Consider the following 55,398-nt stretch of genomic DNA (forward strand, 5'->3'; position numbering starts at 1 on the left):
GCGGTGGATCGTCGGGCGGCTGGTGAGAAAACAATAATGAATGGGCGTTTTTAAAACATGGCATTACTGACTGAACACGAACAACGCAAAGTCGCCGAAGCGATTGCCCGGGTCGAGCGCGACACCGACGCCGAACTGGTGACCGTGCTCGCCGCCCGCGCCGACGACTATGCGTACATCCCGCTACTCTGGGCCAGCCTGCTGGCGCTGGTGGTGCCGGGTGTCGTGCATTACCTGACAGGCTGGCTGACTATGCACAGCCTGTTGCTGGTGCAATGGATCACTTTCATCGTGTTGTGCCTGCTGTTCCGGGTGCCAAAAATCACCACCCACCTGATCCCGCGTTCGGTGCGCCACTGGCGCGCTTCCAACCTGGCACGCCGGCAGTTCCTGGAGCAAAACCTGCACCACACCGTGGGCAGCACCGGCATGCTGATCTTTGTCTCGGAAGCCGAGCGTTATGTGGAAATTCTGGTGGATGAGGGCATTTCCAGCCGCCTCGACAATAAGAACTGGGACGCGATTGTCGCCGCCTTCACCCAGCAGGTGCGGCAGGGGCAGACGCTGCAAGGGTTTGTCAGTTGCGTCGAAGCCTGCGGCGAGTTGCTCAAGGTGCATGTGCCGGTGACCCATGTGCGTAATGAGTTGCCGAATCGATTGGTGGTGCTCGGCTGATCTGTACTGACAATCCCTATTGTGGCGAGGGAGCTTGCTCCCGCTGGGCTGCGAAGCAGCCCCAAAAACCGGCAAACACAACTATTCAGAAAATCCTGATTGTTTTCCTTGCGACCGCTTCGCAGTCGAGCGGGACGGTGCGGCGTTCCGACAAGCTCCCTCGCCACAGAATTCTTGCCGTTCAGCAAATAACCGCGTGTTCCTTGACGCCATCCCCCCTAAAATACCCGCCATTCTCGATCCGCCCCGCCTGAGGCCGTTTTTTTCATGTCTGTCACCGCCACTCCCGCCAGCCTCGCGCCGGATCATCACGCCCAGTTCATCGACCTGCTGCAAAGCAGCCTCGAGCAGAACGCCTTCATCAAACTGGTGCTGGCCAAGTACGTTGGCGACGAAACCGATCTGCAGCGGATTATCATCAAACCGGTGACGGTCAAGACGCAGCCTTGCTTGTCTTTCGTCTACCGCTACAAAACCCGCGACATCACCAAAAACCTGCCGCTGGCCGAAGGCGTGGCGAGCATTGCCGAGCTGTTGCCGGCCTCGTTCAAAAATGCGCATTTGCTGGCGCTGACAGACGAAGCCCAGCTCGAATACAGCAAAAAGGGCAAGTCTTCGCTGTTCAAGAGCAAGCCTCAGCAATTGCGCGAAGTACCGTCCGCCGAGCATAACCGCGAGAAAAACCGCTTTCTCGACCTGAACCGACCGTTCCTCGCCGATCTCGGCGTGACCAACAGCAAGCACGAGCTGATCCCGGCGATGTCGCGCAAGTGGAAGCAGATCAACAAGTTCATCGAAGTGTTCAGCCATGCGCTGACCTCGTCGCCGCTGGCGCTGGACAAACCGGTACGAGTGGCTGACTTCGGTTCGGGCAAGGGTTACCTGACCTTCGCCATCCACGACTACCTGCGCAACACCCTGAACGCCGAAGGCGAAGTGACTGGCGTCGAGCTGCGTGAAGACATGGTCACCCTGTGCAACGCCGCGGCAGCCAAGCTTGAGCATCCGGGGCTGGTGTTCAAGTGCGGTGACGTGCGCAGCGTGGCGCCGAGTGAGCTGGACGTGATGATCGCGCTGCACGCCTGCGACATCGCCACTGACTACGCGATTCACACGGGCATCCGCTCCGGGGCGTCGATCATCATGTGCTCGCCGTGCTGCCACAAACAGATTCGCCTGCAAATCCAGAGCCCGGTGCTGCTCAAGCCGATGCTGCAATACGGCTTGCACCTGGGCCAGCAGGCTGAAATGGTCACCGACAGTTTGCGTGCGCTGTTCCTTGAAGCTTGCGGTTACGAGACCAAGGTGTTCGAGTTCATCTCGCTGGACCACACCAACAAGAACAAGATGATCCTGGCGGTCAAACGCGCCGAGCCGGTTGATCCGGCCCAGCTGTTGGCGAAGATCCAGGAACTGAAGGATTTCTACCACATCCGCGAGCATTGCCTGGAAACCCTGCTGCGGGCCGACGGCTATCTCTGATCCCTTGTAGGAGCCGGCTTGCTGGCGATGGTGTGTCAGCGACATGAGTGTTGACTGACATGACGCCATCGCCAGCAAGCCGGCTCCTACAGGGTTTAGGCGGTGGCGACGCGGGCGGGTTTGACTGCCGTCTTGCGCCCCAGCATCACCGTCACAATCACCCCACCGGCAAACAACCACGTCACCGGCTCGACGTGCTCCCCGAAAAACAGCGCCGAAAAAGCGATGGTGAAGAAAATCTGCAGCAACTGGATCTGACTGACCCGGGCAATCCCGCCCATGGCCAACCCGGCATACCAGGCAAAGAAACCAATGAACTGCGAAAACAGCGAGACGTAACCGAAGGCCCACCAGGTCTTGGCCGAGATTTCGCCCTGATGTTGCAGCGCCAGATACACCACCGGGCCGATCAAAAGTGGCGTCGACAACACCAGCGCCCAGCAGATCACCTGCCAGCCGCCCATCTCCTTGGCCAACCGACCACCTTCGGCGTATCCCAAGCCGCCCACGGCAATCGCCCCGAGCATCAACAAATCACCCGCCTGAATGCTGCCGGCACCACTGATCAGCGCATACCCGAGCACCAGCGCACTGCCCAGCGCGGCGCAGGCCCAGAAGGCTTTCGACGGACGTTCATGGGACAACCAGGCGGCGTACAACGCCACGCACAGCGGTTGCAAACCGTTGACCAGTGCACCGTGGGACGCCGGCAAGGTTTGCATGGCCCAGGCTGACAACACCGGGAAGCCGAGAATCACCCCGGCGATCACCAGGCTCAGGCCTTTGATTTGTTTCCAGGTCGGCCATTTCTCCCGCCGCCACAGCAACAGCAACGCCGCCGGAACGGCCGCGAACAGCGCTCGGCCCAGGCCATTGAGCAGCGGATGAAGTTCCTGCACGACGATTCGTGTGAAAGGCAGGGTGAGGCTGAAGATGACGACGCCGAGCAGGCCCAGGGCCATGCCGGTGTTTTCGCGGGAGGACATGATGGCAACCAGAATCTTGGGTGATGGGAAGTGCCTTCATCTAGCCATAAATGACGCATTCCGCGCTGTTACAGCTAGGCGCAGAGTTATCCGTACAGTTTGCGGTAAAACCCCTGTGGCGAGGGAGCTTGCTCCCGCTCGGCTGCGCAGCAGTCGTCAAACCTGCGCACGCTTTCTCAAAATAAGACGCAAGGGGCCGCTTCGCAGCCCAGCGGGAGCAAGCTCCCTCGCCACAAAAGCGCAGTGTCCGTAGTAGTCGGTTATTACCCACCCCTGCGGATAAGGACTACCTTGAATACTCCTGCATGCCCACGTTTCCCAGAGGAGTCCTCCCCATGGCAGCTAAAAAAATTCTGATGCTGGTTGGTGATTACGTCGAAGACTATGAAGTGATGGTGCCATTCCAGGCGCTGCTGATGGTCGGCCATACGGTGCACGCCGTCTGCCCGGACAAAACCGCTGGCCAGACCGTGCGTACGGCGATTCATGACTTCGAAGGCGACCAGACCTACAGCGAGAAACCCGGTCACCTGTTTGCTCTGAACTTCGATTTTGCCAAGGTCAATGCCGCCGATTACGACGCATTGTTGGTGCCAGGCGGTCGTGCGCCGGAGTACCTGCGCCTGAACGAAAAAGTCCTGGAACTGGTACGTGATTTCGACAAGGCCGGCAAGCCGATCGCCGCTGTGTGCCATGGCGCGCAATTGCTGGCAGCGGCGGGGATTCTCGAAGGTCGCGAGTGCAGCGCTTACCCCGCCTGTGCGCCGGAGGTACGCCTGGCCGGCGGTACGTTCATCGATATCCCGGTGACGGAAGGCCACGTTCAGGGCAATCTGGCCACCGCGCCGGCCTGGCCCGCCCACCCGAGCTGGCTCGCCGGGTTCCTCGGGTTGCTGGGCACCAAAATCACGCTGTAACGGGGGACCTGTCCATGTGCGAGCTGTATGTCAAAGCCGATCCGATTCTCTACGAATCGCGCTCCCGCTCGCTGCGCATCTGCGGGGTGGTCACCACCCTGCGTCTGGAAAATCAGTTCTGGGACATCCTCAGCGAAATCGCCGAAGTCGATGGCATGACCACCAACCAGTTGATCGCCAAGTTGTATGAAGAGGTGATGGACTACCGAGGGGAGGTGGTGAACTTCGCCTCGTTCTTGCGGGTGAGTTGTACGCGGTATTTGAGTCAGCGGCGGACATCGGCACCGGAGTTGTCGGTGGTGCGGGCGACGGTGAAGTAGATACATTTTTATCGCCGCAATCGGCCTCTTCGCGGGCAAGCCCGCTCCCACAGGTTCAATGTAATCCCTGTGGGAGCGGGCTTGCCCGCGATGGGGCCGGTAAGGGCGACAGAAACTCCTGGCTGGTCTTTACTCTGAAACGCGCAACCTCTCAATCGCCAAGGAGAAAGAGCATGTCCGGATGGTACGAAGTGAGCAAAAGCAGCACCGGTCAATTCCGGTTTGTATTGAAAGCGGCGAACGCCGAAACCATTCTGACCAGCGAGCTGTACACCACCCGCGCTGCGGCCGACAAAGGCATCGCATCGGTACAGGCCAACAGTGCGCTGGACGAACGCTACGAGAAGAAAACCACCAAGGATGGCCATCCTTATTTCAATCTCAAGGCCGCTAACCACGAGATCATCGGCAGCAGCGAAGCCTATTCCTCCGAAGCCGCCATGGAGAAAGGCATCGCCAGCGTAAAGGCCAACGGCCCGAGCAAGGTGATCAAAGACAAAACCTTGCCGGTGCTCTAATAACACCACCCCCTGTAGGAGCCGGCTTGCTGGCGATGGTGTGCCAGCTACATAAATGTTGACTGACACGACGCCATCGCCAGCAAGCCGGCTCCTACATTGGCGGTCAGCGCAAGGTTTTCAACAGACCTTGTAGCTGACTGACCCCTGCCTCACCTAGCGGGAACACCGGCAACCGCGGATCACCCACCTCCAGCCCGGTTTCGCGCAAACCAGCCTTGATCGTCGCCGGCAACCCACCCTTGAGGATGAAATCCAGCAACGGCAACTGGCGATAGAACAGTTCGCGCGCCTTGCCCAAATCATTGGCCAGCACTGCGTCATACAAATCCAGATTGAGCTGCGGAATCAGGTTCGGCGCCGCCGTGCACCAGCCTTCTGCCCCGGCCGCAAAGGCTTCCAGCGCCAGCGGATTGCAGCCGTTGTAGAACGGCACTTGGCCTTCGCCCAGGCGTTGCAGTTGGTGCATGCGCTGAATGTCGCCGGTGCTCTCCTTGACCATGGTCACGTTTTCCACGCCTTTGACGATGCGCAGGATCAGGTCCACCGACATGTCGGTGCCACTGGTGGCCGGGTTGTTGTAGAGCATGATCGGCACGCCGATGCTGTCGCCGATGGCGCGGTAGTGGGCGAGGATTTCCGCTTCGCTGAGCTTCCAGTAGGACGTCGGCAGCACCATCACCACGTCAGCGCCGTGGGCTTCGGCGAAACGTGCGCGACGGACTGCTTTGGCGGTGGTCAGGTCGGATACGCTGACGATGGTCGGTACGCGTTTGGCGACGTGTTTGATGCTGAACTCGGCAACCTGATCCCACTCCGCATCGCTCAGGTAAGCGCCTTCGCCGGTGCTGCCCAGGGGCGCGATGGCATGCACACCGCCGTCGATCAAGCGGTCGATGGAACGCCCGAGCGCGTCAAGATCAACGCCTTCGCCGTTGGCGGTAAACGGGGTGATGGTGTAGCCGATGATGCCGTGAATGGTGGTGGACATGGTGTCTCTCCTTCGAAAAAGGTCTGGGGTCAGTTCAGGCAATCGGCGTGCTGGCGCAGGTTCTGCCGCGCGTGATAGTTGAACGCGGCAGCGTGGCGTTTCGGCCGGGCAATCCAGTCGTGCGCTTCACGGCCCAGCTCGGGGATGATCGGTTTGATCGTTCCGGCACTCATCGCCAGCAGCTGCAATTTGGCGGCACGCTCGATCAGTTGGGCGATCACACAGGCCTCCTCGATGGTGGCGCCGGTGGACAGCTGGCCGTGGTGAGAAAGCAGTACCGCGCGTTTGTCGCCCAGCGCTCCGGCAATCAAGTCGCCTTCTTCGTTACCCACCGGCACACCGGGCCAGCCTTCAAGAAACGCGCAGTCGTCGTAGAGCGGGCAGAGGTCCATGTGGGAAATCTGCAGCGGCACTTCCAACATCGACAACGCTGCGATATGTGTCGGGTGGGTGTGAATGATGCAGTTCACATCCGGCCGGGCGCGGTACACCCAACTGTGGAAACGGTTGGCCGGGTTGGGCATGCCGTGGCCTTCGAGCACTTCCAGGTCTTCGTTGACCAGCAGCAGGTTGCTCGCGGTGATTTCGTCGAAACCCAGGCCCAGTTGTTGAGTGTAGTAAGTGCCAGGCTGGGGGCCGCGGGCGGTGATTTGCCCGGCCAGGCCGGAATCATGGCCATTCTCGAACAGAATGCGGCAAGTCAGGGCCAGCTTTTGCCGGTCGGTCCACGTATTATCCGCAAGGGTGTTTTGCATCTGGTTGAGCGCTTGCTTGACCAGTTGATCTTTGGGCAGTGCTAATGTCTTGGCCATATCGGTGTCCTCTTTGGCTGAGTCATGCAGATGACACGAAAGATGCTATATGACACCTTGTGTCATGAGCAAGGACAATTCGTCACCTCCTTGATGGATTAATCGCTCCACATGTCTATCCGTTTGAAATTATTAAGAAAAAAACTTGGGGTAACCCTTGAGGCGCTGGCGGAAAAATCCGGCATGACCAAGAGTTACCTGTCGAAGGTCGAACGCGGGCTCAACACGCCATCGATTGCGGCTGCGCTGAAACTGGCCAAGGCGTTGAACGTGAAGGTCGAGGAATTGTTCTCGGAGGACAACGTCAGCGTCGACAGCTACAGCCTGGTGCGTAGCCACGAGCGGCAACCTTTGGGCGCCAGCGACGACAATCCGGGTTACGCCGTACTGGCTCATCAGGTCAGTGAGCGCAACCTGCTGCCGTTCATCATTTATCCGCCAAGCGAATTTGCTGACAAGACCTTCAAGGAACATTTGGGCGAAGAGTTTCTGTTCGTTCACGAAGGGCAGGTGGAAGTGGACTTCGTCAGCGAGCGAGTGCTGCTCAATCGGGGTGATGCACTGCACTTCAACTCTCAGAAACCGCACCGGATCCGCTCGGTGGGCGAGGTGCAGGCGCAGTTGCTGGTGGTGGTGCATAGCGCGGAAGAATGAGTTGCGTGGGCTTTTGTGGCGAGGGAGCTTGCTCCCGCTCGACTGCGCAGCAGTCGTAAAACCTGCCAACGGATTTACCCTGAAAGAATGCAGGGGGCCGCTTCGCAGCCCAGCGGGAGCAAGCTCCCTCGCCACAGGTTAGCTATTTGCCTCACACCTCAACCGGCACGGTCAGCTTCGGGTTACCCAATCCATGAGTCTTGGAATCAAAAAACCGCAGCTCAACACCCGTCCCCTCGAACACCTTCGCGTAATGCCGCTTCTGATGCTGGATGAACGCCTTGCTGCGCGGATAAATCGAAATCGCCACCACCTTCGGTTTCGCCTGACGCAACGCGTGCACGATGTGGCTGTCCTGCTCGCCCAGCGCATGACCGAAGATGCACAAGCCGTCGCCATGGCCCAGTAACTGCTCGTAGCAAAACGACAGGTAATCCGAACTGCGGATGGTCTTGAGCTTGTCTTGCGACGGGCCTTCGTTGACGAACAGCGGTACGTCGTCGAGGGTCTTGATCGTGTTGTTGATGGCGAAGTTGCCCAGCAGCGTGCCCTCGGTCGCCATCAGTTTGCGCGCCGTGCCGTCCTGATTGCGCACCAGGTGCAGGCCGCCGTGCAGGTACAGCAAACGGGTCTTGTCAGTGGCGGTGGAACTCAGGTCGAAGCCGGGTTCGGTACCCTGGAACAAATCGCTGATGGTGTCCGGTTGGTGCTGGACCGCCCAGTAGCTAAGCAGGTCGTAATTGGTGGTGAACACCGTGCGGTAACTGCTCAGTTCCTGATTGATCGTCGCCAGGGTCGAGGCCTGGACCAGTCGCCACGGGATGTGCACCGCGTGCACGGTGTTGATCAGCGCTTCCTTGATCGCGTAGTAGCGATTGCGCGGCGCAGCAGAGCTGACGGCCAGGGCTTTGTTGACCCGGCTGGTGGTTTTCAGCGAGCTCAATACTTGTTCGAAGCTGCGGGTTTGCAGCGCCTCGAACACGCTCAGCTCCGACTGGCTCAGCGGTTTTTCTTCGACGGTGCGGGCGTTCTCGAACAGCGAGTCATAGCCGAAATCATCCCACACGGCGCGGCTGGCGCCGTTACCCACCAGCAGGCCGTTGAACGCCGCACTTGTGCGCACGGCGTTCCAGTCTTCAAGTAGGGCGTCGACATCCTGGAAATCGGTCATTGCGTTTGTCGTCTCGAAGCGAAAGGTTCTGATGGGCGGCGACTTTATCACGACCCAGTGCATAACCACGGCCCGAGCGAAGAACGCTATGCTGCGACTCCGCCCCAGCCGACATCGCCGAGTTCATTGATGCTGCAAAAAAGCCTGATCCGCCGCCTCGACCTGATCACCCTGCAACTGTTCGTGGCCGTGCATGAAGAGGGCACGCTGACCCGCGCCGCCGCGCGTGAGTCAATTGCGGTGTCGGCAGCGAGCAAGCGTTTGATGGAGTTGGAGGAGGCGCTGGGCATCAGCCTGTTCGTGCGTCAGGCCAAGGGCATGACGCTGACGCCGGCCGGTGAAACCCTGTTGCACCACGCCCGGCAGATGCTCTTCAACGTGGAGAAAATGGGCCTGGAACTGGGTGAGCACAGTCACGGTGTGCGGGGCTATGTGCGGATGCTGGCGAATCTGTCGGCGATCATCCAGTTTCTGCCCGAAGACCTGCGGGATTTTTCCGAACAACATCCACAGGTCAAGACCGACCTCGAAGAACGCCCCAGCGCCGGGGTGATTCAGGGCGTGCTGGATGGTGTCGCGGACCTCGGGATATGTTCCATCGACAGCGACATCAAAGGCCTGCACAGCGTGTTGTACCGTCAGGACAAACTGGTGGTGCTGATGCCGCCGCATCATCCGTTGGCCGACCGTTCGAACGTCGCTTTCGCCGATACGCTGGACAGCGATTACGTCGGTCTGCACGCCGCCAGTTCGATCAACATGCGCACCCACGCCGCCGCGCGCGAGGCAGGCAAGGTGCTGCGGGTGCGCATTCATGTGCCGGGGTTCGATGCGATGTGCCGCATGGTCCAGGCCAACATGGGAATTGGTGTCCTGCCGCAGCGGGCTTATGAATTGTTTGGTCGGGCGTTGGGACTGACGGCGGTGCCGCTGACTGACGACTGGTCGGATCGCGCCTTGATCGTGGTGGTGCGTGATCAGGCGTTGCTGTCGCCGGTGAGTCGGATGTTGTTTGAGCATTTGCGCGGGCAAGCCTGACGGTTTCTGCTGAATGGACCGGCCTCATCGCGGGCAAGCCACGCTCCCACAGTAGGCAATGTGGGACAGAAAACTACAGGAACACCAAAGATCCCTGTGGGAGCGGGCTTGCCCGCGATGACTGACCTAACGACGACGATAGTTTTCAGGGCGTTCGCGTTTCGCGAACGCTCGTTGCCAACTGAAGGTTGGATTCCAACGGCCACGCTCCTCTAGCCTTGGCAGCAATTCCAAGAACAACTAGAGGTACCCCGCGATGACTGCCCCCCTGAGTGCAATCAAAGTGATCGAGATCGGCACGCTGATCGCCGCGCCGTTCGCCGCGCGCATGCTTGCCGAGTTCGGCGCCGAAGTGATCAAGATCGAAGCCATGGGTCAGGGCGACCCGCTGCGCAAATGGCGCAAGCTGCACGAAGGCACTTCGCTGTGGTGGTACCTGCAATCGCGTAACAAGAAATCCCTCGCGCTGAACCTCAAATCCCCGGAAGGCATCGAACTGGTCAAGCAACTGGCGACCAGCGCCGACGTGCTGATCGAAAACCTGCGCCCCGGCGCGCTGGAAAAACTCGGCCTGGGCTGGGACGTACTGCACGCCCTCAACCCCAACCTTACCCTGGTGCGGATCTCCGGTTACGGCCAGACTGGCCCCTATCGCGATCGTCCGGGTTTCGGCGCCATTGGCGAGGCCATGGGCGGCATCCGCTACACCACCGGCACCCCCGGTTCACCGCCAGCGCGGGTCGGCGTCAGCCTCGGCGATTCCCTGGCGTCGCTGCACGCGGTGATCGGCGCGCTGATGTCGTTGCTGCGTGTCAAGACCGGGCAGGGCGGTGGGCAAATTGTCGACGTATCGCTGGCCGAAAGCGTGTTCAACGTCATGGAAAGCCTGGTGCCCGAATACGACATGCTCGGCCATGTGCGCGAGCGCAGCGGCGGTGCCTTGCCGGGCATCGCGCCTTCCAACACTTACCTGACGGCCGATGGCGCTTACGTGGTGATTGCCGGCAACAGTGACCCGATCTACAAGCGTTTGATGGAAACCATCGGCCGCCGCGATCTGGCCGAAGCACCGGAATTCGCCCACAACGACGGGCGTGCAGCCAAGAGCAATCTGCTTGATGCGGCAATCACCCACTGGACCAGCAGCCTGCCAATCGACGACGTCCTGGCAGCGCTGGAAGCCGCTGAAGTCCCGGCCGGGCGCATCTATTCGGTGGCCGACATCGTCGCCGATCCGCACTATCAAGCGCGAGACATGCTGCTCAACGCAGAATTGCCGGGCGGCGCCACGGTGAAGATGCCGGGCATCGTGCCGAAGCTCTCGGAAACGCCGGGAGGCGTGAACTGGTCCGGCCCCAGATTGGGTCAGCACACCGACGGTATCCTCGCGCAACTGGGCCTGACCGTGGCAGACATCGAACGGCTGAAAGTCGAAGGAGTGGTGCAATGATTTCTGATTATTCCGACAGCCTGATCGTTCAGGAAGTCTCCCCGCGCGACGGCTTGCAGATCGAGCCGACGTGGGTCGAAACCGTCGACAAGATTGCCCTGATCGATCAATTGTCCATGGCCGGATTCAGCCGTATTGAAGGGGGTTCGTTTGTCTCGCCGAAAGCCATTCCCGCATTGCGCGACGGTGAACTGGTGTTCAAGGGCATCACTCGTCAACCGGGGGTGATCTACGTCGCGTTGATCCCCAACCTCAAAGGCGCGCAGCGGGCCCTGGCGTGCAATGCCGATGAGCTGAACCTGGTGATGTCCGCCAGCCAGACTCACAATCTGGCGAACATGCGCATGCGCTGCGAAGATTCGTTAACAGCGTTTGGCGAGATCGTGCAGTTCGTCGGTGGTACTCAGGTGCGACTCAACGCCAGTATCGCGACAACCTTTGGTTGCCCGTTCGAAGGCAAGATCGATGAAGACCGAGTGATGCAGATCGTCGAGGCCTATCAGGAACTCGGCATCCAGGGCATCACCTTGGCGGACACCACTGGCATGGCCAATCCGCGTCAGGTGGATCGATTGGTGCGACGGGTCTTGCAGCGCGTATCGCCGGCAGACCTGACTCTGCACTTCCACAACACCCGTGGCCTCGGATTGTGCAATGTGCTGGCCGCGTTCGAGGCCGGTGCCCGGCGTTTCGACGCAGCACTCGGCGGCCTCGGCGGATGCCCGTTTGCACCGGGCGCCTCGGGCAACATCTGCACCGAAGACCTGGTGAACCTGTGCGATGAAGTCGGCATTCACACCGGCATCGATCTGCCGCTGTTACTGAAACTGTCTCGAGGTTTACCGGCGCTGCTCGGCCACGAAGTACCGGGCCAACTGGCCAAGGCCGGACGTAACTGCGACCTGCACCCCGTGCCGTTCTGAATGCACCCGATCCACCTGTAGGAGCCGGCTTGCTGGCGATGCTGCGTGCCAATCAACATCTACATCGACTGACACACCGCATCGCCAGCAAGCCGGCTCCTACAAAAAGAACCACCCCCTGACCAGACAACAAAAACAATCGGACACCCACGGGAAGTCCGCCTGGAGAACCGCAATGACCCTGAATGTACTGGAGGCGGGCGCGAGCCCGGCCGTTAGCCACGACGAAGAAAAAGCCCTGGTCAAAAAAGTCGCCTGGCGCCTGATGCCGTTGATCATGGTTTGCTACCTGTTCGCGTTTTTTGATCGCATCAACATCAGCTTCGCCAAATTCCAATTGCAGACCGACCTGAGCCTGAGCGACACCGCTTACGGCCTCGGCGCCGGGTTGTTCGTGGTCGGTTATGTGATTTTCGAAGTGCCGAGCAACATGATGCTGTACAAGGTCGGCGCCCGGCGCTGGATCGCCCGGATCATGATGTCCTGGGGTCTGGCCACCGCGCTGATGGTGTTCGTCAACAGCGAATGGCAGTTCTATGTCCTGCGGTTTGTGATCGGTGCGATGGAGGCGGGTTTCGCGCCGGGCGTGTTGTATTACCTGACGCTGTGGTTTCCCCAGCACTATCGCGGGCGCATCACCTCGATGCTGTTCCTGGCGTCGGCGTTTGCCGGCCTGGTCGGCGCGCCGTTCTCCGGGCTGGTGCTGCAACATCTCGACGGCTTTCTGGAAATGCGTGGCTGGCACTGGCTGTTCCTGCTCGGCGGCGTGCCGTGCATCGGCCTCGGCTTGCTAGTGCTGACCTTGCTCAAGGATCGCATCGAAGATGCCCATTGGTTGACGCCGTCAGAGAAGACGCTGCTGGCCAGCCGCATCGCGCACCATGAACCGCACAAGAGCGGCGGCTCGTTGCTGGCTGCACTGCGGATTCCGGGCTTCCTGACCCTCGGTCTGATCTACTTCCTGATTCAGGTAGCGTCTTATGGCTTGAATTTCTGGGCTCCGCAGTTGATCCGCAGTGCCGGCACCGAGAGCCCGGTGATGATCGGTTTGCTCACCGCCATTCCGTACATCTGCGGCGCGATCAGCATGGTGGTGATCGGGCGCTTGTCCGACTCGACAGGCGAGCGACGCAAGTTTGTTGCCGGGCTGGTAGCTGTCGGCGCGATCGGTTTCTTCTGTGCCGGGATCTTCGCCAACCACACGACCTTCCTGATCGTCGCTTTGGGCTTGCTCGGCGCCGGGATCATCGCCTCGATCCCGAGCTTCTGGACCTTGCCACCGAAACTCCTGGCGGGTGCTGGGGCGGGTGCGGCGGGCGGGATCGCGGTGATCAATACGCTGGGTCAGTTCGGCGGCATTGTCAGCCCGGTCATGGTCGGACGCATCAAAGACCTGACGGGCAGCACCACACCGGCGCTGTATGTCATTGGTGTCTGCGCGCTGATTGCGGTGGCGCTGCTGATGTGGGGCCTGCCGCAGAAACTGCGCACGCTGGACAAGTTTTAAAAACAAGGGCTTAAAAGATCGCAGCCTGCGGCAGCTCCTACAGAGACCACGCATCCCTGTAGGAGCTGCCGGAGGCTGCGATCTTTTGATCTTTGCAGGCGACTGATATCCAGATTCCTTCGACGATCTGTCAGTCAATGCTTCAGCAGCTGATATAGACTGGCGCCCATTCACGCAGTCGTTCAAAAGGGACTTCCAATGACCCCATCGCTACTCATGGCCGTTCTCGCCTCGGGTTTCATCTACGGCATCACCCCCGGGCCGGGCGTGCTGGCGGTATTCGGTATCGGTGCGGCCCACGGTCGGCGGGCAGGGGCAGGGTTTCTCTGCGGGCATTTATTGGGCGACGTGGTCTGGTGCAGCACCGCGCTGGTGGCGATTGTCGGCGCGCGGGAAATCGGCAGCACCGCGTTCGATGTACTGGGCGTGCTCAGCGGGCTCTATCTGTTCTGGCTCGGATGGCGCGCTGTGCGTGCTCGTCATAGCGGCACGCAAGCGCCACAAGGGCCGGCGCGGCAGCCGTTCTGGCATGGCATCCTGTTTGGCCTGACCAATCCAAAGGCTTATCCGGTGGCGGTGGCGACGTTTACCGCACTGCTGTCGAGCCGCGCAGAGTTGCTGACCTGGTCAATGTTGCCGTGGCTGATTTTCCTGAGTTTCGTCGGTGGCCTTGTCGCCTACGCTATTCTCATCGGCATCGTTGGGGCGCAGCGGGTGCGCACCTTGTATCAGCGTCATGAACTGGCGATTACTCGCTTGTGTGGCGTGATGTTTATCGGTTTTGCGATCAACGCCCTGGCGCATGCATTGCCGGGGCTGGTGACGAACAAGGCTTGAAGCTGATCGCAGGGATGCATCAGTAACAAACGGATAACCGGTCAGGGATGGTTTTTTATTGTGGCATTGTTCGGACGCGCGCTAGGCACCATGACCACCAGAAACCCCGCTCCGTTGGCGAGCTACATCGACCTGTTGCTGGACGCCGTCTGTGCAGTCGATAAACAAGGTCGCTTCGTTTTTGTCAGCGCGGCCTGCGAGCGCATTTTCGGTTACAGCCCCGAAGAGTTGATCGGTCAGCCAATGATCGAGCTGGTGCATCCGGCCGACCGTCAGCGCACTCTCGACGCCGCGCGGGAGATCATGGGTGGCGAGCCCAAGCTCAACTTCGAGAACCGTTACCTGCGCAAGGACGGCCGGGTAGTGCATATCCTCTGGTCGGCCCGTTGGTCGGAGGTCGATCAACTGCGTATCGCCGTGGCCCGCGACATCACCGAGCGCAAACAGGCCGAATCCCGGCAAGCGGCGCTGTATGCGATTTCCGAAGCGGCGCATGCCGCCGAAGACCTCTTGGCGCTGTTCAAACGCATCCATCTGATCATCGGTGAATGGCTGCCGGCGCTGAATTTTTCCGTCGCGCTGTACGACGAACACTGTGCCGAGCTGAAATTCCCTTATCACGTCGATGACCACGAGCCCGAGCCCGACTTGCCCGGAGCGATAACCGGGCGCCTGTGTGCCGAAGTCATTCGCACCGGCCTGCCGATCCTGTTGACCCCGGACCAGACCACACCGCAAGTGGGCTTCGAAGCATGGGTGACCGAACAGCATTCGCCCTGCTGGCTCGGCGTACCGTTGAACTCGCAAAACGGCACCCCCATCGGCGCACTGATCGTCAAAAGCGTTCCAGGCGGCGAACGCTACACCGAACAGGATAAAGAACTGCTGCAATACGTCTGCGCGCAGGTGGCGACCGCGATCGAGCGCAAGCAGCTGCACGCGCGCCTGCAGCGTATGGCCCAGTACGATCAATTGACGCAACTGCCTAACCGCGAATTGCTGCGTGACCGGCTCAAGACTGCACTCGACGCAGCGCGCGAGGGCCACGGACGAATGGCGCTGCTTTACGTCGACCTCGACCGTTTCAAGCAGGTCAACGACACCCACGGCCACGCGGTTGGCGACATGCTGCTGCAAACCGTCGCCAATCGGCTTAAGGGCTGTGTGCGTGAGTCCGACACGGTGGCGCGCATTGGTGGCGATGAGTTTGTGGTGTTGCTGCACAGCATCCACGCCTCGGGCGATGCCGATGGCGTGGCCGGGAAAATCCGGCAGGTCCTGGCCCAGCCCCTGCGCCTGGACGGGCACAGCCTGCACATCCAGCCGAGCATCGGCGTCGCCCAGTACCCCGAACACGGCACGGAAGAAAAGCAGTTGTTCAGGCACGCCGATGAAGCGATGTACAGCGCCAAGCGCGAGCATCACCTGCGCCTGGGGTGAATGCCGTTCGTCGTTCCATCGGCAGATTCTTTTAAACCTTTTGCATCGCACAAATTCAGAATCTATGCGGGCTATAGCTCGCCGCGATCAATAAAAGAGGAAGAGAATCATGCCTAATTCAAGAAACTCGAACTCGGGAAACTTCGCCAACGATCGAACCAAGGCGTCTGAAGCCGGTCGCAAAGGTGGGAAAACCACCACCACGACTGTCGATAAAGAGCCTGCGAAACCCGACATGGGCCGCAAGCCCGCTCAGAAATCCAAGTAATGGATGAAGGTGGTTTTGATTGAGAAGCGGGGGCGAAAGCTCCCGTTTGAATTTAAAGAGGAGGGCGCGACCATGAACTGGATGGCCACCCGATTACGCAACGCCGCAATTGCCACGTTACTGGGCCTGTGCGCCAACAGTGCTTTCGCCCAGTCGCCCGCCGAATTCATCAACGATGCTTCAGCCAAAGGCATGGCCGACATCGAAGCCAGTCGCCTGGCGCACCAGAAGTCCGAATCCAAAGAGGTCAAGGACTACACTATCGTCGTAATCAACGACCGCACCACCGCCAACCAGCACTTGGCTAAAATCGCCAAGCAACTGGATTTGCCGGTGGCCCCGCGCGAAGAAGTGGTCGACAAGGCCAAAGCCCTGATGCCGGAAGTCATGGAAGGCGATACCTTCGATGAAGCCTATGCGGCCAGCCAGGTCAAAACGACTCAGGAAGCCATCGAACAGCTTCAACAAACGGCGCAAACCACCGACGTGCCGGAAATCAAAGCCTTCGCCGAAGAAACACTGCCGAAATTGCAAAATCACCTGCAAATGGCCAAGGCCCTGCAAGCCAGTCGTTAATCGAAGGAGTGCGCGGGTGACCTCGGGCCACCCGCGATCTCACCCGATCAGCATTGATTGAGGTTAGGCTTGCTGCCTTTCTCCTCGACAACGGTGCCGTCCAGGGAAATCGTCTGACCTTCGCCTAGTTTCCGGTACTCCTTTCTCAACGCTTCCAATTGTTTGAGGTCCAACGCCTCCAGGCCCAGCATCGCGTTCTGCGCTTCTTTGGTTACCCGCAACAACTCATCGACCTTCAAATGCAAAATGTCCGTGTCACGGTTTTGCGTGTTCTGGATCAGGAACACCATCAGAAACGTGATGATGGTGGTCGAGGTGTTGATGATCAGTTGCCACGTATCGTTGAAACCGAAGATCGGCCCACTCAACCCCCACAAGAAAATCAGAACGATTGCCCCGAGAAAGGTTGTTGGGCTGCCGGCCCACAGGGCAAGTTTTTGCGCGACTTTTGCGAATTTCATGGCCGTGTTCCTCATGGGGATGTGCGTGAATTTGTGACAGCGCCAGGGCTATGAAAATTCGGCTTTTTTCAGAGCAAAAGCTCGCAGTAGAAGCTGCCGCAGGCTGCGATCTTTTGATCTTGCATAAAGGCTCGCAAAGCAACGTCGGCGCTGTATCGTTACGACTGAAGTTTTCGCCCGCTCTGAAAAACGTACCGACAGGAGAACGCAATGAGTTGGTCCGCCAAGCAATACGTCGCTTTTGAAGATGAACGCACCCGTCCCGCCCGTGACCTGCTGGCGGCAATTCCCTCCGGGGACGTGCGTTCGGCCGTGGACATCGGGTGCGGCCCCGGCAACTCCACCGAGTTGCTGGTGGAGCGTTTTGCCGGGGCGACGGTGCGGGGGCTGGACAGTTCGCCCGATATGATCGAAGCCGCACGCAAGCGCTTGCCGCAGGTGCGGTTCGATATCGCGGACATCGACACCTGGCAGGACAACGGCCCGTTCGACGTAATTTTTGCCAACGCGGTGTTGCAGTGGGTGCCGGATCACGCCACGTTGCTGCCTTCGCTGGTGAGCAAACTTTCTCCCGGTGGCAGCCTGGCGATCCAGATGCCGGACAATCTCAACGAACCTTCGCACCGCTTGATGCGTGAAATCGCGGCTGATGGACCATGGGTAGGCAAACTGGCGGGCGCCGCCGGCCAGCGAACTGACATGGAAAGTGCCAGCGGTTACTACTCGATACTGAAAGCCTGCTGCACCCACGTCGATGTGTGGCGCACTACTTACCATCATCCGCTGGCGGGCGGCGCCTCGGGTGTGGTCGAGTGGTTCAAGGGCAGTGGTTTGCGGCCGTTTCTCGAATCGCTGGATGAGGCGGAACGGGCGCAGTATCTGAAGCAGTATCAGGCAGCTATAGAACAGGCTTATCCGGCGTTGAGTGATGGTTCGGTTTTGCTGCCATTCCCACGTTTGTTTTTGGTTGCGACGCGCTGATGCGAAAAAGGGGCAGGTGTCATCTGCCCCTTTTTTTCGCGCGTCTGGCGCTCATGTATTCAAAAATGAATGAAGCAAAGCCGAACAACCCGATCATTGAAACGATCATGATTCCCAACTCTGAACTGTCCATGCCGATCTCGCTGTGAAGAGTGAGTCGGGAGAATAAGACATCCCCGGTCCGGCTCGACGCAGCGCTATTGCTTCTTTACGGGCGTGCGCGGATCTATACGCAAACGATACGGTCAGGCCCAACATCATCAGTCGCTCCCGTGCTTCGGACGCCGAAAAACTTGTGGGAGCCAGCCTGCTGGCGATGACGGTCGCACATTCAACGACCAGGTTTGCCTGATCGTCCGCTATCGCGAGCAGGCTTGCTCCTACAGGTCAGGTCAGGACGGTTCTGCGTCCATGCGTCGGGCTATTACATCCAGCACATCGCAGCCGTCGCGCAGTGGTATGCAGCACAACAATGCGAAGTCGCTGAGGATCACCGAGTCTGTGCTGATTTCCCCTCGCATCGCGAGGTTTTCGAGGACCTGCGTCACAGCGCTGATTCTGTAGTTGGCCGTGCTGAGCAGCGAGTGCAGGGGTTGGGTGGTGTTGACGTAGAGGGAGGGGAGGTCGTCGGCGTTGCTGGTTAAAGCCATAAATTCTTTCATGAGTGATTTCCATGGAGAGAAGAAGACCTACCACTCAATCGTCGCCAAACAATAGGGTGGTAGCTGTACGCGGGTTGGCGAACCGGGCCATGGTAAACCGGCAGACCCTAGGGTCTCCCACGCACAGCCACCAAAAAAAGGCAGCCAAGTGCGTTCAAAAGCCCTCCGAGAAATACTCGGAGGCTTCTGTACCAAGGCATCGAGTCGCCAAACCCGACACGCCATTTGGGCGTACTCGGACTATAGGTCTCATGACAAAGACACAGCAATGCGCAAGTGTACGGACAATTCCCAATGTCGTGTAGGACATTGCTTTTTGTGCGTATTAACCGAGGAGCTCGTCCAATCGATGATGATTTGGTAGGGCCATGAGCTAAGTCGTCGACTAAAAACTCAATGATTGCTGCCTAGCGTTTGGTGGATCTGATTTTTTGGGCTGCGGTTTTGATCTCGTTGATGACTTCCACTTGAGGTAAGTCCCCCATGTGGGCGGTTAGGAGTTGGGGGTGATGCGATGGTGCAGTTGGAGATAGCGCTGTGGCCGCAGTTGAATGTGTAGGCGGAGCTGTTAATTGGCTGCTCGATGGGGTGTACGGTGGTGGCAGATCCGAGGCAATGGTCCGGCTGTATCGTGGCAGATTTACATCTGGTAATAGCGTCATGAAATATGAAGGGGGGGGGTCGACCACTGCCGCTGCTACATTTGCCGCTCTGCGAGCCAACTTCAGGGTCGCTACCCCTGCGCCCGCACTCCCGACGGCCAGAACCGGTGCTATTACGGAAGCAGGAGCTGCAATCACCGCGGCACCGAGGAAGACGCCAGTGGTCCCCGTACCCAGAGCCAAAAGGCCTTGCCTACTGAATCGAACCCCGTTGTACAACGAAGAGATCATTCCTCCCAACGAAGATGCCGCGCCTGCAACACCCGAAAGTTGGCTGAAGAAAATCGGTAAAGCAATCCGTCCTGTCGGATCACGATAATTGATGGGATCTCCAACGCAATACATGTAGGCGTTCAATCCACCCGCTCCGAATGGGCTTAACTTGTCTGGACTGTGGAAACGCATCAGTAGCGGGTTATAGGCCCGATAGCCGTTACCCAGCATGTACCAACCCGTGTGAGGCTCTCTCAACTCGCCATTGAATCCCAGACGAGTCGAAAGCAGGTGGTCAGATAACAAGTGCCCGTAAGCGGAATAGCTCACTGCGCTTGCTTCACCTCGACTCACTTCTGCCAAAATTGATTGGCTCTTGCTGCTGGCCAGCAGAATCGTATGCCGACTGATGTCATTGTTTCGAGGGGGCATCATCAGAGAGGTCGCTTATTTCTACTGAGGAGGATGATTGCTGTTGTACACCCATTTCCTCACATCATGAACTAGCAGAACTGATAGTCCTTGGGCTCACCTTCGACCTTGCATAATTCAATTCTCAGACACAATAAACCGGTCACTTGCGACCGGTTTATTGACTACTGAATGAAAGCCATCAGCCCTGCTGCAACACCTTGAGTGCCGCCGACGCCAGAAAGCCCGAACGGCTTTTCTCCTCCGGATGGTGCAGTACATATTCATCTATACGGTTGAGCAGATAGCCAGGCAGCGTGATGTTCAGTTTCTGCGCCTTGCCCAGGTATTTGGTCACGTCGATGTCCACCAGCGCCCATGCGCAACCCGCGTATTTTGGATCAGCCGCGTGCAAGGTCACTTTGTTAGCGGGCGGAATGGGCGAACCGTCTTCGGCCAATATCTCGAAATGACCTTCGATGGCCTCGCGGGCCATCGCCATCGCGTCGTCCAGATCTTCCCCAGCGGAAAAACAGCCCGGAATGTCGGGGACTTCAACGCCCCAGGCGTGCTCGTCGTCGCCCATTGAAATGGCAATTGGGTAAAGCATGTTCAGTGTCCTCCGAGGACTCAGCGCGTCAGGCTCGTTAGAGCAGCGCCTGTTGCAAAATACTGATGGCCGTTTTCTTGAGCAGATCTTTTTTCGGATGAGGGACCGTCACCAACCCCGGCTTGGTCGGGTGTTTGAAGTGATGATGGCTGCCTCTGATACGTACCAGATACCAACCGTCCGCAATGATTTGGCTTATCAAAAATCGGCTATTCACATCACCTCCCTGTGGTGTGCTTGTGGTTACTATACCTACTGATTTTATGTAATCAACACTATACCCACCAAATTTTCCTGGCTTGGTGAGACGGCGATACAAATCGAGTCTAGGAGGGCGCAGTGGGAATGGGTATGTGCGAGGCTTGATTGAGGTGTTTTGTGTGTTTCGAGTTTTTTCCTCGATTATCCTCACCCGAAATCAGACATAAAAAAACCGGCCACTTGGACCGGTTTTTTCTGTCTCTACATTCCCCCGTCAAAACCCTCTTAACGTGAGAACAAAATTTGATTGGAGCGGGTGAAGGGAATCGAACCCTCGTTATCAGCTTGGGAAGCTGGAGTAATGCCATTATACGACACCCGCTCAGAGCGGTGACTTTGTACCAGATGTGCGCTTGGAAATGAAGTTTTTCTTTACGTGGAGCGGGTTTAACGCGGACAGGGCGCATGGCTGTCTATCGCGGGCAAGCTTCGTTCCGGCAGGAATGCGATTAGCGCTGCGGGGCGAAGCTTGCTCGCGATGACTCTCTTTCAGATTGCCAATGCATGGTGGTCCTGGACGTAGTGGTAACGCGGTCGGCTTTCGTGCTGTGCCGGCTTCAGGAACCCAAGCAAGGCGTTGCGGCTGTCTCGGCAGGCGGCTTTGTGTTCCATGTCGAGAAAGTGGCCGGTGGCCTCAAGGGTGGTGAAGGTGGCGTGTTGCACGTGGTTGGCGAACAACCGGGCGCCATCGGCGGCGGTGTATTCGTCCCATTCGCCGTTCATGAACAGCACTGGCACGTTGATTTTCTCCGAGGCTTTCAAGAAGCATTGGCGGTCGCTGTGCAGCAGGTCGCTGATGTGGAAGTGCATCTGCCCGTATTCGTGATCGGCCAGGCTGCTGACATGGCGATAGTTGAAGCGCTTGAACAGCGTCGGCAGGTGTTTGCCGATGGTGCTATTCACCAGGTTGCCGACGCGGTCGCCATCGCGGCTGCCGAGGTAATCCACACCGCGCTCAAGGTAGTCGAGCATGTGCGCGTTGATCTCCGGGGAGAACGAACTGATCACGGCTCTTTCGATGCGCCGTGGCCGTTGGGCGAGGGCGACCAGGGTCGCGGCGCCACCCCAGGAAAACGACAGCACGTGTTCGGCGGCGAAGTGGTCGATCAGCTCCAGGAGGATCTGCCCTTCGACTTCCTTGGTCAGCAATTTCTCATGCAGGTTGTGGGCTTTTGACTTGCCCGCGTAGGGCTGGTCGTAGCAGACCACATTGAACTGCGGGTGGAGGTTTTTCACGGTTTGTGCAAACGACGCAGTCGTGGCCATCGAGCCGTTGACCAAGATAATGGTCTTCTCTGCGGCGTCTGCGCGATAGAACTCCGTGTAAACCCGATACTGACCCTGTATATCCAGCACAGCGATTTCTGGCCTCATGTCATAAGACTCCTGGCAAGCGGGTATGCGCGCAAATGAGATTGCACGAGCTTTGTGACAGGTAGGCATATGCCTGGAATTTTGAGAGGCCCATGTCGATCCATTGCAGTCCGGTCGACGGGTATTGTTATTGGCGGGCAGTTTGCCGGTGCAACGCGGAACCTCAAGGTTCTCTACCGACAAAAAGTTTCTTAGAAGTATGTTGTGACTCGTCGGTCACATTTCGGCCGACGTCCTGATTCAAGCAGGGGTCACATCATTGCGCAAGTGCCTTTGGTAAATTGTTCGACAACTTCTGCTGAGCGGTAGGCTGCTTAGATCGATTCGATCTCATCAGCGCTTAGCGCACGGTATTCGCCTGGTTTTAGCGAGTCATCGAGCACCAACGGGCCCATGCGTTCGCGGTGCAGGCGCATCACTTTGTTGTCGAAGTGGCCGAACATGCGCTTCACCTGGTGATAACGGCCCTCGACGATGCTCAAGCGTGCCGATTTCGGTCCGAGCAGCTCTAGACCGGCGGGTTGCGTGGTGAGGTCTTCGAAGGCGAAGTACAGGCCTTCGTTGAACTTGATCGCGTATTCGGGGCCGATGTCCTGCTCGGTTTCGACGTAATAGACCTTCGGCAGTTTGGTCTGCGGTTGGGTCAGGCGTCGTGACCAGCTGCCGTCGTTGGTGATCAGCATCAGGCCCGTGGTGTTGAAATCCAGGCGTCCGGCGATGTGCAGGTCGTCCTTGTCTGACTCGTGGATCAGGTCGAGGACGGTGGGATGCTGCGGGTCGCGAGTGGCGCTGACGCAGCCAGCAGGCTTGTGCAACATGAAGTGGCGCAGCGGTTTGCCGGTTTGCAGCAGTTCGTCGTCGACTTCGATGCGGCTGAACTCCCGAACTTCGGCGTGTGGGTCGCTGACGATTTTTCCGTCAATCCTGACGCGCTTTTCCACCAGCAACAGGCGTACTTGCTTACGGTTGAAGCGGGGCAGGTTGCTGAGGAAGCGGTCGACGCGCATGACGAAGGATCAGTTAAAGAAACGGGCGCGCATCTTACTTGATCGGCCGGGCCGCTGCTTGCAGCTGCGCCTCGACTTCAGCGCAGCGCGGGCACAGGCAGGAGGCGTTGCGCAGTTCGGCCGGCAGCGCTTCGAGCACTGCCGGGTCGATGCTGACGCCGTAGCACCAGCACGCCCGATCGGCGCTTCGCGGGTCGGCCAGGGTGCAGTCGTTAGGCGCACCGCAGGCGGGGCAGAGGTCAGGCTGGTTCATAACTGGAGTGAGGCATTTCCACGCAGGTTCGGTTGCGGCCCGATTGTTTGGCCCGATACATCGCATGATCGGCCCGCGACAGCAGGGTGTGCAAGGTGTCGTCGGCTTGCAGGGTGGTCAGGCCAATGCTGACGGTCAGTTGCAGGGTGCTGTTGTTGTAGGCGTAGCGCTGCTGTTCCACATGATGACGAATTTTCTCGGCGATTTTCAGACCGGTCTCACCGTCGGTGTCCTTGAGCAGCACGATGAATTCTTCACCGCCCCAACGGCAGACGATGTCGGAGTGACGAAGGCAGCTTTCCAGATTTCGGGCGAAGCCGATCAGCACCTGATCGCCGGCCAAGTGACCGTAGGTGTCGTTCAAGGCCTTGAAGTGGTCGAGGTCGAGCAGCAACGCGGTCAGTGGTTTCGGTTCCCGTTGGGCTTCGTGCATGGCCTGCGCGGCCAGCAGGTCGAAGCCGCGACGGTTGGGCAATTCCGTCAGGCTATCGAGCGTGGCCTGAGCCTGGATCTTGCCCTGAAAGCGTTTGATCACCTGGTTGAGCAGCACCAGCACCGTCAGGGTAACCACGAGGCAGATCAGCAGATTCAGGTACAGCGAGCGGCGGATATCGCTGAGATCGCCATCTTCACGTTTGTCGACGAACAAGTACCAGTTGAGTTCGGGGATGAACCGTACGTTAAGGAAATGTCCCTGGCCCTGGCCGGAATATTCGTAGCTGCCGCCGTGGGGTTTGGGCAACTGGCTGACCAGGTTTTCCATGCTGTCGAGTTCGCCCAGGGTCTGCCCGGCCCGCGCACCTTGAGGGCCGCCCTCGGCGCCGGTCAGCACCAGTCGGCCGAATGTGTCGACGAAATAAACGCTGCGTTGATAACGCTGCTGGTACTTGTCGATCAGTTTGATCACCGCATCAACCGTCAGCCCGACACCCGCGGCGCCGATGAAACGGTTGTTGTAGTCGTAGACCTTGTAGTTGATGAAGACCGTCAGGTTGTCCTTGTTGGCGAGGTCAGGATCGACGTTGATCTCGTACGGATCCTTCATGTCGCGCACGCGAAAGTACCAGGCGTCACGGGGTTCGGTGGCCTTGACCTGCTTGAGCACGCCCTTGGCGTGGTAGTAAGTCAGGCTAGCGTCGGAGACGAAAAACGCCGTGTAGGCGCCGTAGTGGGTCATGACCTCGTTGAGGTAGCGGGTCATCTGGTCGGCGTCGCGTTCGCCGTTGACCACCCAGTCGCGCATGAAGGTGTCGCGGGACATCATCGAAGAAATCAGGATCGGTCTGACAAGGTCTTTCTGGATTTCCGAGTAGACCGTGTCCGATGTCAGCGGCAGTTCGGTTTTGACGATGTTGTCGCGGATCGACGCCCGAGAGGCGTAGTAACTGAGGAAGGAAGTGGCCAGGAAGCCTGCGCCCAGCAATGCGACCAGCGTGAGTACCAACGAACGTTGAGAATACAGCGGCGAGCGAAGCGGCATGGCAATTCCATTGGCAATAATCCGATGGCGAGCATTCTAGTGGCACTGCCGGGAAATAACTGCTCTATGTGCGCCGCGAATGGTCGTTCCTACGTGCAGGAACGACCAACTCTCAAATCCCCTTAGTTGAACTCATCGCCAACCGGATAGCGGCTGGCATTCAAACTCTCTTTGATCTTGCGCAAATGCGGCTGGAAATCCACGCCACGGCGCAGGGTCATGCCAGTGGCGAGCACGTCCAGCACGGTCAGTTGAATGATCCGCGAGGTCATCGGCATATAGATGTCGGTGTCTTCCGGCAGCGGAATGTTCAGGCTCAAGGTGCTGGCCTTGGCCAGCGGCGAGTTCTCGGCGGTCAAGCCCAGTACCGATGCGCCGTTTTCCCGGGCGATGCGCGCCACTTCCACCAGTTCGCGGGTGCGGCCGGTGTAGGAAATGATCACGAACAATTCGCCGGTGTGTGCCACCGAGGCGATCATGCGCTGCATCAGCACGTCGGCATGGGCGGTCACGGCCAGGTTGAAGCGGAAGAACTTGTGTTGCGCATCCAACGCCACTGGAGCCGAGGCGCCGAGGCCGAAGAAGTGGATCTGTCGGGCCTGGATCAGCAGGTCGACGGCGCGGCTGATCAGGTTCGGATCGAGAGCCTGGCAAGCGCTGTCGAGGGATGCGATGGCGCTGCCGAAGATCTTCTGGGTGTAGGCCTCGGGATTATCGTCGGCTTCTACCGCGCGGCTGACATACGCCGCGCCGCTGGCCAGGCTTTGCGCCAATTGCAGCTTGAGTTCGGGGTAGCCGCTGACGCCGAACGAACGGCAGAAACGGTTGACCGTCGGTTCGCTGACCGATGCGGCCTGGGCGAGGGCGGCGATACTGAACCGGGTGGCCTGCTGTGGGTTGAGCAGGATCACCTCGGCGACTTTGCGTTCGGCCTTGTTCAGCTCTTCAAGGCGACTCTGGATCTGTTCCAGTAAATTTCGCACGCGGTCCATATGAGTTTCCTTGATTCACCTGCGCCGATAAGCGCGCGGCTAATGCAAAAAGGGCCTTTGATGCGGCCCGTAACGGTGGCCTATCCTACTGATGGCTCCGACCGACCACCACTCGGAATCTGTATTTTGCGAAAATGTTGTGGTTATTACTACATTTTCCCTTGAGTGATGCCTTGAAAAAAGGTATTTGTAGCTTAACTTGATAAAAGAACAAACATCATGCCTTCGATTACGGTTGAACCGTGCACCTTCGCCTTGTTCGGCGCCCTTGGCGATCTGGCCTTGCGCAAGCTGTTTCCTGCCCTTTATCAACTCGATGGCGCAGACCTCTTGCACGAGGACACGCGGATCATCGCGCTGGCCCGTGAACCTGGCACTGAGCAGCAGCACCTGGCGTTCATCGCCGAAGAGCTGCGCCGTTACGTCGGTGCCAAAGAACTGGACGAAGCCGTGGTCGAGCGTTTCCTGGCCCGCCTCAGCTACCTGCACGTCGATTTTCTCAACGGCGACGACTATATAGCCCTGGCCGAAGCGGCCGGCAGCGCGCAACGGGTCATCGCTTATTTCGCCACGCCGGCAGCGGTCTACGGCGCGATCTGCGAAAACCTGGCGAAAGTCGGCCTGGCGGAAAACACCCGCGTGGTACTGGAAAAGCCGATCGGTTCCGATCTCGAATCCTCGCGCAAAGTGAATGACGCCGTGGCGCAGTTCTTCCCGGAGAACCGCACCTATCGCATCGACCATTATCTGGGCAAGGAAACCGTCCAGAACCTGATCGCCCTGCGTTTCGCCAACAGCTTGTTCGAAACCCAGTGGAACCAGAATTACATCTCCCACGTGGAAATCACCGTGGCCGAGAAGGTCGGGATCGAAGGCCGCTGGGGCTACTTCGACAAGGCCGGCCAGCTGCGGGACATGATCCAGAATCACTTGCTGCAACTGCTCTGCCTGATCGCCATGGACCCACCGGCCGACTTGTCCGCCGACAGTATCCGCGACGAGAAAGTCAAAGTCCTCAAGGCGCTGGCGCCAATCAGCCCGGAAGGCCTGACCACACAAGTGGTGCGCGGCCAATACATCGCCGGGCACAGCGAAGGCAAGGCAGTACCGGGTTACCTGGAAGAACCGAACTCCAACACCCAGAGCGACACCGAAACCTTCGTTGCCCTGCGTGCCGACATCCGCAACTGGCGTTGGGCAGGCGTGCCGTTTTACCTGCGTACCGGCAAGCGCATGCCGCAGAAGCTGTCGCAGATCGTCATCCACTTCAAGGAACCGTCGCACTACATTTTCGCTCCCGAGCAGCGCCTGCAAATCAGCAACAAGCTGATTATCCGCCTGCAACCGGACGAAGGCATTTCCTTGCGCGTGATGACCAAAGAACAAGGCCTGGATAAAGGCATGCAGCTGCGCAGCGGTCCATTGCAGCTGAATTTTTCCGACACCTGGCGCAGCGCACGGATTCCCGATGCCTACGAGCGGTTGTTGCTGGAAGTGATGCGCGGCAATCAGAACCTGTTTGTCCGTAAAGATGAAATCGAAGCCGCGTGGAAGTGGTGTGACCAGTTGATCGCCGGGTGGAAAAAATCCGGTGACTCGCCCAAGCCCTACGCGGCCGGGTCCTGGGGGCCGATGAGCTCCATTGCTCTGATCACGCGGGACGGGAGGTCGTGGTATGGCGATATCTGATTTGAAACTGCCGCAGGGCGTCAGCGCCCATGCGTTCAAGAGCCCGGTGCTGCTGGCTGAAAGCCTGGCACTCAACGTGGCCAAGCACCTGGGCGACGCCATTGACGCCCAGGGCACTGCGACGTTGGTGGTGTCCGGTGGTCGTAGCCCGGTGGCTTTTTTCCAGCACCTGGCCAAACAGCCGCTGGATTGGTCGAACGTGGTGGTCAGCCTGGCCGATGAGCGCTGGGTGCCGGTCGAGCACGCCGACAGCAATGCCGGCCTGCTGAAGAAATATCTGTTGCAAGGCCCGGCGGCCAAGGCTCAGTTCCTGAGCTTGTACAGCGCCACCGCCAACCTTGAACAAGCCGCCGAGCACGCCGACCGTTTGCTGTCCGAGTTGCCGGTGATCGACGTGCTGGTGCTGGGCATGGGGGACGACGGCCACACCGCGTCGCTGTTCCCCGGCAGCCCGAACCTGGCCGAAGCCTTGAAGGCTGACGGCAGCCGTCGCTGCTACCCGATGCTGGCGCCCACCGTGCCGCATCAGCGCCTGACCATGAGTCGTGCGCTGCTGGCTTCGGCCAAACATAAAGTTCTGTCGATTTCCGGTCAGTCCAAGCTGACCACCCTGGATACCGCACTGGCCGGTGACGACGTCGCCGCGCTACCGATTCGCGCGTTTTTGCAACCCACGTTAGAGATTTACTGGTGCCCATGAGCCAAGGAACAGCCGCTATGACAAACCCATCCCCGACCGTTTCCATGGCGGATAAAGTTGCCCTGATCGACAGCCTCTGCGCGAAAGCGCGGATCCTGCCGGTGATCACTATCGCCCGTGAGCAGGACGTTCTGCCGCTGGCCGATGCCCTCGCTGCCGGTGGCCTGACCGCCCTGGAAGTGACCCTGCGTTCGCAGTTCGGCCTCAAGGCCATCCAGATTCTGCGTGAGCAGCGTCCAGAACTGATGACCGGTGCCGGCACCGTGCTTGATCGCAACATGCTGGCCGCGGCCGAAGCGGCGGGCTCGCAATTCATCGTTACGCCAGGCATCACCCGTGATCTGCTGGAAGCCAGCGTCGCCAGCCCGATCCCGCTGTTGCCAGGCATCAGCAATGCTTCGGGCATCATGGAAGGCTATGGCCTGGGCTATCGCCGCTTCAAACTGTTCCCGGCTGAAGTCAGCGGCGGCGTTGCGGCCATCAAGGCCCTGGGTGGCCCGTTCGGCGAAGTGAAATTCTGCCCGACCGGCGGCGTTGGCCCGGCCAATATCAAGAGCTACATGGCGCTGAAAAACGTCATGTGCGTGGGCGGTAGCTGGATGCTTGATCCTGAGTGGATCAAGAACGGCGACTGGGTCCGCATTCAGGAATGCACCGCCGAGGCTTTGGCGCTGTTGGACTGATCTGCTTTACCTGACACTTCGTTGTGTGTTCTACGGCTTTACGGTGCGCTTGGTCGGTGCACCGTTTTTTTTTGGCCGCAAAAAAAACCTGTGGGAGCTGCCGCAGGCTGCGATCTTTTGATCTTGATCTTAAAAAACAAAGATCGCAGCCTTTGGCAGTTCCTACACAAAGACATCACGCGATACATAGTTACCGCATTCCGACATTCACCCAGTGCTAGCCTGCGTTCATCTTATGGAAGAGAGAACGTCATGGACGACTACACCTCAGCAGCACCCGTTTATCTACTGTCACCCGAGCAAATCGCCGGCCCGTATTTTCGTAATCCGAAACTCATCAGAAGAAACATCAGCGAAGGTGTCGACGGCATGCCGTTGGTGCTGCGTCTGAAGATCGTCGATACCATGACCGCGCAACCGGTCACCGATGCGCTGGTGGACATCTGGCACTGCAATGCACGCGGCGCGTACTCGGGCTGGAGCAAGATCAACCCGGACCTGGAAGTCGACACGGGAGACATCGGCGCTATCCCGCGTACCGATGACGACACCTACCTGCGCGGCGGACAATTCACCGATAAACATGGCGTCGCCCGGTTTACCACGATTTGCCCAGGGTTTTATGCAGGGCGTGCTGTGCACATTCATGTCGCCGTTCGCATCACCAGTGGCAACAACTATCTGCAAGAGCGTCACGTGGCGTGGGTCGGTCAGTTGTACTTTCCCGAAGTGGCCGCGCGTTCAGTGCTTAATGCCCCGGAGTATTGCCGTCGGGCCATCGCGCCACTGAGTAACGATCAGGACTTTTTTTATCAAAACATGGGCGGCGAAGCGTCGACCCTGAACATCCATACCCTCGGCCGCGACTCTAATGAAGACGGCTTCTTCGGGCACATCACGATCGGCATCGACACCTTTGCGGTGTCGACACAAATCAGGCCCGAGGACTTCGACAAGTACACCGTGTGACCTCAATTCAGTTCGGTCAGCGCCTTGGTCAACCGACTCATGTCGGCAGCAGTGGTGGTCAGCCCCGGCGTGATGCGGATGCACGGACCGGCGGCCGCGCCACTGCGCACCACAGTGAACAGGTTGTAATCGTTGAGCAGCCGTTCGACCATCGGCTGTTGGTCGGCATGAGCGGTAAAGCGCATCGACGTGATGCCGCAATACAGCCGTGGGTCATCCGGCGTCATGACTTCGATACCCGGCAGCTCGCGTACCGGCCTAACCCACAGGTTGCGCAAGTAGTTGAGTCGCGCAGCCTTGGCGGCGGAACCGCCCATCGCGTGATGCTCCTCGATAACCAGCGGCAGGGTCATCAGCGCTGGAATGTTCGGTGTGCTGTAGGGCGTGCGGGCGCTGATGTCGGTGACCGGGAAATGCACTTCGCCCATGTCCGGGTCGATATCGTCCAGGCGTTCTGGGGCGATGTACATGAAGCCCAACGTCAGCGGCGCGCCGATCCACTTGTGCAGGTTGTAGGCAGCGAAGTCGATGCCCAGCTCTTTGAGATCGAATTTCAACTGACCCAGCGCATGGGCGCCGTCGAGGATGACGTCGATACCGTGTTCCCTGGCGGCGGCTGCAATCGCCTGGACTGGCATCACCAGGCCAGTGCGGTGGGTGACGTGGGTCAGGGCCATCAACTTGAGTCGCGGATAGCGCGTGAAGGCCTCACGGTAGGTGGCCAGCAAGCTGTCGAAACTGGCGGGGTGTTGATGCTCGATCTCGATCACTTCGACGCCGCGGTTGCGCCCGAGCCAACGCATCGCGCCCTTGACCGTGTCGTACTCCAGATCGCAGAACAGCACCTGATCGCCGGGCTGCAAGCGGTTGTAGTTGCGGATCAACGCTTGCAAACCGGCGGTTGCGTTGCCGGTAAGGGCGACGCTTTCTGCGGCTACGCCAATCAACCCCGCCACTTGTGCGCTGATCTTCTGGCCTTCGCCCTGTTCGAAACGCTGGCGTACATAGACTGAATTACGGCGATTGATCAGCTCGATGTTGCGATGATATTCCTCGACCACCGTGCGCGACATGCGCCCGAAGTAGCCGTTCTCCAGGTTCACCGGGCCGGGCTCTACATCGTAGCGGTCGGCAAAGGTTTGCCAAAAATCTTCATCACGGGCGCGGCGGGTGTTATCGGGCATGGGGTACTCGATGAGTGGGCGATTTCAGTGACGGGGCGCAGGTTTGCCATGTTTGGCGCGCAAAGGTTCGAGCAATTCCGACAAGCCGTTATGATCGATTTCCTGCATCAGGGCCAGCAGTCCACCCAGTTCGCCATGGGGAAAGCCTTCACGGGCGAACCAGTTGAGGTAGGGGCCGGGCAGGTCGGCGATGATTCGCCCCTTGTACTTGCCAAAGGGCATCTGGCGGGTAATCAGCAGTTCGAGCTTTTCAGGGTTCATCAATCGATCGTCGTGATTCAAACAGTCTGGAAAATACAGGCATTCTGCATGCAGGCCAAATGACAGATCATGCAAATAAAACGGATACAGATTTTCATCTAAATACTAAGTTGTTGAAAAATAACGAATTACCAATCAGTTCCAGGCTGGCATGACGAGTGCAATACCTATTGCATCTTTCATCAACCGCAAGGAATTGAAAAATGACCGACATGAATAAAGAAGCCATCTCTGTACTCAATGACCTGATTGAAACCAGTAAGGACGGTCAGGAAGGGTTCAAGACTTGCGCTGAAGACATCAAGCACCCTGAACTGAAAACCCTGTTCGTGCAACGCTCGGCGGATTGCGCCAGTGCTGCTGCCGAATTGCAGAGCGCCGTACGTTCGATGGGTGGCGATCCGGAAACTTCCACCAGTGTCAGCGGTGATTTGCACCGTCGCTGGGTCGACGTGAAAGCGATGTTTACCGGCAAAGACGAAGAGGCTGTGCTGAACGAAGCCGAGCGTGGTGAAGACCATGCGCTGAAGGCTTATCGGGAAGCCATGGAAAAAATCAACAAGCACAACCTGGTGGGCATTCGTGACATCGTTGAGCGTCAGTACCACGGCGTGCAACGCAATCACGATCAGGTGAAAGCCCTGCGTAACCAGGCTCGCGCACGCTCGTAAGCGTTCGTAAGCTGTCAAAAACGCCAGCCAGCCTGGCGTTTTTTTGTGCCTCGTGTTTATCGTTTCGAAACCCCTTGTAGGAGCTGCCGAAGGCTGCGATCTTTTAGCGGCTTTGAGTCCGCTGAAGAGCAAGATAAAAAGATCGCAGCCTTCGGCAGCTCCTACAGAATCCGCGTTTTTTGACGGTCCGGTGGAGAAGCCGTCTATCGTTAAACCATCCTTTCAAGAGTTCATTTCGTGCCTATCACCCTGCAGGCTTTGTTCGCGCCTGACCTCCGTGCCGTGCAATTCGCGATCAAGACCCTGATCGGCGGGGGCGTGGCGCTGTGGCTTGCGTTGCGCTGGGGCCTGGAGCAACCGGCCTGGGCGTTGATGACGGCCTTCATCGTTGCCCAGCCGTTGTCCGGGATGGTCCTGCAAAAGGGGCTGGCGCGGCTGTTGGGCACATTGGTCGGGACGATCATGTCGGTGGTGTTCATGGGCGTATTTGCCCAGACACCCTGGCTGTTCCTGTTGGCCCTGGCGCTATGGCTAGGGCTGTGCACGGCCAGTTCGACCCTGTTGCGCAGTGCCTGGTCCTATTCATTTGTGTTGGCCGGTTACACGGTGGCGATCATTGCCTTGCCGGCTATCAATCATCCGCTGACCGTGTTCGATCAGGCCGTGGCGCGTTGCACGGAAATCTCTCTGGGCATTATCTGCGCCACCGCCAGCAGTGCCTTGCTCTGGCCGCTGCGGGTCGAACGGCAATTGGCGGATCAGGCCAAGGCTGCCTGGCAAAGCGGGTTCAATGCTGCGCGGGCGACCCTGGCCGGTGATGGTCAGGCTCGTAAAGGCCTGTTGGAAATCCTCGGCAGAATCGTCGCGGTGGACGCCCAGCGTGAACACGCCTGGTTCGAAGGCGGCCGTGGCCGGCAACGGGCGCGGGCCATCAGTGGTTTGAGTCAAAAACTGTTAATGCTGCTTCGTATCGCCCGTTCGGTGCGCCGGCAGTGGAAGCAGTTGGAGCCGCAAGAATCTGCGCAATTGCTGCCATGGATGAACGAGGTTCAGGAGGCGTTGAACAGCGCAGATCCCGCGACCCTGCAAGCGTTGCGCCCGCGTTTGCTCAGTGCCTCCCATGACCCGAAAATCAGTTCCGCACAGAGTTATTGCCTCGTCCGCTTCACGTTGTTGATGGACACCGCCATGGCGGCGAACGCCGCGTTGAAAGCGGTGGAGGAGGGCCATGATGCAGTGGTCCCGCCGAGAACCCTGACACCGCACCGCGACCTGTCGTTGGCCCTGGTTTTCGGCGCCCGCAGCGCCCTGGCCTTTTTGGTGGTGTCGTGCTTTTGGCTGGCAACCGCCTGGCCCGCCGCCGCCGGTGCGCTGGTGTTGACCTGCGTGGTGTGCAGCCTGTTTGCCAGCCGTGAGAACGGCGCGCAGATCGGCATGAGTTTTATGCGGGGTATTTTTCTGGCCATTCCGGCGGCATTTATTGTCGGGCAGATTCTGCTGCCGCAATGGAGCAGTTTCGCGATGCTCTGTATGGGCATGGGCGTGCCGTTGTTTTTCGGCGCGCTGGGCATGGCCAAGCCGCAGATCGGCGCCACGGCCACTTCATTTTGTCTGCATTTCATTGTGTTGGTCGCGCCGTTGAACCAGATGCAGTTCGGTGTCGCGACGTTCTTCAACAGCGCGCAAGCCATGGTGGTCGGAGTCGGCGCGGCGGTGCTGGCGTTCCATTTGCTGATCCTGCGCAACCCGGCCTGGCATGGCCGACGTTTGTTGGTGGCGACCCTTGATGATCTGGTGCGCCTGACCCGACGCAACCTCGCTGGCGCCGAAAGCTGGTTCGGCGGGCGCATGGCCGACCGTTTACTACAACTGGCGCGGCACTATCCGGAACTGCCGGAGCCGGCACGCAGTCGTTGGGACGACGGTTTGCTCGGCCTGGATATCGGCGACGAACTGCTGCACCTGCGCTTGAGTCTGGCGGTGGCGCAAGCACCGGTCTCGGCGCAGCAACAGCGTTATCTCGACGATCTGGAAAATGTCCTGCGCCAAGGCCCGGCCGGCAATCGTGCCGAGGCCTTGGCCGAGCCGAGCGAAGCGTTGCTGCAAACCTTGTACGCCTTGCCCCCCAGCGACGCGGTGAAGCTGGCTCAAGGTGCGGTGCTGCAATTGCAAAACAGTTGGCGTGCCTGGTGCCGCCAGCAGGAGGAAGTGCATGGGCTTGCGTGAATGGTCGGTGGGCGGCGTGCTGCTCAGCCCGTTCCTGATTTATGTAGTGCTGGCGCTGCTGGTGACCGGGGCCTTGCGCCTGTTGTTGCGACTGACACCGGTGAGCCGCTGGATCTGGCATGAAGCATTATTCGATTGCGCCTTGTACGTCTGTGTATTGACCGTGATCACCGTCGTCCTCGGACCTTTATAAAGGAGTTGAACATGCGTACCCCCGTACGTGTCGCGGTAACCCTGTGCCTGGTGGCGGTGGCGATTTTTGCTGGTTTCCATTTGTGGCAGTACTACATGCTGACCCCCTGGACCCGCGACGCGCGCATTCGCGCCGATGTGGTGGTGATTTCTCCGGATGTGTCGGGTTGGGTGCGTGAGCTCAAGGCTTACGACAACCAAGAGGTCAAGGCTGGCGATCTGCTGCTGAGCATCGACCGCGACCGTTTCGAAGCAGCGCTGGAAAAGGCCCAGGCGGTGGTGCAGACCCGTCAGCAGCAGCTCAATCTGCGCGAGCGCGAAGCCAGTCGTCGCGCCAGTCTCGGGCCGCAGGCGATCAGTGCCGAGTTGCGGGAAAACGCACAGATCAACGCCGGCATCGCCCGTGGCGAATTGCGCGAGGCCCAGGCCGAAGTGAAGGCCGCGGAGATCAACCTGGCCCGCAGTCAGGTCCACGCCCCGCGCAACGGGCACATCACCAACCTGCGCCTGGCTCAAGGCAATTACGTGAATGCCGGGCAATCGGTGATGGCCTTGATCGACGATTCGACCTTCTATGTGCAGGCGTACTTCGAAGAAACCAAACTGCCGCGGATTCGCGTCGGCGACCCGGTGAAAGTCTGGTTGATGAGCGCCGGCGAGGCGTTGCAAGGACACGTTGAAAGCATCAGCCGCGGGATTACCGACCGCAACACCACGCCGGATGGCCAGTTGTTGGCGGAAGTGGAGCCGACGTTCAACTGGGTGAGGCTGGCACAGCGGATTCCGGTGCGGATCAAACTCGACAAGGTGCCGCAAGGGTTGAACTTGAGTGCGGGGATGACGGCGAGCGTGCAGGTGCAGGAGGGTGAGCGTTAAGTTCGTTCAGCGCTGAAATCATTGTGGCGAGGGAGCTTGCTCCCGCTGGGGCGCGAAGCGGCCCCCAAAAGATGGGACTGCTGCGCAGTCCAGCGGGAGCAAGCTCCCTCGCCACAGGTGCGCGGTGAATCAGCCGATGCTGATCGGCGGCAACTCGGTCAAGGTCACGGTCTGCTGCTTGCGCGGCGCCAGAATTTCCGCTTCGCCATCCACCACCAGTTCATCACGCTGGTTGAACACGCGAGTGGCAATGCGCACACGGAATTTCGGCAGTTTTTCGAGGATTTCCAGACGCACCGTCAGCGTGTCGCCGATCTTCACCGGCTTCTGAAAACTCATTTGCTGACCGATATAAATAGTGCCCGGCCCAGGCAGCTCACAAGCTACCGCGGCACTGATCAGCGCGCCGCTGAACATACCGTGGGCGATGCGCTCCTTGAACATGGTGCTGGCGGCGTAGTCAGCGTCCAGGTGAACCGGGTTGTGGTCGCCCGACATCGCGGCGAACAACTGGATGTCGCGCTCTTCGACCGTCTTGCTGAAGCTGGCGGTCTGGCCGATTTCGAGGGCTTCGTAAGGGGTGTTGGTAACCTGGGTCATCTGTCTCAATTCCTGTGACGAATAAAAAAATTCACAAAAAAACTATTCGGATCGGTGTGGCCGGCGATTGCTCAGGGCCTGGGCGATCCAGGCCAGCACGTCGGCGGTCACTTCATCGCGGTTGCTCTCGTTGAACAGTTCGTGCCGCGCCTGCGGGTAAATGGTCAGTTGCAAGGTCTGGCTGCCGGCCTCGCGCAAGGCGTCGGCCAGATCTTTCAGACGTTTGCCTTCGCTCACCGGATCACATTCACCACCCATCACCAGCAACGGCAGGCCCGGATCGATCTGGGCGAGATTGGACGCTTTGCTGATTTGCTGCAACCCGCCGAGCAAATCGACCCACAGTTGATTGGTGCAGCGAAAGCCGCAGAGCGGGTCGTTGGCGTACAAATCGACTTCCGTTCGATCGCGACTGAGCCAGTCGAAACGGGTACGCGCCGGTTTGAATTTCTTGTTGAACGAGCCGAAGGACAGCCATTCGATCAGAGCGCTGCGGCCCTTGGGGCCCTGGCGCAGGCGTTCGAGTCGGGCAATCTGCCGCGCCGCACGGTAAAGCGCGACGGGCTGGAAGTTTGAACCGCTGAGAATCGCGCCGTGCAGGCTGGCGCTGTGATGCAGCAAATAAGCCTGAGCAATGTAGCTGCCCATGCTGTGACCGAGCAGCACGATCGGTACACCCGGATGTTGCTGGCCAAGGTGCTGATTGAGGCACGCCAGATCGCCGACCACTTTGGCCCAACCGTCGGTGTCGGCGAAATGTCCGAGTGTCCCGTTTTCGGCAGTTTTGCCATGTCCGCGCAAATCCGGTGCGTACACGCCATAGCCCTGATCGCAGAACTTTTCCGCCAGACGCGCATAGCGGCCGCTGTGTTCTGCCATGCCGTGCGCCAGCAGGATCACTGCCTTGGGCGGGTCAGCGGGCAGCCACTGGTTGACGAAGAGGTGGCTGCGATCACTGGTGGTCAGCCAGAACGTGTCGTGGATCATGGCGATTCCTTTCCATGCATGGAGCGCGAGGTGGTTGCATTGTATAGCGCATTGCGTCGTAGGCATCAGCCCACGGCACGGCAGGAAGATTCACACGGTCAATGACGGCTGTGCGCGTATTTGCCTGATTCGCCATAGCTGCTAGTGTCCGTGGAGCTCCGCTTTTTGCTTTCTGCGTTCAAGAAATGACAGAGACAGGAAAGCGGCCCCGGATAGGCTCAGGTAAAGAGGACAAGAACAATGCAACCTGATTTCTGGAATGACAAGCGCCCGGCCGGCGTGCCCCTGGACATTGATGCGGGTGCCTTCAAGTCGGTTATCGAGGTGTTCGAGCGTTCCTGCAAGAAGTTTGCTGATCGCCCGGCGTTCAGCAACATGGGCGTCACCCTGACCTACGCCGAACTGGAACGCTACAGCGCAGCGTTCGCCGGATACCTGCAAGCCCACACGGACCTGGTGCCCGGGGATCGCATCGCGGTGCAGATGCCCAACGTCCTGCATTACCCGATCGCGGTGTTCGGCGCCTTGCGCGCGGGGCTGATCGTGGTCAACACCAACCCGCTGTATACCGCGCGGGAGATGCGCCATCAATTCAAGGATTCCGGTGCCCGGGCGCTGGTGTACCTGAATATGTTCGGCTCCAAGGTCCAGGAAGTGCTCCCGGACACCGACATCCAGTACCTGATCGAAGCGAAGATGGGCGACCTGATGCCCAGCGCCAAGGGCTGGCTGGTCAATACCCTGGTGAGCAAGGTGAAGAAAATGGTCCCGGCCTATTCCTTGCCCCAGGCGATTCCCTTCAAGAACGCTTTGCGCATGGGCCGCGGGCTGGGCATCAAGCCGCTGAAAGTCGGCCTCGACGATATCGCCGTGCTGCAATACACCGGCGGCACCACCGGTCTGGCCAAGGGCGCCATGCTGACCCACGGCAACCTCGTGGCGAACATGCAGCAAGTGCGGGCCTGCCTGGAACAGCTCGGCCCTGACGGTCAGCCGCTGTTGCGCGAAGGGCAGGAAGTGATGATCGCGCCGCTGCCGCTGTACCACATCTATGCATTCACTGCGAATTGCATGTGCATGATGGTGTCCGGCAACCACAACGTTTTGATCACTAATCCACGGGACATCGGCGGCTTCATCAAGGAGCTGAAGAACTGGCGGTTTTCGGCGTTGCTGGGGCTCAACACGCTGTTTGTCGCGCTGATGGATCACCCGGATTTCAAGACCCTGGATTTCTCCAGCCTCAAGCTCACCAACTCCGGCGGCACTGCGCTGGTCAAGGCGACCGCCGAGCGCTGGGAGCAACTGACCGGTTGTCGCATCACCGAAGGTTACGGCCTGACCGAAACTTCGCCAGTGGCCTGCACCAATCCGTACGGCGACCAGTCGCGCCTCGGCACGGTTGGCCTGCCGGTGCCGGGCACTTCGCTGAAGGTCATTAACGATGAAGGCGTCGAGCAGCCGTTGGGGGAACGCGGCGAGCTGTGCATCAAAGGCCCGCAGATCATGAAGGGCTATTGGCAGAAACCCGAAGCGACTAATGAAGTGCTGGATGCCGAGGGCTGGTTCAAGTCCGGCGACATCGCGGTGATCGACCCGGACGGGTTTGTGCGCATTGTCGATCGCAAGAAGGACATGATCATCGTCTCGGGTTTCAACGTGTATCCCAACGAGATCGAAGACGTGGTGATGGCCCACCCGAAAGTCGCCAACTGCGCGGTTATCGGTGTGCCAGACGAGCGTTCCGGCGAGGCGGTGAAGTTGTTCGTGGTGGCGCGGGAGGCGGGCGTCAGCCTTGAAGAGCTCAAGGCCTACTGCAAGGAGAACTTCACGGCGTACAAGGTACCGAAGCACATCGTCTTGCGAGAGTCGTTGCCGATGACGCCGGTGGGCAAGATCTTGCGGCGGGAGTTGCGTGATATCGCTTGATCGATGAATGGCCGCGCTTCGCGCGGATCGCGGGCAAGCCACGCTCCCACAGGTTCAGGGTTGTTCACATAACATGTGAGCGACACGGGATTTGTGGGAGCAGGCTTGCCCGCGATGCTTTTCAGTCTACGAAAGCCCCAATTTTCGGGGCTTTCAAGGCCAAATAGAATTTTTGCTCTAAAATGACTGACTGCTATTCTTGAGTCACAAAAGTGACCGTAGAGGCCGCTTTTGGCTCTAGGCGACCCTTGGCAAAGCTGCTACTCTCGGCGCGTTTTGTGCTTCTCGGCCTGTATGAAAGCCCAGATTCACCAATAACCAAACACCAATAATAATCGCATCAAATGCGGTATTGAATTCGCGTTGCTGAGGAGTGGGCTTCCATGATCGAAGACTTTTGGAAGGATAAGTACCCAGCTGGAATTGCTGCCGACATCAATCCAGACGAGTACCCGAATATTCAGGCGGTGTTGAAGCAATCCTGCCAACGCTTCGCCAACAAACCGGCTTTCAGCAACCTGGGCAAGACAATCACCTACGGTGAACTGTACGAATTGTCCGGTGCCTTTGCCGCGTACCTGCAACAGCATACCGATTTGCAGCCGGGTGATCGAATCGCCGTGCAGCTGCCTAACGTGTTGCAGTACCCGGTTGCCGTCTTCGGGGCTATCCGTGCCGGGTTGATCGTGGTCAACACCAACCCGCTGTACACCGCGCGGGAAATGGAGCACCAGTTCAACGATTCCGGGGCCAAGGCCCTGGTTTGCCTGGCCAACATGGCGCATCTGGCCGAGACCGTCGTGCCGAAAACCGGCGTCAAGCACGTGATCGTCACCGAAGTGGCCGACCTGCTGCCACCGCTCAAGCGTCTGCTGATCAACAGCGTCATCAAATACGTGAAGAAGATGGTGCCGGCGTATCACTTGCCGAAAGCCGTCAAGTTCAACGACGTGTTGAGCAAGGGCCATGGTCAACCAGTCACGGAAGCCAGCCCGGCCAGCGGCGATGTCGCGGTGCTGCAATACACCGGCGGCACCACGGGCGTAGCCAAGGGCGCGATGCTGACCCACCGCAACCTCGTCGCGAACATGTTGCAGTGCAAGGCGCTGATGGGCTCCAACCTCAATGAAGGTTGCGAGATCCTGATCACGCCGCTGCCGCTGTACCACATCTATGCCTTCACCTTTCATTGCATGGCGATGATGCTGATCGGCAACCACAACATCCTGATCAGCAACCCGCGCGACCTGCCGGCGATGGTCAAGGAACTGTCGAAGTGGAAGTTCAGCGGCTTCGTCGGTCTCAACACCCTGTTTGTGGCCCTGTGCAACAACGAAGGTTTCCGCAAGCTGGATTTCTCGGCGCTGAAAGTCACCCTGTCCGGTGGCATGGCGCTGCAGCTGGCGGCGGCAGAGCGCTGGGAAGCGGTCACCGGTTGCGCCATTTGCGAAGGCTACGGCATGACCGAAACCAGCCCGGTGGCCACGGTCAACCCGATCCAGAACATTCAGATCGGCACCATCGGTATTCCGGTTCCGTCGACCCTGTGCAAAATCGTCGACGATGCCGGCGTTGAACAGCCAATGGGCGAAATCGGCGAACTGTGTGTGAAAGGTCCGCAGGTGATGAAGGGCTACTGGCAGCGTCAGGAAGCCACCGATGAAATCCTCGACAGCGAAGGCTGGTTGAAGACCGGTGACATCGCGCTGATCCAGCCGGACGGCTACATGCGCATTGTCGATCGCAAGAAAGACATGATCCTCGTCTCCGGTTTCAACGTGTACCCGAACGAGCTGGAAGACGTATTGGCGACCCTGCCGGGCGTGCTGCAATGCGCGGCCATCGGCGTACCGGACGAAAAGTCGGGCGAGGCGATCAAGATTTTCATCGTCGCCAAACCGGGTGTGACCCTGACCAAGGAGACGGTGATGGAGCACATGCGCGCCAACGTCACCGGCTACAAGGTTCCGCGCTCGGTGGAGTTCCGCGATGCACTGCCGACCACCAACGTCGGCAAGATCCTGCGTCGGGAATTGCGTGATGAAGAACTGAAGAAGATGAAGGCGAAGAACGCCGCATAAACAAAAAGCCCCGCAGATGCGGGGCTTTTTGTTGGTGCTCGACTTTGCTATGCGGCGCCCTTGTGGCGAGGGAGCTTGCTCCCGCTCGGTTGCGCAGCAGCCGTAAACCCGGCGAACTCAGTATTCCTGACGAAACATGGCTGCAGGTTTTGGGGCCGCTTCGCAGCCCAGCGGGAGCAAGCTCCCTCGCCACAGGGGATCGGGTTTATTGGCGGAACGGCGCGAAATTGACGTTGGTGCCCGCCGGGCGCATGTCCTGCAGGTAGGAGTCCTTGTCGGCGCTCAATTCCAGGCTCAAGGCAGCCTTGCGTTTACCTTGATTGCGCACCACCAGGCCTTCGAGCTTCTCGCGCAGGAACACCGTCGGCACTTTCAAGTGCAGCAGTTCGTCGGTATCCGGCGTGTGCATCAGCAAGTGAATCCACTCGTACTGACCAACGGCCAGGCGCGCGACCGGAATATCGAACCACCAGATGTTGCGGTTGCGGTTCAGTTCGGTGAAGTGGCAGTTATTGACGCCAAGCACAGCACCGCCGAGTTCCTGATTTCTGCGGGCAATGGCCTGCTTTTTATCGAGTTTCATAACATTCCTACGGGATTGGATCTTCAGCGCCAAAGCCTGAATACGTTGCGCATTCTCGGGGGTTGCCGTGCAAACATAAAGCCTAACCTGCCTGGATCGATGAAATGTCGCGGTAAAAATAAATGAAACTCCGCGCAAATGCCCTCGGTCAACCTTCTGTAACCACTTTATTCATCGACATGTTCACAGGAGAAACACCATGAGCAGCACAGGCGATAAAGTAAAAGGCTTGGCCAACGAAGCCGCTGGTAACGTCAAACAAGGCGTTGGCAAGGCCACCGGCAACGACAAAATGCGCGCCGAAGGCGTGGTGCAGGAAAAGAAAGGTGAAGCTCAGCAGGCAGTGGGCAAAGCCAAGGACGCAGTCAAAAAAGGCGTCGACAAGGCCTGATTCGGCCTTGGATCAGCGTAAGCGACGGCCATCCACGGATGGCCGTTTTTGTGTCAGCCTGAACTTGAGCTCGGAAATTGTTTCAAAGTCGCCAAGTAGACTACTTTGATGTAGAAAACAGCCCCTGAGTCGCCACGACTTCAACCCATTTTGATTGCGGCGAATGGAGACGCTAATGATTTTTCCGGACATGAAAGGTCTGCCCATCCACCGTGTGATGGTGCGCACGGTCACCGAGTTCGTTGACGACGAGATGTCGACCTATGCCTCGGCGCTGGCCTATCAAATGCTGTTTTCGCTGTTCCCCTTCATTCTGTTCCTGATCGCCTTGATCGGCTTCCTGCACCTGCCGGACTTCTTCTCTTGGCTGCGCCTGCAATCGGAACTGGTGCTGCCGCCCCAGGCGCTGGAACAGGTGAATCCGGTGATCGACCAGCTTCAGCAGTCCAAGGGTGGCCTGCTGTCGGTGGGTATCGTGATCGCCCTGTGGACCGCCTCTGCCGGTGTGCGACTGATGATGAGCGCGATGAACGCCGCCTACGATGTGGTCGAAGGCCGCCCGGCCTGGAAGCGTTTTCCGCTGTCGATCATCTACACCGTCGGTATCGCCGGCATGTTGTTGATCGCCGCCGCGCTGATGGTGCTCGGGCCACAAGTCATGAGTTGGATCGCTGCGCAGGTAGGCCTCGAATACTTCATCGTCACGCTCTGGACCATCGCGCGCTGGCCGGTGATCGTGATTCTGCTGATGATCGCCGTGGCGCTGATCTATTACGTCATGCCCGACGTCAAACAAGAGTTTCGCTTCATCACGCCCGGTTCAGTGCTGGCGGTAGTGGTATGGATCATCGCCTCGCTGGGCTTCGGTTTGTACGTCAAGGAGTTCGCCAACTACAACGCCATGTATGGCAGTATCGGCGCGATCATCGTGTTGTTGCTGTACTTCTATATTTCCGCCGCGGTGCTGTTGCTCGGCGCGGAAATGAATGCGGTGATCGAGCACATGTCCAGGGAAGGCAAGGACCCAGGCGAAAAAGTCCCCGGCGAGAACGGCCCGGTCGTTGAGCCAAAACAACACGTATCGGGCCTGGGCCGAGACCACTCGATCAAACCGACCACTGACGAAGTCATCAAATGATCCGTGAAATTCTCAAAATGGGTGATGAGCGCTTGCTGCGCATTGCCCCGCCCGTACCCGCCGAGATGTTCGACAGCCCCGAGTTGTGGCAACTGATCGACGACATGTTCCAGACCATGGAAAGCGTCGGTGGCGTCGGCCTGGCCGCACCGCAGATCGGCGTTGATCTGCAACTGGTGATTTTTGGTTTCGAGCACAGCGAGCGTTATCCGGATGCGGAAGCGGTGCCGCAGACGATTTTGATCAATCCGCTGATCACGCCACTGAGCCCAACGCTGGAAGAGGGTTTCGAAGGTTGCCTGTCGGTGCCCGGTTTGCGCGGCGCGGTGGAGCGCTATCAGCACATCCGCTATGAGGGCTTCGATCCCAAGGGCGAACCGATCGTGCGCATCGCCTCGGGGTTCCATGCGCGGGTGGTGCAGCATGAATGCGATCACCTGATCGGGCGGCTATACCCGTCGCGCATCAGCGATTTCAGCAAGTTCGGCTTTACCGAAGTGATGTTTCCGGATCTCGATCCGAATGCGGATGATTGATATAAAAACCTGTAGGAGCCGGCTTGCTGGCGATAGGGCCTGAGGCCTGCGGTGATCTCTCGGTCGCTATCGCCAGCAAGCCGGCTCCTACAGGTCGGTGTTACTTCGCGGGTTTAACAAACCGCAACGTCATCCGGTCCGACTCCCCGATCGCCACGTACTTCGCCCGATCCTTATCCCCCAGCGTCAACGCCGGTGGCAGTGTCCACACGCCTTCCGGGTAGTCCTTGGTGTCCTTCGGATTGGCATTGATTTCGCTCTGTTCCTCTAGCTTGAACCCCGCATCGGTGGCCAGTTTGACCACGAACGCGGTGGTCAAATAACCGCTGTGCTTGATGTCTTCCAGGGACGCGCCGTCCTTGGCCCGGTGATCCACCACGCCGAGCACACCGCCGGGTTTGAGCACCTTGAAAAACGCTTCGAACATCTGCGGCGCCGTGTCCGCCAGCACCCAGTTGTGCACGTTACGGAAGGTCAGAACCCGGTCCGCCGAGCCGGGCTGGCCGAATGCCGGGGCTTTTGGATCGAACTCCAGCACCTGGGCCTTGGCGTATTGCGCAGGCGCGTCGGCGAATTTGTTCTTCAGCTTCTCTTCATTCTTGCGCGCATAGTCACTGACCGTCGGCGCCTGAACCGCCGCAATGTAATGCCCGTTATCCTTGAGCAGCGGCGCCAGCAACTCGCTGTACCAGCCATTGCCCGGGGTGATTTCAATCACGGTCTGATTCGGGCCCAAGCCAAAAAACTGCAAACTCTGTTGCGGATGACGGTAGCCATCGCGCGCGACGTTCTCCGGTGCGCGCCAATCGCCAGCGAGCACCTTGGCGTATTGTTCGGCGGACACCGTCGGCGTGGCGGCGTGGCTGAGGATCGGGGCGAGCAGGGCGGTCAGCGTCAAAGCCAGAAGAGCGGGTTTCATGGGGCGTCCTGAGCGGAGTCGAAGTTGACTGCGAGGCTAGCACGCGGCTTTCTTGGGTCGATCACACATTATCGACGGTGGACCTAACCAACGGTTCTAAGCCCATGGCGATCATCGGTTTGCTGCGCGCATAACGGCTCAGTCGCTCAATCATGGCGTAGGGCATTTGCGGATCGAAGGCAAAGCCGCGACGTTCATAAAAACCACGCAAATCGGGATGGCAGAACAGCCAGACCGGCAGTTCGAGGTCTTTCACTGCTTCGGCAATCAACGCGGCGGCCACCCCCTGTTCACGACAGGCCGGATCGACGAACAATCCCGTCAACCAATGCCCGCCGGCCACTGGCCGCAGACACAGCGCAGCGACGATTTCGTCACGCCTGGCCACCCACAATTGTGCTTCGCGAACCGCTTTCATCGACGATTGGTGGGCGCGATAAAACTTGTTCATCAACGGCCATAACGGCTCATCGAGCCGGGTGTATTGGGTGCTGGGCATGGGGCTGGACTGTCGGAGTGCAAGGCGGGCGATTATAAAAGAACGCGCGCTCAAGGATAGGTGTATACCTGATCTCACATCCCGTAAGTGTGGAGTACAGATCATGTCCAAAGGTATGGATTCAAAGAAAGCAGCGAAGAAAAAACCGGCGAAAACCGCCATTGAAAAACGCGCGGACAAGAAGGCCAAGAAGGTGGATGTGTTCGGTCATTGAACCTGCCGCGCGATGATTGAAAGTCGTTCCCACGCGAACGTGGGAACGGCTGCTCAGCCGAGGGTTTTCAGATAGGCGCGCCAGCCGCCAAGATGACTGATATTCACGGCCCCCTCCAAGCCATAAGCCTCACAGATAAAGCCGCTTTCCCAGCGACCATCCGCCAGTTGCACTTTGCCCAGCCCCAGCGGCGCCGGAATACCGGTCAGGAACGAACCCAGTTCGCTGCTCGGCAATTCCCATACTTCCACCGCAATCGCCACACCACCTTCCTTGACCCGCACCATGCCCGGGCGAAACGGCGGGCCGCCGGCCAATGCATACAATTGATAGTCAGGCGAACTCTGGGTGGTTTCGACCAGCCGTGCGCCGCGTCGCTTCAGTTGCCAGTTCAATGCCAGGCCATCCAGATGCGCACCGCACACCACCAGGCGCGCACGATCATTGCGTGCCGCCGTCGTCGGTGCCGGGACGGTCGAACCTTGCTGGCGCTGAAAACCATCCGCCACGCTCAACAGATACTGATCGGTAAACGCCCGGCCAAACAGCGTCACGCCCCACGGCAGGCCATTGCCCATGAAGCCGCTGGGCACGGCGATGGCGGTGTAGTCGAGCAGATTCATGAAGTTGGTGTAGTAACCCAGTTCGGAATTGCGCAGCACCGGTTCGGCTTCAAGCTCCGCCAGGGTGACCGGGCGGCCGATGGTGGGCGTGACCACGCAATCAAGACCTTCCAGTGCCTTGTCGCACAGGGCTTTCAGCGCTTGCAGCCGATATTGCGCGCGGAAGGTTTGCACGCCATTGACGGCCGGGGCTTTGGCCAGCACGGCACGGATCACTGGCAGCACGGCCTCGGGATTCTGTTCCATCAACTCACCGGCCACGCTGTAGCGCTCGGCGACCCACGGGCCTTCGTACAGCAGACGCGCCGCTTCGAGGAACGGTGACAGATCCAGTTCCACCGCTTCGCCACCCAAGGCCTTGAGTTGGTCGATGGCATCAGTGAACAACAGTGGGCCTTCAGCGCAGCCGAAAAACTCCAGGTCTTGCGCACGGGGCACACCAAAACGGAACGGACGCGGCACACCGAACGCCGAGCCGTCATTCCACATCGGGTTGCTGCGGCTGTACTCATCCCGTGGGTCGAGGTGCGCGGTGAGCGCCAGCAATTGACTGGCCTCCCGAGCGGTTGCGGTAAACGTGGTCACGCAATCCAGCGTGCGACAGGCCGGCACCACGCCCGCCGTGGAGATCAACCCTTTTGTGGCTTTCATCCCCACCAGGTTGTTCAGCGCCGCCGGTACACGGCCGGAGCCGGCGGTGTCGGTGCCCAGCGAAAAACTCGCCACGCCGAGCGCCACTGCCAGCGACGAGCCGGCGCTGGAACCGCCCGACGGATACTCCGGCAGTACGCTGTTCGGGCAAGCGCCATAAGGCGAGCGACTGCCGTTGAGGCCAGTAGCGAATTGGTCGAGGTTGGTCTTGCCCAACGGAATTGCGCCGAGTGCCAGCAACTGCTCGACGATGGTCGCCGAACGCTCCGGCACGTAGGCAAACGCCGGACACGCCGCCGTGGTTGGTATGCCCGCCAGGTCGATGTTGTCCTTGATCGCGAACGGCACACCGTACAGCGGCAGGCTGTCGAGGTCGCGACTGTCGAGGGCGGCGAGGTACGGTTCCAGTTCCTCGCCGCTGAGCAAATGGATGAACAGGTGATAGTCCGGGTTCAGCGCTGCGGCTTTATCGCGCAGGCTCAAAATCAGTTGCCGAGGCGTGAGGCTGCCGTCGCGGTAGGCGCTGCGCAGGGCGTCGAGTTGCAGATTGGTGTTCATGGTATTCGTCCTTTTGAAATGGGTTCAGTCGAGTTCCAGCACCACGACGCGCTGTCCGGCACGCACCGCCGAACCCGGTTGCACGCGGATCTCCCGGACCACGCCGGCCATCGGCGCGAGCAGCGGGATTTCCATCTTCATCGACTCCAGAATCACCAGCACATCACCGGCCTCGACCCGGCTGCCAGCCTCGACCTGCACCTGCCAAAGGTTGCCGGCGATGTGGCTGTCGACGCTCTGTTGACCGTTGGCCAACGGTGCGTCCTCACTCGCTTCGGGAACCAGTTCTTCGCTGTCGAAATGCGCCTGGCCGCTGGCGATCCAGCGCTCACGTTCGGCGTTGAACGCGCCTTGTTGCTGCTCGCGAAACGCGGCGATGGTTTCGGCTTCTTTCGCCAGAAACGCCTGGTAATCCGCCAGGTTCAACTGACTGTGTTCGATGTTCAGGTCGAAGCGCCCGAGGGGGAAATCCCGGCGTATGCGCAGCAGTTCATCGGCGCTGACCGGGTAGAAGCGGATCTGATCGAAGAAGCGCAACAGCCATGGCTTGCCATCGAACGCAGCGACTTCGCGGTAGCGGTTCCACATCTGCAAGGTCCGCCCCACGAACTGATAACCGCCCGGGCCTTCCATGCCGTACACGCACATGTAGGCGCCACCGATGCCCACCGAGTTTTCCGCGGTCCAGGTGCGGGCCGGGTTGTATTTGGTGGTCACCAGGCGATGGCGCGGATCGAGCGGGGTGGCGACCGGCGCGCCGAGGTAAACGTCGCCCAGGCCCATCACCAGGTAGCTGGCGTCGAACACCGTACGCTGCACTTCGTCGAGATTCGGCAGGTCGTTGATGCGACGGATGAACTCCAGATTGCTCGGGCACCACGGCGCGTCCTTGCGCACGGTGGTCATGTATTTCTCGATGGCGAGCTGACAGGCCGGGTCGTCCCAGGACAGCGGCAAATGAACGATACGCGATGGGACTTGCAGGTCCTTGGCGGCGCACACGGCGTCCCATTCGCCAGCGACGATGCCGAGCAGATCGGCCAGCGGCAGTTGCTCGGGTTGGTAGTGCACTTGCAGTGAACGGATGCCCGGCGTCAGGTCGATCACGCCGTGCAGGGTTTTGCTTTCCAGCGCTTGCATCAGGGCGTGGGCGCGGAAGCGCAGGACGAGGTCGAGTTCCGGTGCGCCGATTTCCAGGAGCAAATTCGTATCGCCCGAAAGTCGTGCAACCAGCCGCGTATCCCCCTGGCCCAACTCCAAAACAACAGGCGACACAATCCCCTGTGGGAACACATCCCCTGTGGCGAGCGAGCTTGCTCGCGCTGGGTCGCGCAGCGGCCCCAATCCCAAGGATTCGGTTACTTCAGCCACACCATAGGTGCCTGATTGCGAGTGCTGCGCACTCGAGCGGGAGCAAGCTCCCTCGCCACGCAGGCTCTGTGTTGCCAGCTTACGAGCGGTCTTGATGTCGACAGGTGAGAACTGCACCTTGTCCCCAGCCTTCAACTGCCCCAACTGCCAAAGATCCGCCTCGATCACCGTCACCGGGCACACAAAACCACCCAGGCTTGGGCCGTCCGGGCCGAGGATCACCGGCATGTCACCGGTGAAATCCACTGCGCCAATCGCGTACGGATTGTCATGAATGTTCGACGGATGCAGCCCGGCCTCGCCCCCGTCGGCACGCACCCATTCCGGCTTCGGCCCGATCAGGCGCACGCCGGTGCGACTGGAGTTGAAATGCACTTCCCACTGCGTCGCGAAGAAGGTTCCGATGTAATTTTCGGTGAAGTATTCCGGTGCGCCGTGTGGGCCGTAAATCACCCGAATCTGCCGCACGGTTGGCAGCTCGCTGACCTGAGTTTCAGGCAATTGCGCACCGACGTTGCGGTCACTCAAGGCCGGCACATGCAGCACGTCCCCGGCCCGCAAGGCACGACCACCATGCCCGCCAAACTGGCCGAGGGTGAAGGTGCTTTTGCTGCCCAGATAATCCGGCACCTGCAGGCCACCGCGCAGGCTCAGGTAGCTGCGAGCGCCGGCCCCGGCAATCGTGCCGAGGCTCAGTGTCGCGCCGGCCGGAACCAGCACTGCGCTGTTCATCGGCACGCTTTCGCCGTTCAGTGACAGCGGAATTACCGCACCTGTGACCGCAACCACGGCGTCACAATTGAAGCGCAGCAATGGCCCGCTCATGGTGATTTCCAGTGCGGCGGCGCCTTCCTCGTTACCCAGCAACAGGTTGCCCAAACGCAACGCGCGACTGTCCATTGGTCCCGACGGCGGCACGCCTACGGCCCAATAGCCGAGACGACCGGGATAGTCCTGAACGCTGGTCTGCGTGCCGGCGCTGAGCACTTCGAAGGTGTTGGCCTGATACACCAGACCTTCCAGGCAACGGGTCCACGGTTGGCCGCTGGCGAAAGGCGCATCGAGGAGAATCTGCCGCAGGTAATCGCGGTTGGTTTCTACTCCGTAGAGCTGGCTGTCGCCCAGTGCTTGATGCAGATCGGCAGCTGCTTGCTCGCGGGTCGATGCCCAACTGATGACCTTGGCGATCATCGGATCGAAGTAGGGCGGAATCTCGCAACCAGCCTCGACCCAGGTGTCGATGCGCAGTTGTTTGCCGTTGGCGGGTGGGAAATTCACCGCGGTCAACAACCCCGGACTTGGCTGGAAATCCCGACCCGGATCTTCCGCATACAACCGCGCCTGAATCGCGTGGCCCTCGGGTTTGAGACCTTGGCTCAATTCGCTTAGCGGCGGCAGATCACCGGCGGCCAATTGCACCATCCAGCGCACCAGATCGACGCCCCACACCTGTTCAGTGACGCCGTGTTCCACCTGCAAACGCGTGTTCACTTCGAGGAAATAGAAGCGCTGGGCGTCGCTGTCGAAGACGAATTCGACGGTGCCGGCGCTGCGGTAATTCACGGCTTTGGCCAGTTTGATCGCCGCCGCGCACAGCTCATCGGCCATGCCTTCGGGCAGGTTCGGCGCTGGGGTTTCTTCGAGGACTTTCTGGTTGCGCCGCTGTACCGAACAATCACGGACGCCGAGGGCAATCACTTCGCCACGGCCGTCGCCAAACACCTGCACTTCCAGATGCCTGGCGCGCTGGATGTACTTCTCGATAAACACGCCGGCATCGCTGAAGTTGTTCTGGCCGAGGCGCTTCACCGCCTCGAAGGACTCGCTCAGTTCGGCAGCGCTGCGGCACACGCGCATGCCGATGCCGCCACCGCCAGCGGTGCTCTTGAGCATCACCGGGTAGCCGACTTGCTCGCCGGCAATCAGCGCAGCGTCGAGGCTGTCGAGCAACTCGGTGCCCTCGAGCATCGGCACGCCGTGTTGCTTGGCCAGCGCGCGGGCGGTGTGCTTGAGGCCGAACACCCGCAGTTGTCCTGGGGTTGGGCCGATGAAAGCGATGTCGGCGGCTTCGCAGGCTTCAGCGAACGCGGCGTTTTCCGACAGGAAACCGTAGCCGGGATGGATCGCCGTGGCGCCTGTGGCTTTGGCGACAGCGAGGATTTTTTCCACCGCCAGATAAGTTCCGGCCGCCGCGCCTTCGCCGAGGCTGTGGGCTTCATCGGCCTGCAAGATGTGCAGGCTGGCGGCATCGGCTTCGGAGTAAACCGCGACACCGGCGACGTGCAGTTCACGCAAGGTGCGCAGGATGCGGCAGGCAATCGCGCCACGGTTGGCAATCAGGACTTTTTCGAACATGGCATAACCCCTGAAGGGGATGCGGGCCGTCCCGCAGTTTTTCTTGATGCATCCGGGCCGTCCCGGATGAAAAAATTCACATCAACTGTGGGAGCTGGCTTGCCAGCGATAGGGGGGTGTCAGTCGACATCATTGTTGAATGCACTGGCCCAATCGCTGGCAAGCCAGCTCCTACAGGGTTAATGGTGTTCTGGAGATTTGAGGCACTGGCCTGAGCGGGCCTGGCACAGGGCGAACAACCATTTCCGTAAACGGCTGAGTTTCAGTTCCATACCAGCAGCTCCGCAGGTGTCGGGTTGTAGGCGTTGCACGGGTTGTTCAGTTGCGGGCAGTTGGAGATCAGCACGATCACGTCCATTTCGGCGCGCAGGTCGACGTATTTGCCCGGTGCGGAAATCCCGTCTTCGAACGTCAGGCCGCCGTCAGCGGTGACCGGTACGTTCATGAAGAAATTGATGTTCGGCCCGATGTCGCCCTTGCCCAGGCGCCCGTCGTGGACGCAGGCGCGCAGGTAGTTGTCGCGGCAACTGTGCATGTAGCGTTTTTCCAGGGCGTAGCGCACGGTGTTGCTCTCCTGCGCGCAGGCGCCGCCGAGGGTGTCGTGGCGGCCGCAGGTGTCGGCGACGATGGTCAGCATCGGTTTGCCGAGGTTGGAGTAGAGCACGCTGCCGGTGCTCAGGTAGACGCTGTTCTGCCGACGCAAAGTGCGTTGCACGTCGTAGCGTTCCTTGGGATTGGCCACGCTGTAAAACAGCGTGTCGACGGCTTGATTGCCTTCCAGATCGAGAATGCGCAAGGTCTGGCCGGCCTTGACCTCCATCAGCCAGGGTTCGCCGGCGGGGATGGTGGCGCGGTAGATCGCGGTTTCTGGCAGCTTCTCAGCAGTGACGATAGCGAGTGACATGGCAGCGATCCTCAAGCGAACAGACGGTCGGTGTTGATGAAGCCGCGCTCGTTTTCCGGGCGCGAGGTGCGGCAGTGTTCGGCGACGCTGGCGTCGGCGTTCATCCAGCTCAACTTCAATGGTTTCGGTGCGTATTGCGGCGACGGGTCCATCGGGTGTTGCAGGGCGGTGAGCACCACCAGGGTGTCCATTGGTGCGTACAATTCGATGTAATCACCGGCCTTGGAGTTGCCCTCGACAAAGTGGAAGCGCCCGGCGTCATCGACGTTGACGCGGCTGAACAGGTTGAGGGTCATCAGCAGATCCGACAGGCCCAGACCCCACTTGCCCAGTTCCACCAACAGGTTGTCAGTGCCGTTGCGGAAGAAGCCGTTGCGCAGTTCCTGGTAGCGCCCGGCGCCGTATTTTTCGGTGACTTCTTCAGCGCAAAGCACGCCGCCGAGGCTGTCGCTCCAGCCGCAGGTGTCCGCGGTGATCGCGGCCAAAACGCGACCCATGTCCGAGTACAGGCAATGGCCGGTGGTGAGCTTGGCCGTGTGTTGGCATTTGAGGCTGTCAGGCAGGTTCAGGCGTTCGGTTTTTTCGTTGGCGTTGAGCAGCGTCAGGCTGACGTTGGCGCCGCCACGGATATCCGTCAGGCGCAGCAATTGGCCGCGTTTCAGCACGAAGGAACGATGGCCACCGCCGGGAAGCATTTCTTCGGCGAAGGGCGGGAACAGTTGAGTCGAATCAGTCATTTTCAAAATTCCTCTAAGCGATACGAAGCGTGCCCGCCAGTGGCACCGGCAAGGCGTCGACGGCGGCACGGGTGGCGCGGCGGTCGCTGTTCAAAGGGATGTCGTAAGTGATGCGGGCGCCATAGGCACCCGGGGCATGCGGGTCGACGCGGACCTTGTCGAACACCAGCAAACGGGTGCCGAGGCTGAAACCTTCGGACAGGTCATGGGTGACCATGAACACCGTCAGTTGCGTCTCGCGCCACAGCTCCAGCAGCAAGGCGTGCATGTCTTTGCGGATGCCCGGATCGAGGGCGCCGAACGGTTCGTCGAGCAGCAACACCCGCGGCTTCATGATCAGCGCCTGGGCGATGGCCAGCCGTTGCTGCATGCCGCCGGAGAGCTGCGCCGGGTACTTGTCCAGCGAGTGCCCGAGGCCGACTTTGTGCAGCAGCACCGACGCCTGCTCGCGAGCCTCGCGTTTGGCGCTGCCGAACAACCGACCCAGCAGCGGCGAGCGTGGCAATTCAAGGCCCAGGGCAACGTTGTCCAGCACGCTCAGGTGCGGGAACACCGAGTAGCGCTGGAACACCACGCCACGACTGGAGTCCGGCTCCCCGGCCAAGGGTTGGCCGTCGAGCAGGATCTCGCCGCGACTGGCGCGTTCCTGACCCAGCAGCAAACGCAGGAAGGTCGATTTGCCGCAACCGGAGGCGCCGACCAACGTGCAGAACTCACCCTCGTTGATGTTCAGGTTCAGCCCTTCGAGCACCACCTGATCGGCGTATTGCTGCCAGACGTTTTTCACCGTGATAAAGCTCATGCCCGCGCTCCTTCGTACCAAGGGAACGCACGTTGGGTCAGGCGCTTGAGGCCCCAATCCATCAGCCAGGCGAGCAGGGTGATCCACACCACGTAGGGCAGGATTACGTCCATCGCCAGGTAGCGGCGCACGAGGAAGATCCGGTAACCGAGCCCGTCGGTGGAGGCAATGGCTTCGGCGGCAATCAGGAACAGCCACGCCGAACCGAGCATCAGTCGCAGCGAGATCAACAATCGTGGCAGTAATTGCGGCAGCACCACGCGCAGCATCAGGGTCCAGGTCGAAGCGCCGAGGGTCTGGGCCTTGATCAGCAACTCCACAGGGATTTCCCGGGCGCGCTGTTCCAGATCCCGGGCCAGCGCCGGGGTGATGCCGATGACGATCAGCATCACTTTCGACAACTCGCCCAACCCGAAAACGATGAACAGGATCGGCAGGATCGCCAGCGGCGGCACCATCGACAGCACCGTCAGCAATGGCGACAACGGCGCGCCGAACAGCGGCAGGGTGCCTGCGGCCATGCCCAGGCACAGTCCGGCCAGAGCGCTGATGCCAAGGCCGATGGCCAGGCGCCGCAGGCTCGATGCGGTGTCTTGCCAGAGCAGGTATTCACCGGTGCGACTGTCGGCGACGAAAGCCAGGCGCTTCACGGCGTCGGTCATTTGCACGGCGCTCGGTAGCAGTTTGTCGTTGGGGTTGTCCGTCAGCCGTTCGGCCGAGCCCATGAAATAAGCGAACAGCACCAGGGCGAACGGCAGGATCACCAACAACAGGCGACTTGGGCGATCCGGGTGGCGATTGATCAGGCGCATGGCCAAGTCCTCTTCTTACAACTTGGCGTCAGCGGCCATCTGCACGTAACTCGGATCGAAGCGCAGCTTGAGGTTGCCCTTGTCGCCGCTGGTCACGCCGTTGGCGAAGGCCATGCCGACCGCGCTGGTGTCCTTGGCGCCTTCACCCAGCAAGCCGTGCTGGAAGGAGAACTCGGCGACCTTGCGCATGGTTTCCGGCAGTTGCTTGCTGGTGCTGAAGGCCAGGGCTTCTTGCGGCGTGGCGAACAGCTTGGTGGTGTCCAGCTGCGCCTGGAATCCGGCCAGGTCGGTGCCCGAGGCTTTGGCCATGTGTTCGAGGGCGGCTTTGCTCGCGGCATTTTTCGCGTTCATCAACTCGACCACTTCAAACCAGGCGCCGGTCAGCGCTTTACCGAGGGCCGGGTTGTCTTTAAGGGTGGCGCTGTTGACCACCATCATGTCCATGATTTCGCCGGGGATCTGGCTGGAGTTGAACACTTCGGTCACCGCAGGCTTGGCCTTGATGTCCGAGAGCATCGGGTTCCAGGTGGTGACGGCGTTGACCTGATCGGTATTGAAGGCCGCCGAGATATCGGCGTCGGAGGTGTTGACCACTTTCAGGTCTTTCTCGGTGAGGTCCACCGAATCCAGGGCTCGGGCCAGCAGGTAGTGGGAAACTGACAGCTCCACCAGGTTGACGTCCATGCCCTTGAGGTCGGTGATTTTCTTGCCTTCGCCCTTGAGGACGATGCCGTCATTGCCGTTGGAGAAGTCGCTGACGATCAGCGCGGTGCTGTCGACGCCACCGGCGGCCGGAATGGTCAGCGCATCCATGTTGGTCATGGTGCAGCCGTCGAACTGACCGGCGGTGTACTGGTTGATCGACTCCACGTAGTCGTTGAGCTGCACCACATCAATCTTGATGCCGTACTTCTTCGCCCATTTGTCGACGATGCCTTGGCTGCCGGCGTATTCCCAGGGCATCCAGCCGGCATAGATCGTCCAGCAGACGCTGAAGTGGTCTTTTTGCGCGGCTTGGGATGAGAAGCTCACGAGGGCTGCGAACGCAGCGGCGAGCAGGGCGGATAAACGAATCTGGGACATGGTGGTTCTCCAGTTGATCAAGGGCGGGCAGAAGGCAACGCGGCACCGCGAACGGTGGCTTGTCTCCCGGGCTTTTGTCCCGCCGTGTAACCTCAACTGGAGGTCGCCAACTCTCGGACCAGTCACTCGCGAAGCGAGCCGGAACCCTAGTCAGCCATTGCAAATTGTGGTGCCGCGAACCTGGTGATGACTCCTGCACACATTTGGTAAAGCGAGAGCCGTGCCAAGTCGGCTCAGACGCT

At 59.6% G+C, this 55,398-nt stretch carries 56 protein-coding genes, 1 tRNA gene and 1 riboswitch; of the genes, 28 read left to right on the forward strand and 29 right to left on the reverse strand.

Translation table 11 applies throughout. The features are described from left to right. Positions 1–57 precede the first annotated feature (57 nt). Together KGB21_RS24675 and KGB21_RS24680 are read left to right on the forward strand one after the other, a co-directional pair. The gene (locus KGB21_RS24675) at positions 58–675 is read left to right on the forward strand and encodes a TPM domain-containing protein (protein WP_223506997.1); all 618 of its coding nucleotides are present in this window, start codon (positions 58–60) and stop codon (positions 673–675) included. Positions 676–942: 267 nt separating this feature from the next. Continuing rightward, on the forward strand, positions 943–2,157 hold the full coding sequence (locus tag KGB21_RS24680) for a class I SAM-dependent methyltransferase (protein WP_223506998.1): 1,215 nt from the start codon (positions 943–945) through the stop codon (positions 2,155–2,157). A 95-nt stretch (positions 2,158–2,252) separates the two neighbouring features. Here the strand turns inward: KGB21_RS24680 and KGB21_RS24685 are convergent, their stop codons facing one another. Further along, a complete protein-coding gene (locus tag KGB21_RS24685) occupies positions 2,253–3,143 on the reverse strand; it encodes a DMT family transporter (protein ID WP_150732210.1) in 891 nt (296 codons plus the stop codon). 335 nt (positions 3,144–3,478) lie between these two features. Here KGB21_RS24685 and KGB21_RS24690 point away from each other — a divergent pair, with 335 nt between their 5' ends. From KGB21_RS24690 to KGB21_RS24700, 3 genes are all read left to right on the forward strand, one after another. Continuing rightward, a complete protein-coding gene (locus KGB21_RS24690; protein ID WP_034151484.1) occupies positions 3,479–4,060 on the forward strand; it encodes a DJ-1/PfpI family protein in 582 nt (193 codons plus the stop codon). A 14-nt stretch (positions 4,061–4,074) separates the two neighbouring features. Beyond that, entirely contained in the window at positions 4,075–4,380 is a 306-nt protein-coding gene (locus KGB21_RS24695; protein WP_034151485.1) for a ribbon-helix-helix domain-containing protein, read from the forward strand. A gap of 173 nt (positions 4,381–4,553) precedes the next feature. Beyond that, positions 4,554–4,898: a YegP family protein gene (locus KGB21_RS24700; protein WP_223506999.1), complete on the forward strand. Its 345-nt coding sequence runs from the start codon at positions 4,554–4,556 to the stop codon at positions 4,896–4,898. A 106-nt stretch (positions 4,899–5,004) separates the two neighbouring features. Here the strand turns inward: KGB21_RS24700 and KGB21_RS24705 are convergent, their stop codons facing one another. Both KGB21_RS24705 and KGB21_RS24710 read right to left on the reverse strand, forming a co-directional pair. Continuing rightward, a complete protein-coding gene (locus KGB21_RS24705; RefSeq protein WP_223507000.1) occupies positions 5,005–5,889 on the reverse strand; it encodes a dihydrodipicolinate synthase family protein in 885 nt (294 codons plus the stop codon). A 29-nt stretch (positions 5,890–5,918) separates the two neighbouring features. Beyond that, positions 5,919–6,701 carry an aldolase gene (locus KGB21_RS24710; RefSeq protein ID WP_223507001.1) on the reverse strand — a complete coding sequence of 261 codons (783 nt, stop codon included), beginning with the start codon at positions 6,699–6,701 and terminating at the stop codon, positions 5,919–5,921. A 111-nt stretch (positions 6,702–6,812) separates the two neighbouring features. On the opposite strand from KGB21_RS24710, the gene KGB21_RS24715 reads away from it, so the two are divergent. Next, on the forward strand, positions 6,813–7,355 hold the full coding sequence (locus KGB21_RS24715; RefSeq protein WP_034150121.1) for a helix-turn-helix domain-containing protein: 543 nt from the start codon (positions 6,813–6,815) through the stop codon (positions 7,353–7,355). 151 nt (positions 7,356–7,506) lie between these two features. Here KGB21_RS24715 and KGB21_RS24720 read toward each other — a convergent pair whose 3' ends face one another. Next, entirely contained in the window at positions 7,507–8,526 is a 1,020-nt protein-coding gene (locus KGB21_RS24720) for a DUF4917 family protein (RefSeq protein ID WP_034150120.1), read from the reverse strand. Between the two features lie 129 nt (positions 8,527–8,655). On the opposite strand from KGB21_RS24720, the gene KGB21_RS24725 reads away from it, so the two are divergent. From KGB21_RS24725 to KGB21_RS24760, 8 genes are all read left to right on the forward strand, one after another. Further along, a complete protein-coding gene (locus tag KGB21_RS24725) occupies positions 8,656–9,564 on the forward strand; it encodes a LysR family transcriptional regulator (protein ID WP_223507002.1) in 909 nt (302 codons plus the stop codon). A 256-nt stretch (positions 9,565–9,820) separates the two neighbouring features. After that, positions 9,821–11,014: a CaiB/BaiF CoA transferase family protein gene (locus KGB21_RS24730; protein WP_223507003.1), complete on the forward strand. Its 1,194-nt coding sequence runs from the start codon at positions 9,821–9,823 to the stop codon at positions 11,012–11,014. Beyond that, positions 11,011–11,937, forward strand: a complete 927-nt coding sequence (locus KGB21_RS24735; protein ID WP_034150117.1) for a hydroxymethylglutaryl-CoA lyase — start codon at positions 11,011–11,013, stop codon at positions 11,935–11,937. Before KGB21_RS24730 ends, KGB21_RS24735 begins: the two co-directional genes overlap by 4 nt. Positions 11,938–12,112: 175 nt before the next feature. Next, positions 12,113–13,444, forward strand: coding sequence for an MFS transporter (locus KGB21_RS24740; RefSeq protein ID WP_223507004.1), 1,332 nt, complete (start codon positions 12,113–12,115; stop codon positions 13,442–13,444). Between the two features lie 198 nt (positions 13,445–13,642). Beyond that, entirely contained in the window at positions 13,643–14,281 is a 639-nt protein-coding gene (locus KGB21_RS24745) for a LysE family translocator (RefSeq protein WP_034150115.1), read from the forward strand. A 90-nt stretch (positions 14,282–14,371) separates the two neighbouring features. Further along, positions 14,372–15,721 carry a sensor domain-containing diguanylate cyclase gene (locus KGB21_RS24750; RefSeq protein ID WP_223507005.1) on the forward strand — a complete coding sequence of 450 codons (1,350 nt, stop codon included), beginning with the start codon at positions 14,372–14,374 and terminating at the stop codon, positions 15,719–15,721. A gap of 109 nt (positions 15,722–15,830) precedes the next feature. Then, positions 15,831–15,989 (forward strand): KGG domain-containing protein, encoded by a 159-nt coding sequence (locus KGB21_RS24755; protein ID WP_034150113.1) that lies wholly within the window; start codon positions 15,831–15,833, stop codon positions 15,987–15,989. A gap of 72 nt (positions 15,990–16,061) precedes the next feature. Then, a complete protein-coding gene (locus KGB21_RS24760; RefSeq protein WP_223507006.1) occupies positions 16,062–16,565 on the forward strand; it encodes a DUF4142 domain-containing protein in 504 nt (167 codons plus the stop codon). Positions 16,566–16,612: 47 nt separating this feature from the next. Here the strand turns inward: KGB21_RS24760 and KGB21_RS24765 are convergent, their stop codons facing one another. Continuing rightward, positions 16,613–17,026 carry a low affinity iron permease family protein gene (locus tag KGB21_RS24765; RefSeq protein ID WP_034150111.1) on the reverse strand — a complete coding sequence of 138 codons (414 nt, stop codon included), beginning with the start codon at positions 17,024–17,026 and terminating at the stop codon, positions 16,613–16,615. A gap of 210 nt (positions 17,027–17,236) precedes the next feature. Here KGB21_RS24765 and tam point away from each other — a divergent pair, with 210 nt between their 5' ends. Next, on the forward strand, positions 17,237–18,007 hold the full coding sequence (gene tam / locus KGB21_RS24770; RefSeq protein WP_223507007.1) for a trans-aconitate 2-methyltransferase: 771 nt from the start codon (positions 17,237–17,239) through the stop codon (positions 18,005–18,007). A gap of 392 nt (positions 18,008–18,399) precedes the next feature. On the opposite strand, the gene KGB21_RS24775 is transcribed toward tam, so the two are convergent. The 10 genes from KGB21_RS24775 to KGB21_RS24820 form a co-directional block, all read right to left on the reverse strand. Next, complete coding sequence (locus KGB21_RS24775; protein ID WP_223507008.1) at positions 18,400–18,669, reverse strand: short-chain dehydrogenase; 270 nt, start codon at positions 18,667–18,669, stop codon at positions 18,400–18,402. 407 nt (positions 18,670–19,076) lie between these two features. Then, positions 19,077–19,979: an RHS repeat-associated core domain-containing protein gene (locus tag KGB21_RS24780; RefSeq protein WP_317846743.1), complete on the reverse strand. Its 903-nt coding sequence runs from the start codon at positions 19,977–19,979 to the stop codon at positions 19,077–19,079. Between the two features lie 178 nt (positions 19,980–20,157). Beyond that, positions 20,158–20,565 carry a type II toxin-antitoxin system HicB family antitoxin gene (locus KGB21_RS24785; protein WP_034150108.1) on the reverse strand — a complete coding sequence of 136 codons (408 nt, stop codon included), beginning with the start codon at positions 20,563–20,565 and terminating at the stop codon, positions 20,158–20,160. Positions 20,566–20,602: 37 nt separating this feature from the next. Continuing rightward, a complete protein-coding gene (locus KGB21_RS24790) occupies positions 20,603–20,782 on the reverse strand; it encodes a type II toxin-antitoxin system HicA family toxin (RefSeq protein WP_034150107.1) in 180 nt (59 codons plus the stop codon). A gap of 292 nt (positions 20,783–21,074) precedes the next feature. Beyond that, a tRNA-Gly gene (locus KGB21_RS24795) sits at positions 21,075–21,148 on the reverse strand. A 167-nt stretch (positions 21,149–21,315) separates the two neighbouring features. Then, positions 21,316–22,200: an alpha/beta fold hydrolase gene (locus KGB21_RS24800; RefSeq protein ID WP_034150104.1), complete on the reverse strand. Its 885-nt coding sequence runs from the start codon at positions 22,198–22,200 to the stop codon at positions 21,316–21,318. Positions 22,201–22,514: 314 nt separating this feature from the next. Beyond that, entirely contained in the window at positions 22,515–23,207 is a 693-nt protein-coding gene (locus tag KGB21_RS24805) for a pseudouridine synthase (protein ID WP_223507009.1), read from the reverse strand. A gap of 34 nt (positions 23,208–23,241) precedes the next feature. Further along, positions 23,242–23,460: a cysteine-rich CWC family protein gene (locus KGB21_RS24810; RefSeq protein WP_223507010.1), complete on the reverse strand. Its 219-nt coding sequence runs from the start codon at positions 23,458–23,460 to the stop codon at positions 23,242–23,244. Then, positions 23,447–24,940 carry a sensor domain-containing diguanylate cyclase gene (locus KGB21_RS24815; protein ID WP_034150101.1) on the reverse strand — a complete coding sequence of 498 codons (1,494 nt, stop codon included), beginning with the start codon at positions 24,938–24,940 and terminating at the stop codon, positions 23,447–23,449. The genes KGB21_RS24810 and KGB21_RS24815 overlap by 14 nt, the downstream gene beginning before the upstream one ends. Positions 24,941–25,062: 122 nt before the next feature. Further along, on the reverse strand, positions 25,063–25,923 hold the full coding sequence (locus KGB21_RS24820; protein WP_169842436.1) for a MurR/RpiR family transcriptional regulator: 861 nt from the start codon (positions 25,921–25,923) through the stop codon (positions 25,063–25,065). 228 nt (positions 25,924–26,151) lie between these two features. On the opposite strand from KGB21_RS24820, the gene zwf reads away from it, so the two are divergent. The 4 genes from zwf to KGB21_RS24840 all read left to right on the forward strand — a co-directional run bounded on the left by zwf (position 26,152) and on the right by KGB21_RS24840 (position 29,973). Next, positions 26,152–27,621 carry a glucose-6-phosphate dehydrogenase gene (gene zwf / locus KGB21_RS24825; RefSeq protein WP_223507011.1) on the forward strand — a complete coding sequence of 490 codons (1,470 nt, stop codon included), beginning with the start codon at positions 26,152–26,154 and terminating at the stop codon, positions 27,619–27,621. Further along, positions 27,608–28,321: a 6-phosphogluconolactonase gene (gene pgl, locus KGB21_RS24830; protein ID WP_034150099.1), complete on the forward strand. Its 714-nt coding sequence runs from the start codon at positions 27,608–27,610 to the stop codon at positions 28,319–28,321. Before zwf ends, pgl begins: the two co-directional genes overlap by 14 nt. A gap of 17 nt (positions 28,322–28,338) precedes the next feature. Continuing rightward, a complete protein-coding gene (locus KGB21_RS24835) occupies positions 28,339–29,004 on the forward strand; it encodes a bifunctional 4-hydroxy-2-oxoglutarate aldolase/2-dehydro-3-deoxy-phosphogluconate aldolase (RefSeq protein ID WP_223507012.1) in 666 nt (221 codons plus the stop codon). Between the two features lie 252 nt (positions 29,005–29,256). Next, entirely contained in the window at positions 29,257–29,973 is a 717-nt protein-coding gene (locus KGB21_RS24840) for an intradiol ring-cleavage dioxygenase (protein ID WP_223507013.1), read from the forward strand. Positions 29,974–29,975: 2 nt separating this feature from the next. Here the strand turns inward: KGB21_RS24840 and KGB21_RS24845 are convergent, their stop codons facing one another. Further along, positions 29,976–31,157, reverse strand: coding sequence for an aminotransferase class V-fold PLP-dependent enzyme (locus KGB21_RS24845; RefSeq protein WP_223507014.1), 1,182 nt, complete (start codon positions 31,155–31,157; stop codon positions 29,976–29,978). Between the two features lie 24 nt (positions 31,158–31,181). Then, the gene (locus tag KGB21_RS24850) at positions 31,182–31,418 is read right to left on the reverse strand and encodes a DUF3820 family protein (protein WP_008056784.1); all 237 of its coding nucleotides are present in this window, start codon (positions 31,416–31,418) and stop codon (positions 31,182–31,184) included. Between the two features lie 203 nt (positions 31,419–31,621). On the opposite strand from KGB21_RS24850, the gene KGB21_RS24855 reads away from it, so the two are divergent. The 4 genes from KGB21_RS24855 to KGB21_RS24870 all read left to right on the forward strand — a co-directional run bounded on the left by KGB21_RS24855 (position 31,622) and on the right by KGB21_RS24870 (position 35,383). Then, positions 31,622–32,089 (forward strand): ferritin-like domain-containing protein, encoded by a 468-nt coding sequence (locus KGB21_RS24855; RefSeq protein ID WP_034150095.1) that lies wholly within the window; start codon positions 31,622–31,624, stop codon positions 32,087–32,089. 237 nt (positions 32,090–32,326) lie between these two features. Next, a complete protein-coding gene (locus tag KGB21_RS24860) occupies positions 32,327–34,315 on the forward strand; it encodes an FUSC family protein (protein WP_223507015.1) in 1,989 nt (662 codons plus the stop codon). Continuing rightward, the gene (locus KGB21_RS24865) at positions 34,302–34,508 is read left to right on the forward strand and encodes a DUF1656 domain-containing protein (RefSeq protein WP_020797026.1); all 207 of its coding nucleotides are present in this window, start codon (positions 34,302–34,304) and stop codon (positions 34,506–34,508) included. The genes KGB21_RS24860 and KGB21_RS24865 overlap by 14 nt, the downstream gene beginning before the upstream one ends. Before the next feature lie 11 nt (positions 34,509–34,519). After that, positions 34,520–35,383, forward strand: coding sequence for an HlyD family secretion protein (locus KGB21_RS24870; RefSeq protein ID WP_223507016.1), 864 nt, complete (start codon positions 34,520–34,522; stop codon positions 35,381–35,383). Between the two features lie 129 nt (positions 35,384–35,512). Here the strand turns inward: KGB21_RS24870 and KGB21_RS24875 are convergent, their stop codons facing one another. After that, the gene (locus KGB21_RS24875) at positions 35,513–35,983 is read right to left on the reverse strand and encodes a MaoC family dehydratase (RefSeq protein WP_034150092.1); all 471 of its coding nucleotides are present in this window, start codon (positions 35,981–35,983) and stop codon (positions 35,513–35,515) included. 42 nt (positions 35,984–36,025) lie between these two features. Beyond that, complete coding sequence (locus tag KGB21_RS24880) at positions 36,026–36,970, reverse strand: alpha/beta hydrolase (RefSeq protein ID WP_223507017.1); 945 nt, start codon at positions 36,968–36,970, stop codon at positions 36,026–36,028. Between the two features lie 240 nt (positions 36,971–37,210). Between KGB21_RS24880 and fadD2 the strand changes: the two genes are divergently transcribed. Further along, positions 37,211–38,899 carry a long-chain-fatty-acid--CoA ligase FadD2 gene (gene fadD2, locus KGB21_RS24885; RefSeq protein ID WP_034150090.1) on the forward strand — a complete coding sequence of 563 codons (1,689 nt, stop codon included), beginning with the start codon at positions 37,211–37,213 and terminating at the stop codon, positions 38,897–38,899. A gap of 383 nt (positions 38,900–39,282) precedes the next feature. After that, complete coding sequence (gene fadD1 / locus KGB21_RS24890; protein WP_034150089.1) at positions 39,283–40,980, forward strand: long-chain-fatty-acid--CoA ligase FadD1; 1,698 nt, start codon at positions 39,283–39,285, stop codon at positions 40,978–40,980. Between the two features lie 205 nt (positions 40,981–41,185). Here the strand turns inward: fadD1 and KGB21_RS24895 are convergent, their stop codons facing one another. Next, complete coding sequence (locus tag KGB21_RS24895; protein ID WP_007990351.1) at positions 41,186–41,563, reverse strand: hypothetical protein; 378 nt, start codon at positions 41,561–41,563, stop codon at positions 41,186–41,188. Positions 41,564–41,762: 199 nt separating this feature from the next. Here KGB21_RS24895 and KGB21_RS24900 point away from each other — a divergent pair, with 199 nt between their 5' ends. The 3 genes from KGB21_RS24900 to def all read left to right on the forward strand — a co-directional run bounded on the left by KGB21_RS24900 (position 41,763) and on the right by def (position 43,628). Further along, a complete protein-coding gene (locus tag KGB21_RS24900) occupies positions 41,763–41,954 on the forward strand; it encodes a CsbD family protein (protein WP_034150088.1) in 192 nt (63 codons plus the stop codon). Positions 41,955–42,129: 175 nt separating this feature from the next. Further along, positions 42,130–43,092 (forward strand): YihY/virulence factor BrkB family protein, encoded by a 963-nt coding sequence (locus tag KGB21_RS24905; RefSeq protein ID WP_034150087.1) that lies wholly within the window; start codon positions 42,130–42,132, stop codon positions 43,090–43,092. Continuing rightward, positions 43,089–43,628: a peptide deformylase gene (gene def / locus KGB21_RS24910; RefSeq protein ID WP_034150086.1), complete on the forward strand. Its 540-nt coding sequence runs from the start codon at positions 43,089–43,091 to the stop codon at positions 43,626–43,628. Before KGB21_RS24905 ends, def begins: the two co-directional genes overlap by 4 nt. 100 nt (positions 43,629–43,728) lie before the next feature. Here the strand turns inward: def and KGB21_RS24915 are convergent, their stop codons facing one another. The 9 genes from KGB21_RS24915 to KGB21_RS24955 form a co-directional block, all read right to left on the reverse strand. After that, a complete protein-coding gene (locus KGB21_RS24915) occupies positions 43,729–44,547 on the reverse strand; it encodes a class I SAM-dependent methyltransferase (RefSeq protein ID WP_223507018.1) in 819 nt (272 codons plus the stop codon). Positions 44,548–44,608: 61 nt separating this feature from the next. Continuing rightward, positions 44,609–45,046: a GNAT family N-acetyltransferase gene (locus KGB21_RS24920; protein ID WP_223507019.1), complete on the reverse strand. Its 438-nt coding sequence runs from the start codon at positions 45,044–45,046 to the stop codon at positions 44,609–44,611. A 267-nt stretch (positions 45,047–45,313) separates the two neighbouring features. Next, positions 45,314–47,092 (reverse strand): allophanate hydrolase, encoded by a 1,779-nt coding sequence (gene atzF / locus KGB21_RS24925; protein WP_223507020.1) that lies wholly within the window; start codon positions 47,090–47,092, stop codon positions 45,314–45,316. A gap of 24 nt (positions 47,093–47,116) precedes the next feature. Beyond that, on the reverse strand, positions 47,117–50,818 hold the full coding sequence (gene uca, locus KGB21_RS24930) for an urea carboxylase (RefSeq protein WP_223507021.1): 3,702 nt from the start codon (positions 50,816–50,818) through the stop codon (positions 47,117–47,119). Between the two features lie 262 nt (positions 50,819–51,080). Then, entirely contained in the window at positions 51,081–51,722 is a 642-nt protein-coding gene (locus KGB21_RS24935) for an urea amidolyase associated protein UAAP2 (protein ID WP_223507022.1), read from the reverse strand. An 11-nt stretch (positions 51,723–51,733) separates the two neighbouring features. Beyond that, positions 51,734–52,459: an urea amidolyase associated protein UAAP1 gene (locus tag KGB21_RS24940; protein ID WP_223507023.1), complete on the reverse strand. Its 726-nt coding sequence runs from the start codon at positions 52,457–52,459 to the stop codon at positions 51,734–51,736. 13 nt (positions 52,460–52,472) lie between these two features. After that, positions 52,473–53,261 carry an ABC transporter ATP-binding protein gene (locus tag KGB21_RS24945; RefSeq protein WP_223507024.1) on the reverse strand — a complete coding sequence of 263 codons (789 nt, stop codon included), beginning with the start codon at positions 53,259–53,261 and terminating at the stop codon, positions 52,473–52,475. Next, entirely contained in the window at positions 53,258–54,073 is an 816-nt protein-coding gene (locus KGB21_RS24950; RefSeq protein ID WP_034150078.1) for an ABC transporter permease, read from the reverse strand. The genes KGB21_RS24945 and KGB21_RS24950 overlap by 4 nt, the downstream gene beginning before the upstream one ends. A 15-nt stretch (positions 54,074–54,088) precedes the next feature. Further along, complete coding sequence (locus KGB21_RS24955; protein WP_223507025.1) at positions 54,089–55,156, reverse strand: putative urea ABC transporter substrate-binding protein; 1,068 nt, start codon at positions 55,154–55,156, stop codon at positions 54,089–54,091. Positions 55,157–55,217: 61 nt separating this feature from the next. Continuing rightward, positions 55,218–55,317: riboswitch (guanidine-I (ykkC/yxkD leader) on the reverse strand. Positions 55,318–55,398: the final 81 nt, after the last annotated feature.

The organism is Pseudomonas sp. GL-RE-29 (genome assembly GCF_019947275.1).
Classification (GTDB): Bacteria; Pseudomonadota; Gammaproteobacteria; order Pseudomonadales; family Pseudomonadaceae; genus Aquipseudomonas; species Aquipseudomonas fluorescens_A.

Bases quoted from the DNA above. Each gene is read 5' to 3' on its own strand.
- KGB21_RS24675 (WP_223506997.1), top strand. From the start codon at position 58: ATGGCATTACTGACTGAACACGAACAACGCAAAGTCGCCGAAGCGATT.
- KGB21_RS24680 (WP_223506998.1), top strand. From the start codon at position 943: ATGTCTGTCACCGCCACTCCCGCCAGCCTCGCGCCGGATCATCACGCC.
- KGB21_RS24685 (WP_150732210.1), bottom strand. From the start codon at position 3,143: ATGTCCTCCCGCGAAAACACCGGCATGGCCCTGGGCCTGCTCGGCGTC.
- KGB21_RS24690 (WP_034151484.1), top strand. From the start codon at position 3,479: ATGGCAGCTAAAAAAATTCTGATGCTGGTTGGTGATTACGTCGAAGAC.
- KGB21_RS24695 (WP_034151485.1), top strand. From the start codon at position 4,075: ATGTGCGAGCTGTATGTCAAAGCCGATCCGATTCTCTACGAATCGCGC.
- KGB21_RS24700 (WP_223506999.1), top strand. From the start codon at position 4,554: ATGTCCGGATGGTACGAAGTGAGCAAAAGCAGCACCGGTCAATTCCGG.
- KGB21_RS24705 (WP_223507000.1), bottom strand. From the start codon at position 5,889: ATGTCCACCACCATTCACGGCATCATCGGCTACACCATCACCCCGTTT.
- KGB21_RS24710 (WP_223507001.1), bottom strand. From the start codon at position 6,701: ATGGCCAAGACATTAGCACTGCCCAAAGATCAACTGGTCAAGCAAGCG.
- KGB21_RS24715 (WP_034150121.1), top strand. From the start codon at position 6,813: ATGTCTATCCGTTTGAAATTATTAAGAAAAAAACTTGGGGTAACCCTT.
- KGB21_RS24720 (WP_034150120.1), bottom strand. From the start codon at position 8,526: ATGACCGATTTCCAGGATGTCGACGCCCTACTTGAAGACTGGAACGCC.
- KGB21_RS24725 (WP_223507002.1), top strand. From the start codon at position 8,656: ATGCTGCAAAAAAGCCTGATCCGCCGCCTCGACCTGATCACCCTGCAA.
- KGB21_RS24730 (WP_223507003.1), top strand. From the start codon at position 9,821: ATGACTGCCCCCCTGAGTGCAATCAAAGTGATCGAGATCGGCACGCTG.
- KGB21_RS24735 (WP_034150117.1), top strand. From the start codon at position 11,011: ATGATTTCTGATTATTCCGACAGCCTGATCGTTCAGGAAGTCTCCCCG.
- KGB21_RS24740 (WP_223507004.1), top strand. From the start codon at position 12,113: ATGACCCTGAATGTACTGGAGGCGGGCGCGAGCCCGGCCGTTAGCCAC.
- KGB21_RS24745 (WP_034150115.1), top strand. From the start codon at position 13,643: ATGACCCCATCGCTACTCATGGCCGTTCTCGCCTCGGGTTTCATCTAC.
- KGB21_RS24750 (WP_223507005.1), top strand. From the start codon at position 14,372: ATGACCACCAGAAACCCCGCTCCGTTGGCGAGCTACATCGACCTGTTG.
- KGB21_RS24755 (WP_034150113.1), top strand. From the start codon at position 15,831: ATGCCTAATTCAAGAAACTCGAACTCGGGAAACTTCGCCAACGATCGA.
- KGB21_RS24760 (WP_223507006.1), top strand. From the start codon at position 16,062: ATGAACTGGATGGCCACCCGATTACGCAACGCCGCAATTGCCACGTTA.
- KGB21_RS24765 (WP_034150111.1), bottom strand. From the start codon at position 17,026: ATGAAATTCGCAAAAGTCGCGCAAAAACTTGCCCTGTGGGCCGGCAGC.
- tam (WP_223507007.1), top strand. From the start codon at position 17,237: ATGAGTTGGTCCGCCAAGCAATACGTCGCTTTTGAAGATGAACGCACC.
- KGB21_RS24775 (WP_223507008.1), bottom strand. From the start codon at position 18,669: ATGAAAGAATTTATGGCTTTAACCAGCAACGCCGACGACCTCCCCTCC.
- KGB21_RS24780 (WP_317846743.1), bottom strand. From the start codon at position 19,979: ATGATGCCCCCTCGAAACAATGACATCAGTCGGCATACGATTCTGCTG.
- KGB21_RS24785 (WP_034150108.1), bottom strand. From the start codon at position 20,565: ATGCTTTACCCAATTGCCATTTCAATGGGCGACGACGAGCACGCCTGG.
- KGB21_RS24800 (WP_034150104.1), bottom strand. From the start codon at position 22,200: ATGAGGCCAGAAATCGCTGTGCTGGATATACAGGGTCAGTATCGGGTT.
- KGB21_RS24805 (WP_223507009.1), bottom strand. From the start codon at position 23,207: ATGCGCGTCGACCGCTTCCTCAGCAACCTGCCCCGCTTCAACCGTAAG.
- KGB21_RS24810 (WP_223507010.1), bottom strand. From the start codon at position 23,460: ATGAACCAGCCTGACCTCTGCCCCGCCTGCGGTGCGCCTAACGACTGC.
- KGB21_RS24815 (WP_034150101.1), bottom strand. From the start codon at position 24,940: ATGCCGCTTCGCTCGCCGCTGTATTCTCAACGTTCGTTGGTACTCACG.
- zwf (WP_223507011.1), top strand. From the start codon at position 26,152: ATGCCTTCGATTACGGTTGAACCGTGCACCTTCGCCTTGTTCGGCGCC.
- pgl (WP_034150099.1), top strand. From the start codon at position 27,608: ATGGCGATATCTGATTTGAAACTGCCGCAGGGCGTCAGCGCCCATGCG.
- KGB21_RS24835 (WP_223507012.1), top strand. From the start codon at position 28,339: ATGACAAACCCATCCCCGACCGTTTCCATGGCGGATAAAGTTGCCCTG.
- KGB21_RS24840 (WP_223507013.1), top strand. From the start codon at position 29,257: ATGGACGACTACACCTCAGCAGCACCCGTTTATCTACTGTCACCCGAG.
- KGB21_RS24845 (WP_223507014.1), bottom strand. From the start codon at position 31,157: ATGCCCGATAACACCCGCCGCGCCCGTGATGAAGATTTTTGGCAAACC.
- KGB21_RS24850 (WP_008056784.1), bottom strand. From the start codon at position 31,418: ATGAACCCTGAAAAGCTCGAACTGCTGATTACCCGCCAGATGCCCTTT.
- KGB21_RS24855 (WP_034150095.1), top strand. From the start codon at position 31,622: ATGACCGACATGAATAAAGAAGCCATCTCTGTACTCAATGACCTGATT.
- KGB21_RS24865 (WP_020797026.1), top strand. From the start codon at position 34,302: ATGGGCTTGCGTGAATGGTCGGTGGGCGGCGTGCTGCTCAGCCCGTTC.
- KGB21_RS24870 (WP_223507016.1), top strand. From the start codon at position 34,520: ATGCGTACCCCCGTACGTGTCGCGGTAACCCTGTGCCTGGTGGCGGTG.
- KGB21_RS24875 (WP_034150092.1), bottom strand. From the start codon at position 35,983: ATGACCCAGGTTACCAACACCCCTTACGAAGCCCTCGAAATCGGCCAG.
- KGB21_RS24880 (WP_223507017.1), bottom strand. From the start codon at position 36,970: ATGATCCACGACACGTTCTGGCTGACCACCAGTGATCGCAGCCACCTC.
- fadD2 (WP_034150090.1), top strand. From the start codon at position 37,211: ATGCAACCTGATTTCTGGAATGACAAGCGCCCGGCCGGCGTGCCCCTG.
- fadD1 (WP_034150089.1), top strand. From the start codon at position 39,283: ATGATCGAAGACTTTTGGAAGGATAAGTACCCAGCTGGAATTGCTGCC.
- KGB21_RS24895 (WP_007990351.1), bottom strand. From the start codon at position 41,563: ATGAAACTCGATAAAAAGCAGGCCATTGCCCGCAGAAATCAGGAACTC.
- KGB21_RS24900 (WP_034150088.1), top strand. From the start codon at position 41,763: ATGAGCAGCACAGGCGATAAAGTAAAAGGCTTGGCCAACGAAGCCGCT.
- KGB21_RS24905 (WP_034150087.1), top strand. From the start codon at position 42,130: ATGATTTTTCCGGACATGAAAGGTCTGCCCATCCACCGTGTGATGGTG.
- def (WP_034150086.1), top strand. From the start codon at position 43,089: ATGATCCGTGAAATTCTCAAAATGGGTGATGAGCGCTTGCTGCGCATT.
- KGB21_RS24915 (WP_223507018.1), bottom strand. From the start codon at position 44,547: ATGAAACCCGCTCTTCTGGCTTTGACGCTGACCGCCCTGCTCGCCCCG.
- KGB21_RS24920 (WP_223507019.1), bottom strand. From the start codon at position 45,046: ATGCCCAGCACCCAATACACCCGGCTCGATGAGCCGTTATGGCCGTTG.
- atzF (WP_223507020.1), bottom strand. From the start codon at position 47,092: ATGAACACCAATCTGCAACTCGACGCCCTGCGCAGCGCCTACCGCGAC.
- uca (WP_223507021.1), bottom strand. From the start codon at position 50,818: ATGTTCGAAAAAGTCCTGATTGCCAACCGTGGCGCGATTGCCTGCCGC.
- KGB21_RS24935 (WP_223507022.1), bottom strand. From the start codon at position 51,722: ATGTCACTCGCTATCGTCACTGCTGAGAAGCTGCCAGAAACCGCGATC.
- KGB21_RS24940 (WP_223507023.1), bottom strand. From the start codon at position 52,459: ATGACTGATTCGACTCAACTGTTCCCGCCCTTCGCCGAAGAAATGCTT.
- KGB21_RS24945 (WP_223507024.1), bottom strand. From the start codon at position 53,261: ATGAGCTTTATCACGGTGAAAAACGTCTGGCAGCAATACGCCGATCAG.
- KGB21_RS24950 (WP_034150078.1), bottom strand. From the start codon at position 54,073: ATGCGCCTGATCAATCGCCACCCGGATCGCCCAAGTCGCCTGTTGTTG.
- KGB21_RS24955 (WP_223507025.1), bottom strand. From the start codon at position 55,156: ATGTCCCAGATTCGTTTATCCGCCCTGCTCGCCGCTGCGTTCGCAGCC.